The sequence below is a fragment of the Rhodanobacter thiooxydans genome, assembly GCF_021545845.1.
Classification (GTDB): Bacteria; Pseudomonadota; Gammaproteobacteria; order Xanthomonadales; family Rhodanobacteraceae; genus Rhodanobacter.
The window spans coordinates 1,138,379-1,196,049 of the sequence record NZ_CP088923.1 but is presented as its reverse complement, the minus strand read 5'-3'; the positions used below and the strand labels follow the sequence as shown (position 1 = coordinate 1,196,049).

Genomic DNA, 57,671 nt, shown 5'->3' with positions numbered 1-57,671 from the left:
CTCAATTTTCATGACCTGGACGTGGTGCTGGGGCGGATGCCGGTAGAGGACGGTCGTATCCCCTTGTCCGATGGTGCCGGCGTGGTCGAAGCAGTCGGTGCCGATGTGCATGAGTTCGCCGTCGGCGATCACGTCGTTTCTACTTTCTATCCGCAATGGCTGGCCGGAGGCCCGGTCGCGGCCGGTTTCGCTGCAACCCCCGGCGACGGCATCGACGGCTATGCCCGCGAGGCGGTGGTGCGACCAGCTACGGCCTTTACCCATGCGCCGCGCGGATACAGCCATGTGGAGGCGGCCACGCTGACCACCGCCGGGCTGACCGCCTGGCGCGCACTGGTGGTCGAAGGCGGCCTGAAAATCGGCGACACCGTGCTGGCGCTGGGCACTGGCGGCGTGTCGATTTTTGCGCTGCAACTGGCGAAGGCCGCAGGCGCGACAGTGATCGTGACCTCATCCTCAGAGGAAAAGCTTGCCCGCGCCGCTGCGCTGGGTGCCGATTACGGCATCAACTACCGCCAGCACCCCGAATGGTCGAAGCAGGTGCTGGAGATCACCGGCGGGCGTGGCGTCGATCACGTCATCGAAGTGGGCGGCCCCGGCACGCTGACGCAGTCGATGCGTTCCGCGCGTGTCGGCGGGCACATCGCACTGATCGGTGCTCTCACGGGCGTTGCCGATGTGGTGCCGACGGTCGAACTGATGCTGCGCCAACAGCGCGTCAGCGGCATCGGTGTCGGGAACCGCCAGCACCAGATCGCACTGGTGCGCGCCATTGAGGCCACCGGCATCCGCCCGGTAATCGACCGCAGTTTCGCACTGCGCGATATGGCCGATGCGTTCCGGTTGCAACAGGCCGGAGGCCATTTCGGAAAAATCGGCCTGGATTACGCGCTCTGATGCCCTGAGCCGGAAGGTGCTGACGCGGAACGGATAGCCATCGACCAGGAAGGCAATTTGTAGGAGGCGGACTGGAACACGCTGGCGGTTGGCAGGGCAAGGTATCCGGCGGCTTCGTCAATGGCGCCAGCCTCAACGGCGACAAGCAGAGCACCCTGGTCGCCTTGCAGACCTTGGCGGCACAACACGGTGGCAGCTGGGTCAGCCTGGTCGAAGGACGCAGCTGCAGTGGCGGCGTCGACCTGCACGGCTACGTCAGCGGCGTCGGCGGCGACTTCGCCCATGCGAAGAAGACCCCGGCCAGCAAGGCGGTGCGCGCAGCGCTGATCGAAGCCACCGACTACCTGGACTGCACCATGGTCAAGCGTGACGGTGGCGAAGCCCGCTATCGGCAGAAGGAACGGCGCCGCCGCGACGACGGCAAGAAGACGCTGGACCTCGACTGACCGCCGGGCGCACTGTGCGGCAGGCCGGACCTTCCCGGCCGCCGCACGCTGCCGCGGGCATGCCCGCGGCCCGACTCATGCCTTGCGGAACACCAGCTGCCTGCCCTCGGCGGCGACCTTCACCGTGTCGCCCGACTGGAAGCGGCCTTCGAGGATCTGCTTCGCCAGCGGATTCTCCAGCTGCTGCTGGATCGCCCGCTTCAGCGGCCGCGCGCCGTACACCGGATCGAAGCCGACGTTGCCGAGCAAGGCCAGTGCGTCGTCGCCGACGTCCAGCTTCAGCTGGCGCTCGGCCAGGCGCTTCTCCAGGTATTCGAGCTGGATCTTCGCGATCGCGCGGATCTGGCTCTTGTCCAGCGGGCGGAACACCACGATCTCGTCGAGCCGGTTGATGAACTCCGGGCGGAAGTGCGCCTGCACCACGCCCAGCACCGACGCCTTCATGCGCGTGTACTGCGCCTCGGCGTCGTCGCTGCCGTTGCTCTCGACCTCGTCCTGGATCATCTGCGAACCGAGGTTCGAGGTCATCACGATCACCGTGTTGCGGAAATCCACCGTGCGGCCCTGACCGTCGGTGAGGCGGCCGTCGTCGAGCACCTGCAGCAGGATGTTGAACACGTCCGGGTGCGCCTTCTCCACCTCGTCCAGCAGGATCACGCTGTACGGCCGGCGGCGCACCGCCTCGGTGAGGTAGCCGCCCTCTTCGTAGCCGACGTAGCCCGGCGGGGCACCGACCAGGCGCGAGACGGAGTGCTTCTCCATGAACTCGCTCATGTCGATGCGCACCATCGCGTCGGTGGTGTCGAACATGAACTCGGCCAGCGCCTTGCACAGCTCGGTCTTGCCCACGCCGGTGGGGCCGAGGAACAGGAACGAGCCGTTCGGCCGGTTCGGGTCGGACAGGCCCGCACGGGAACGACGGATCGCATCGGACACCGCGTGCACCGCCTCATCCTGGCCGACCACGCGTTTGTGCAGCTCGTCCTCCATGTGCAGCAGCTTGTCGCGCTCGCCCTCCAGCATCTTGCTGACCGGGATGCCGGTCCAGCGGCTGACCACCTCGGCGATTTCCTCGGCGGTAACGCGGGTCTGCACCAACTTGAAATCCTGCGTTTCGGCAGCCTGTGCCGCGGCCAGCTGCTTCTCCAGCGCCGGCAGCTTGCCGTACTGGATCTCGCTCATCTTGGCGTAGTCCTGCCGGCGCTGCGCGGCGTCGAGTTCCTGCCGCGCCTGCTCGATCTGCTCCTTCACCCTGGTCGTGCCCTGCAGCGCGGCCTTCTCGGATTTCCAGATCTCGTTCAAGTCGGAGAACTCGCGCTCGAGCTTGCCGATGTCGGTTTCGAGATCGGCCAGGCGCTGCTTCGACTCGCTGTCCTTCTCCTTCTTCAGCATTTCGCGCTGGATCTTCAGCTGGATCAGCCGGCGCTCGAGGCGATCCAGTTCCTCCGGCTTGGAGTCGATCTCCATGCGGATGCGCGAAGCCGCCTCGTCCATCAGGTCGATCGCCTTGTCCGGCAGCTGGCGGTCGGCGATGTAGCGGTGCGACAGCGTGGCCGCGGCGACGATCGCCGGGTCGGTGATCTCCACCCCGTGGTGCACCGCGTAGCGCTCCTTCAGCCCGCGCAGGATCGCGATGGTGTCCTCCACCGACGGCTCGCCCACGAACACCTTCTGGAAGCGGCGCTCCAGCGCGGCGTCCTTCTCGATGTACTTGCGGTACTCGTCCAGCGTGGTGGCGCCGATGCAATGCAGCTCGCCGCGCGCCAGCGCCGGCTTCAGCATGTTGCCGGCATCCATCGAGCCTTCGGCCTTGCCGGCGCCGACCATGGTGTGCAGCTCGTCGATGAACAGGATGATCTGGCCTTCGTTCTTGGCCAGGTCGTTCAGCACCGCCTTCAGGCGCTCCTCGAATTCGCCGCGAAACTTCGCGCCGGCGATCAGCGCGCCCATGTCCAGCGCCAGCACGCGGCGGTCGCGCAACCCTTCGGGCACCTCGCCCTTGATGATGCGCTGGGCCAGGCCCTCGACGATCGCGGTCTTGCCCACGCCGGGCTCGCCGATCAGCACCGGGTTGTTCTTGGTGCGCCGCTGCAGCACCTGGATGGTGCGGCGGATTTCCTCGTCGCGGCCGATCACCGGATCGAGCTTGCCCGATTCGGCGCGCGCGGTGAGGTCGATGCAGTATTTCTCCAGCGCCTGGCGCTGCTCCTCGGCGTTCTCGCTCTGCACCTTTTCGCCGCCGCGCAGCTGCTCGATCGCCGCCTCAAGGTTCGCCTTGGTCGCGCCGGCCGCCTTCAGCGCCGCGCCCAGTTCGCCCTTGTCCTCCAGCGCCGCCAGCACGAACAGCTCGCTGGCGATGAACTGGTCGCCGCGCTGCTGCGCCAGCTTGTCGGTGAGGTTGAGCAGGCGGTTGAGGTCGTTGCCGAGGTTGATGTTGCCTTCCTGTCCGCTGACCTTCGGCAGGCGCTCCAGCAGGTCGTTGACGCGCTGGGTCAGCAGCGGCACGTTGACCTGGGCCTGGGTCAGCAGCGGCGCGGTCGAGCCGCCCTGCTGGCCGAGCAGCGCCGCCATCACGTGCACCGGTTCGAGCATGTTGTGGTCGCGCCCCACGGCCAGCGACTGCGCATCGGCCAGCGCCTGCTGGAAGCGCGAGGTGAGTTTGTCCATCCGCATGAGTAATCCCCCGCAAGAGGTGAAAGGTTCTGGCAGACGTCGTCGCCACTGCCCAGCTAGATGCGGACAACGGGTAGCGATTCAAGCAAACGGCATGACGACGCGGCGTCAACAGCCGGCCACGACTCAGCTGTCGGCGAACCAGACCAGGCTGGCGAAGCGGCCGCTGCGGGCGCCTTCGCGGCGGTAGGAGTAGAAGCGCGGATCGGCCAGCGTGTCGAAACCGCCGCCATGGATGCGCTGGATGCCGGCGGCCTGCAGCCGGCGCCGCGCCAGGGCGGCGAGGTCGCACAGCCAGTGTCCGGCACGGGTGGCCGCGAAGCAGTCCGCGGCGCCGGCATCGGATGCCACGAAGGCGCTGCGCACCTCCTCGCCCACCTCGTAGGAAGCCGCGCCGATGCACGGCCCCAGCCAGGCCAGCAGCCGCGCCGGCGGGGTTTCCAGCTGGGTCAGGGTGGCCTCCAGCACGCCGGCAGCCAGGCCGCGCCAGCCGGCATGGGCCGCGCCGATCTCGCGGCCGTCGTCGGCGCAGAACAGCACCGGCAGGCAGTCGGCGGTGAGGATGGCCAGCACCGTGCCGGGGACATGCGAGGCCGCCGCATCCGCCTGCGGCTCGTCCGCACCGGGCAGCGGCCCCAGCTGGGCCACGTTGACGCCGTGCACCTGGCGCAGCCAGCGCGGCGCCGACGGCAGCCGCAAGGCCTGCTGCAGCGCGCTGCGATTGGCTTGCACGGCGTCGGGGTCGTCACCGCTGCGCAGGCCGAGATTGAAACGCTCGAACGGCGGCGCCGAGATGCCCGGCCCCAGACGGGTGGTGACCGCCGCGTGGATGCGCGATGGAGCCGGCCAGTCGGGAAAAATCCAGGTATCGGTCATTTTTTCGGGATTCGGGATTCGGGATTCGGGATTCGGGATTCGAGAAGCATCGCACACCCGCAATGCCGGTCATCCGTTCCCCCTTGCTTCAGTAGTGATCCGAACCGTGTTCGGCCAGATCGGCACGCAGCGTCTCGATCAGCCGCTGCTGGTCGGCCGGCCGCTCCGCGCCGAACGACATCGCCTCGCCGGTGGCCGGGTGGATGAACGCCAGTTGCTCGGCGTGCAGCGCCTGCCGACGGAAGCCACGCAGGGCGGCGGCCAGCTCCGCGCTGGCGCCCTTGGGCAGCTTCAGGCCGCCGCCGTACAGCGGGTCGCCGACCAGCGGGTGGCTGATGTGCGCCAGGTGCACGCGGATCTGGTGGGTGCGGCCGGTCTCCAGCCGGCACTGCAGCAGGCTGTGCGCGCGGAAACGTTCGCGCACGCGGTAGTGGGTCACCGCGCGCTTGCCGTCTTCCTCGTCGCGCACCGCCTGGCGCAGGCGGTCGCCCAGGCTGCGCCCGATCGGCGCATCCACCGTGCCGCCGGCCACCAGCGTGCCCAGCACCACCGCCTCGTACTGGCGCTCCACCTCGTGGCGCGACAGCAGGTCGACCAGCGCGGTGTAGGTCGGCAGGGTCCGCGCCACCACCATCAGGCCGGAAGTGTCCTTGTCCAGCCGGTGCACGATGCCGGCGCGCGGCAGCTCGGCCAGCCGCGGGTCGTGGTGCAGCAGCGCGTTGAGCAGGGTGCCGGCCGGGTTGCCGGCGCCGGGGTGGACCACCAGCCCGGCCGGCTTGTCCAGCACCAGCAGGTGCTCGTCCTCGTGCACGATGGCCAGCGCGATGTCCTCCGCCGCGCTGGCCACCTCGTTTTCCAGCTCCACCCGCAGCTGCACCCGCTCGCCGCCGCGCAGCAGCTGCCGCGGTGGCGCGGGCGCGCCGTCCAGGGTCACCGCACCGGATTTGATCCAGCCGCTGAGCCGTGAGCGCGAGTAGTCGGGGAACATCTCGGCCAGCGCCTGGTCGAACCTGCGTCCCGCCGCGCCCAGTGGTACCTCCGCTTCGTGCCGGATCGTGGTCATGCGGGCTTCCGCGGGCTGTGGCCGGTTTCGGCTATCATGCCTTTTCGCTCAAACATCCGAATTCTTTCCTTATGCGCCCAACGATCGACTCGCCCACGCTGCCGATGCCCAAATTGCCTGTACTCAAAGTGCTTGTGGTGCTCGCGCTCGTCGTCTCGATGAGCGCATGTTCGATGTTCAAGTCGAAAAGGGACACCATCGACACGATGCCGCTGGTCGCGCTGTACGACAATGCGCATGCCTCGCTGCAGAACACCGACTATGCGGCCGCCACCAAGGCCTACCAGCGCCTGATCGCGCGTTTCCCGTCGGGCGAGTACAACGAGCAGGCACAGCTGGAGATGGCCTACGCGCAATACAAGGACAACCAGCCGGATGATGCCTCGTCGACCGTGAACCGCTTCATCAAGACCTATCCGGCCAACAAGCACGTCGATTATGCCTATTACCTGCGCGGCCTGATCAATTTCGATCGTACCAGCGGCATGATCGATCGCTACATCAACCGCAAAGGCTCGCAGGCGCGCCGCGACCAGGGCTACAACCTGCAGTCGTTCGACGACTTCTCCGAGCTGTCGCGGCGCTTCCCGGACAGCGCGTACACCGCCGACGCGCGCCAGCGCATGATCTACCTGCGCAACATCCTGGCCCAGTACGAGATCAACGTGGCCGAGTTCTACCTGCGCAACAAGGCCTACATCGCCGCCGCCGACCGGGCGCAGTACGTGATCGAGCACTACCAGCAGGCGCCGCAGACCGGCGACGCACTGGCCATCCTCAGCCGCAGCTACCTGGCGCTGGACCAGAAGACCCTGGCCGACCAGAGCCGGCAGGTGCTGGCGCTGAACTACCCGGGCCATCCGTACCTGACCGACGCCAAATGGCCGCACGCGCCGTCCACGCTGCGCAAGATGGTGCCGTTCTCGGGGCATCATTGAGGCAGGGCGCGCAGCGCCCCGCGGGATTCGGGGACGGGATTCGGGATTCGCAAAAGCCGAAGCCTGCACGACCGTCGCTCTTCCGTATCCCGTATCCCGTATCCCGTATCCCGTATCCCGAATCCCGTCATCTCCAACCGGAAGTGATGGGATAGCGGCGCTCGCGGCCGAACGCACGGGTGGTCACGCGGGGGCCGGGTGCCGCCTGCCGCCGCTTGAACTCGTTGACCAGCACCAGCCGTACCACCCGATGCACCACGTCGGCGGCGAAACCGGCGGCGACGATCTCCGCCTGCGACTGCTCGCCCTCGATGAAGCGCGCCAGGATCGCATCCAGTACCTCGTACGACGGCAGCGAATCCTGGTCGGTCTGGTTGTCACGCAGCTCGGCCGAGGGCGGGCGGGCGATCACCTCATCCGGGATTGGGGATTCGGGATTCGGGATTCGTGAAAAGCCGCCGTCGCGCGCCGATGCGCTTGGCCGAATCCCGAATCCCGAATCCCGATTCCCGGCCCCATTGCGCCAGCGCGCCAGCCGGTACACCACCGTCTTGTAGACGTCCTTCAGCGGTGCATAGGCGCCGCACATGTCGCCGTACAAGGTGGCGTAGCCGACCGCCATCTCGCTCTTGTTGCCGGTCGCCAGCAGCAGCCGGCCGTGCTTGTTGGACAGCGCCATCAGCAGGGTGCCGCGGATGCGCGACTGCAGGTTCTCCTCGGTGGTGTCGGCGGCCTTGCCGGCGAACGCCGGGGTCAGCGCCGCGATGAACGACCGGTAGGTCGGTTCGATGTCGATCACGTGGTAATCCACGCCCAGCCCCTGCGCCTGGGCTCGCGCGCCGTCCAGCGACAGTTGCGAGGTGTAGCGCGTGGGCATCATCACGGCGGTGACCCGTTCGGCACCCAGCGCGTCGACCGCCAGCGCCAGTACCAGCGCCGAGTCGATACCGCCGGACAGGCCCAGCAGCACGCCGCCGAAGCCGTTCTTGTCGATGTAGTCGCGGGTGCCGCGCACCAGGACGGCGTACAGCGTCGCCTCCGGCGATGCGTCGGCGGCCACCGGCCAGCCGTCCGCCGACCAGCGGCGCGTGGCCGGGTCGAACTCGGCCCACAGCAGCGCGTCGACGAACGCCGGCGCGCGTGCGGCGACCGTGCCGTCGCCGTCCACCAGCAACGAGCCGCCGTCGTAGACCACCTCGTCCTGGCCGCCGACCAGGTTGAGGTAGGCGATGGCGCAACCGGTTTCCCGCGCGCGCGTCTGCAGCACGGCCTCGCGCCCGGCCTGTTTCGCGCCGTCCCACGGCGAGGCGTTGATCACCAGCAGCAGCTCGGCACCCTCGGCCGCGGCCTGCGCGGCGGGCTCCGGCTGCCACACGTCCTCACAGATCAGAAACCCCACCCGCACCCCGTCGACCACCGCGGTAGTCGACTCGTGACCGGGGCGGAAATAGCGCTTGTCGTCGAACACACCATAATTCGGCAACACCTGCTTGTGCGCGGTGCAATCCACCCGGCCATCGCGCAGCAGGCTGGCCGCGTTGAATACCTCGCCCTCGCTGTGCGGATGGCCGACCAGGGCCGCGACACCGTCGGTCGCCGCCGCCAGCACGGCCAGTTCGCCGGCGCAGGCGGCCAGGAAGCTCGGCCGCAGCAGCAGGTCCTCTGGCGGGTAGCCGGAGAGGGTCAGTTCAGGAAACGCCACCAGTGCGGCGCCGCCGTTGCGTGCCCGCGCGATCAGGTCGCCGGCCTTGGCGGCATTCGCCGCCACCGCACCGACCGGAAAATCGTATTGGGCCAGTGCCAGACGCAGCCTTGCCATGCAGCGTGCTCCCAGAATGACGAAGGCCGCGACACGAGTCGCGGCCTGCGCATTTTAGAGCACTATGGAGCCGACTTACGCCGGACCGACTGCTACTTCATCAGCTTGGCGAGCGCCTTGCCCAGGTCGGCCGGCGACTTCACCGTGGTGACGCCAGCCTTCTCCAGCGCGGCGAACTTCGCCGCGGCGGTGCCCTTGCCGCCGGAGATGATCGCGCCGGCATGACCCATGCGCTTGCCGGCCGGAGCCGAGGCGCCAGCGATGAACGACACCACCGGCTTGGTCACGTACTCGCCGATGAACTCGGCGGCGTCTTCCTCGGCGCTGCCGCCGATCTCGCCGACCATGATGATGCCCTCGGTCTGCGCGTCGTCCTGGAACAGCTTCAGGCAGTCGATGAAATTCAGGCCGTTGATCGGGTCGCCGCCGATGCCGATCACCGTGCTCTGGCCGAGGCCTTCGTTGGTGGTCTGGAACACCGCTTCATAGGTGAGCGTGCCGGAGCGTGAGACCACGCCGACCCTGCCCTTGCTGTGGATCTGGCCGGGCATGATGCCGATCTTGCATTCGCCGGGGGTGATGATGCCGGGGCAGTTCGGCCCGATCAGGATGGTTTCCGGGTGCTGCGCCAGCACGTTCTTCACGCGCAGCATGTCCAGCACCGGGATGCCTTCGGTGATCGCCACGATCACCTTGATGCCGGCGTCGATCGCTTCGAGGATCGAGTCGGCCGCAAACGGCGGCGGTACGAAGATCACCGACGCGTCGGCGCCGGTTTCGAGCACCGCTTCATCGACCGAGTTGAACACCGGCAGGCCGATGTGCTGGGAGCCACCCTTGCCCGGGGTGACGCCGCCGACCACCTGGGTGCCGTAGTCGAGGCACTGCTGTGCATGGAAGGTGCCCTGCTGGCCGGTGAAGCCCTGCACGATCACCTTGGTGTTTTTGTTGACCAAAACGCTCATGTGTGTGTCCTGTGTTCGTGTAGGAGCGCACCTTGTGCGCGATGGCTCTTCGTCACGTGACGGAAAGCATCGCGCACAAGGTGCGCTCCTACAGGGTTATTTGGCCGCAGCCACGGCTTTCTGCGCCGCGTCGTTGAGATCGTCCGCCGGCGTGATCGCCAGGCCGGAATTGGCCAGCAGTTCGCGGCCCTGATCGACATTGGTGCCCTGCAGGCGCACCACCACGGGGATCTTCAGGCCCACTTCCTTGACCGCGGCGATGATGCCCTCGGCGATCAGGTCGCAGCGCACGATGCCGCCGAAGATGTTGACCAGGATGCACTTCACCTTGTCGGAGGACAGGATCAGCTTGAACGCCTCGGTCACGCGCTCCTTGGTGGCGCCGCCGCCGACGTCGAGGAAGTTGGCCGGCTCGCCGCCCGCCAGCTTGATCACGTCCATGGTGGCCATGGCCAGGCCGGCGCCGTTGACCATGCAGCCGATCGAGCCGTCCATGGTCACGTAGTTGAGGTTGTTCTGCACCGCGGCCGCCTCGGCGGCGTCTTCCTGGGTGAGGTCGCGCATCGCGGCCAGGTCGGCGTGGCGGAACTCGGCGTTGTCGTCGGAGTTGACCTTGCCGTCCAGCGCGGCCAGGTTGCCGTCCTCGAGGATCGCCAGCGGGTTCAGCTCGACCAGCGAAAGGTCCTTCTCGTTGAACAGCTTGTACAGGCCCAGCATGATCTTGGTCAGCTGGTTGACCTGCTTCGCGGTCAGGTCCATAGCGAAGCCGAGGTTGCGGCACTGATACGGCTGCAGGCCTTCGACGAAGTCAACCACCACGGTGTGGATGTCTTCCGGGGTCTCGCGGGCGACCTGCTCGATGTCCACGCCGCCGTGCTTGGAGGCGATGAAGGACACGGCCTTGGAGTCGCGGTCCACCAGCACCGACAGGTACAGCTCCTTGGCGATGTTGGTGGCATCGGTCACCAGCACCAGGTTCACCGGCAGCGCGCGGCCGGCCGACTGGTAGGTTTCCATGCGGGTGCCGAGCATGCCCTTGGCGGCGGCGTGGACGTCGTCCAGGTTCTTGCAGAACTTGACGCCGCCGGCCTTGCCGCGGCCGCCTGCGTGGATTTGCGCCTTGACCATCCACTGCGAACCGCCAAGCGCCTTGGCGGCGTCGACGGCAGCATCGGGGGAACTGGCGATCTTGCCCGGCGGCACGGCGATGCCGTACTGCGCGAACAGTTCTTTGGCCTGGTATTCGTGGAAATTCATTCGATACCTCGAGCGAACGGAGAAACGATGGCGGCCGCACGCGACACAACAGCGTGGGTCAGGAAAGTCGGACGGCGGATGGAGGCGCTGCCGATGCAGTGCGCCTGCCGGACCGAACCGGCAAACCGCGCAATACGGCCGCTTATTTTCGCGGAAGCGGGCGCCGATGGAAAGGGCCGTCGCCAGCCTGGTGCCGACCGGCGGCCACCGGAGCGCCCGCGCGGGCTGGTTCCAGGCGTTTTTTGCCGCGCTCACAGCGCCGACCGGCGCGTCTATACTCGCCCGACCGCGGAAATGCGCCGCTCCAACCGGTACATCCCTCCAGTATAGGCCGCACGATGTCCAGCACAGCACCCCTGACCGGCCAGCGCGCGGGCGCCGCGACGATCCGCCATGAGCTGACCTTCCTCAACGCGTTCCGGCTGGTGCAGGCGCTGGTCTACGCCGGGCTGGCCTTCAGCCCGCCGGGGCTGGGCTGGCCCGAGCTGGCCAAGCCCGACTTCGCCCGCGGCGTGACCATGCTGTACCTGGTCTTCGCGCTGGTCATGCTGCTGTTCAACCGGCGCAGCATGCCGTACGCACGCACGGTGGTGGCGACGACCCTGGCGGTGGACATCGCCGCCGCCGTGCTGGCGATCGCCGCGATGCACGATGCGCGCATCGGCATCGCCATGATGCTGGCGGTGAACCTCAGCGCCGGCGCGCTGATCCTGCCGCTGCGGCTGTCCAGCTTCTTCGCCGCGCTGGCCACGCTGGGCATGCTCGGGCATACCTTCTTCGGCACCTCGGCCAGCCCCGGCGACCGCGACCTGCTCGAAGCCGCGCTGTTCGGCCTGGCCTACTTCGCCACCACCACGCTGTGCCACGTGCTGGGCCGGCAGCTGCGCGCCACCGAGGCGCTGGCCGAGCAGCGCAGCACCGACCTGGCCAACCTGGCCCAGGTCAACGAGCTGATCATCCGCCGCATGAAAACCGGCGTACTGCTGGTGGACGACGCCAACCGCATCCACCAGATCAACGAATCGGCCTGGATGCTGCTGGGCAACCCCGGCGCCGACCAGCGCGATCTCGGCCAGCTGGCGCCGGAACTGTCGCGCCGGCTGTACCACTGGATGACCTCGGGCAAGCTGGACGAGACCGCCACCCAGCTCGCCGACGGCGTGCCGGAGGTGGTGCCGCGCTTCACCCGGCTGGCGCCGAACGACGACTCGCACGTGCTGATCTTCCTCGACGACACCTCGCTGCTGTCGCGCCGCGCCGAGGAGCTCACGCTGACCTCGCTGGGCCGGCTGTCCGCCTCGATCGCGCACGAGATCCGCAACCCGCTGGCGGCGATCCGCTATTCGGCCCAGCTGCTGGCCGAATCGACCAGCATGGACAGCACCGACCAGCGCATGGTCGAGATCATCAACAACCACTGCATCCGGCTCAACGAGATCATCGAGAACATCCTGCAGCTATCCCGGCGCGAGCGCTCGCGCCCGGAGACGCTGGACCTGGGCCACTGGGCGCACGCCTTCGTCGAGGAGTACAGCCAGGGCAACGACCTCGGCGGCGATTCGCTGCGCGCGATCGCCAACAGCAGCACCCCGGTGGCGGCGGTGGCCGACCCGCAGCAGCTGCAGCAGGTGGTGTGGAACCTGGTGCAGAACGCGCTGCGCTACGGCCGCCTGCCCGGCGAGCCGGCGCGGGTGATGGTGGTGGCCCGGCAGGGCGAGCACGGCGTACCGATCCTGGAAGTGATCGACCGCGGTCCTGGTATCGCGCCGAAGGTGGCCGCGCAGATCTTCGAGCCGTTCTACACCACCCACGAGTACGGCACCGGCCTGGGCCTGTACCTGGCCCGGCAGATGAGCGACGCCAACCAGGCCGCGCTGGAATACGTGCGCGTGGCCGGCGGCGGCAGCTGTTTCCGGCTGGTGCTGACGCCGCCGGCGCGCAGCCCGGCCGACGCCGCCGAAACCGCGCAGGCGGACGCCGCGCGCTGAAGCTCAGGTGCCGCGCACGATCAGGCTGACCGGCAGGCTTTCTGGGCTGGCCGGCTCGCCCTCGATCAGCGCCAGCACCTTGCGTGCCAGCAGCATGCCGCCCTCCTGCCAGTCCTGCCGCACCGAACTCAGCGGCGGCAGGAAGCTGGCGCCGAGCGGCATGTCGTCATAGCCGACCACCGACACGTCGGCCGGCACCGAGCGCCCCAGGTCCAGCGTGGCGCGAATCGCGCCCATCGCGACCAGGTCGTTGCAGGCGAAGATCGCGTCGAAGCCGACCTTGCGCTGGTGCAGCGAGTGCACCGCATCCATGCCCGAGTCCACGGTGAACTCGTCGCGCCGCATCAGCAGCGGCTTGATCCCGCGCAGCGCCAGCGCGTCGATGAAGCCGTTCAGGCGCTCGAAGATTTCCGGGTGGCTGGGGTTGCCGATGAACACCGGCCGGCGCCGGCCCAGCGCGATGAAGTGCCGCGCCACCACCGCGCCGCCGAGGCGATTGTCGCTGCCCACCACCACGTGCGCGTCGCTGGCCGACTGTGCGCCCCACACGACCATCGGCAGGTTCAGCTTGTCAAACCGGCGCACCGCGTCCTGGTGCGCGCCCTGGCCCAGCAGGATCAGCCCGTCGGCGGCCTGCACCGCCGCCGCGCTGGCGCCCTGGCGGGTGGTCAGCAGCACGCTGTAGCCGGCCGCGGTCAGTTCCTGCGAGATGCCGCCCAGCAGCACCAGCGGGTAGGGATCGAACATGGTGCGGTCGGTGGACGGCTTCATCTCCACTATTACCGCCACGGTATGGCTGCGGCGCAGACGCAGGTTGCGCGCGCTGATGTTGAGCTTGTAGTCGTGCTCGCGCGCCAGCGCCTGGATCCGCTCGCGGGTCTGCGGATTGACCAGCAGGCTGTTGCCCAGCGCCCGCGAGACGGTGATCTTGGATACCCCGGCCAGCTCGGCCAGGTCGGCCATGGTCAGGCCGCCCGACGCGTGATGGCGCGCGTCCTTCTTGCTCAACTGCCCGGTTCCCTGTTGGTCTGGCCGATCCCGGCCCGGTGCCGCGACGCTGCCGGACGGCAGCGATGGCCCAGGCCGGCGCCCGCAGTGTGTCGACATTCACCCTGCCGATGCAAGCTCGCGCCGCGCCGGCGTTTGCACCGGCCGCACACCGGCGCGCATGGCGGGCGCGAGGCTCCGGCCGCCGCCTCCTGTCGCAGCTTGGTCATGGCGATCCCCACGGCAATTGTTATCGGTATCTTGATACCGATAACAATTGCTGCCAAGCTCGCCGCCAGCCGCAGCCTCGCGGGCCGCCCGGCCCGGTGCGCCGGACGGAGAAATGGGGACTCATGGTGGACAGCTACGCAGCCGTGCTGCTCGATGCCGAGGTGCCGTCCGTCGGCGCCGAGGTCGTGATCGACCCCTGGCTGCTGGTGCGCCACGGCACCGACCCGGCCGGCTTTGCGCAGGACGAGAGCCTGTTCGCGCTGGCCAACGGCACCCTCGGCGTGCGCGGCAACCTGGAGGAAAGCGACAGCGCCAGCCAGGCCACCCTGCTGTCCGCCGTGTGGGAACGCAGCCCGATCGACTACCACGAACGGTTCCCCGGCTTTGCCGCGCATACCGACACGCGCATCCCGGTCGCCGACGCCGCGCGCATCCACCTGCGCCTCGGCGACACGCCGGTACGGCTGGACCAGGGCACCTGGCTGCATTTCGAACGCGTGCTCGACCTGCGCCAGGGCTGCTACCGGCGCCGCTTGCGCTGGCGCTCGCCGGAAGGCGCCACGCTGGAGATCGAGGCCGAGCGCATCGTGAGCCTGGAAGACGCCGGGCTGCTGGCGATCCACTACCGCGTGCGCTCGCTCGACTACGCCGGGCCGATCACGCTGGAGTCGTCCATCAGCACCGCGCGCGAAGCCGCCGAGCAGGGCTTCGATCCACGCATCGGCAGCCGCATCAACGGCGGCCTGGGCACCTGCGACGCCCACGCCGGGGAGGACCTCGCCTGGGTCGGCCAGCAGACCACCCACAGCGGCATCCGGCTGGTCTGCGCGCAGCGGCAGCGGCATGCCGGCGAGCTGCGCTTCCGCCACGCCAACCTGGCACCGCACGGCGTCACCCAGGTCTACGAGGGCGTGCTGGCGCCCGGCCAGGCGGTCAGCCTGGAAAAATACGTCGCCTATGCCTTCAGCTCGCCGTTGGGCGGGGATCAGGCCACCGACCTGCTCGCCCGCGCCCGCGCCTCGCTGGATACCGCCGACGCACTCGGCTACCCGGCGCTGCTGGCGCGCCAGGCCCGGGCGCTGTCCACGTTGTGGGCGCAGGCCGACCTGGCCATCGACGGCGACCCGACGACCGAGCAGGCGCTGCGCTTCAACCTGTTCCATCTGTTCCAGTCGAGCAGCCGCGACAGCCACGGCACCACCGCCGCCAAGGGCCTCACCGGGGAAGGCTACGAAGGCCACTATTTCTGGGACGCCGAGGTGTTCATGCTGCCGGTGCTGGCCACCCTGGCGCCGGAACTGGCGCGCGCGATGCTGCTGTACCGCTACCGCACGCTGGACCACGCGCGCCGCCATGCGCGTGAGCTGGACCACCCGCACGGCGCGCTGTACGCGTGGCGCACGATCAGCGGCGACGAGTGCTCCTCGTACTTCCCCAGCGGCTCGGCGCAGTACCACATCAACGCGGCAGTGGCCTGGGCAATCCGCCTCTACGTCGACGCCAGCGGCGACGACGCGTTCCTGCTCGCGCACGGTGCCGAAATGCTGTTCGAGACCGCGCGCATCTGGCTGCAGATCGGACACTTCAGCGCGCGCCACGGCGGCGCCTTCTGCATCCACGAGGTAACCGGCCCGGACGAATACTCCGCCCTGGTCGACAACAACCACTACACCAACCGCATGGCGCAGCGGCACCTGCAGGACGCCGCCGACGTCGCCGACTGGATGGCGCTGAGCCACCCGGCCGAACATGCCGCGCTGGGCGCGCGCATCAACCTGCAGGCGGACGAGGCAAGCCAGTGGCGCCGCGCCGCGCGCGCGATGCACCTGCCGGTGGACGCCGCGCTCGGCATCTTCCCGCAGGACGACGGCTTCCTCGACAAGCCGCGCCTGCCGCCGCAGCTCGCCGCCACGCCCGGCCGGCAGCCGCTGCTGCTGCTGCTGCATCCGCTCACCCTCTATCGCCACCAGGTCTGCAAACAGGCCGATACGCTGCTGGCCCTGATGCTGGCCGGCGAGCAGGTCGAGGTGGCCGCCAAGCGCCGCAACTTCGACTACTACGAAGGCGTCACCGTGCATGACTCCACCCTGTCCGCCTCCACCTTCGCGGTGCTCGCGGCCGAAGTGGGCTACGCCGACAAGGCGCACGGTTATTTCCTCGACACCCTGCGGGTCGACCTGGACGACCTGCACGGCAACGCGGCGCACGGCCTGCACATGGCGGCAATGGCCGGCAGCTGGCTGGCGCTGAGCTGGGGCTACGGCGGGCTGCGTGTGCACGATGGCCTTCCCGCGCTGGCGCCGCGGCTGCCGGCGGCATGGAAAAGCTACCGCTTCGGCCTGCGCTGGCGCGGGGCGCACCTGCGCGTGGAGGTCGATGGCGACGGCGCGCGCTACACCCTCACCGAGGGCAGCTCGCTCACCTTCCTGCACGACGGCCTGCCGCAGCGCCTGCACGCCGGCCAGCCGTTGCACCTGCCCTGCGCGGGCTCCGTCGCTCCGCCGCCGCTGAAGGCGGTGGTGTTCGACCTCGACGGCGTGCTCGCCGACACCGCCGTGTTGCACCGCGCGGCATGGCAGCAGCTGGCCAACGAGATCGGCGCACCGCTCGACGAAATCACCGCCGGGCGCATGAAGGGCGTGGACCGTCGCGGCTCGCTGGACATCCTGCTGGAGCACGCGCCGCGCTCCTACAGCGAGACGGAGAAGGAAGCGCTCGCCGCACGCAAGAATGCCCACTACATCGAACTGATCGGGCGCCTCGGCCCGCAGGACCTGCTGCCCGGCGCGCGCGCCGCGGTGGAGTCCGTGCGCCGCGCCGGGCTGAAGACCGCGCTGGCCTCGGCCAGCCGCAACGCGCCGCAACTGCTCGAGCGGCTGGGTATCGCCACGCTGTTCGACTGCGTGGTCGACGCCGGCCGCATCGCCCGCTCCAAGCCCGACCCGGAGATCTTCCTGGCGGCGGCGCGCGGGCTGGGGCTGGCCCCGGGGGAATGCCTTGGCGTGGAAGACGCCGCGGCGGGCATCGCCGCCCTGCACGCGGCGGGCATGGCGGCGGTCGGCATCGGCCGCGCGCAGGAGCTGGACCAAGCGGATGTGCTGCTGCCGGACATTGCCGCGTTCGACATCAGCCGTTTCATAGCATGAGCGGCCCTTCCGCGCAGCCGGCACGCTGCGTTGCGCGGTCAAAAACAATTCAACTCAACTGGTGGGGAGTAACCGAAATGAAGACCAAAAAGCTGTCGAGACTGAGCCTTCCGGTGGCCATTGCCGCCATCCTGTTCTGCGGCGCGGCCGTGGCCCGGGACGCCACGCCCGCGCCGGCGCCAGCCAGCCAGGCGCCGGCGAAGAAGAGCACGGCCGAGCAGAAGGCCGACGCCGCCAAGGCCAAGTCCCTCGAGCAGGTGGTGGTGACCGGCAATACCGCCACTGGCGGCCTGCGCAAGATCGACACCAGCTACTCGGTCACCACCGCCTCGGCCGAGCAGATCAAGATGGCCAACCCGAAAAGCACGGCGGACCTGCTGAAGATCTCCCCCGGCATGTGGCCGGAATCCACCGGCGGCCAGACCGGCGCCAACATCGAGATCGCCGGCTTCCCGGGCGGCGGCGACGCGCCCTACTTCAGCACCCAGTTGATGGGCTCGCCGCTGTACGGCATGCCCACCCTGTCGTTCTTCGAGACCACCTCGCTCTTCCGCCTCGACGACACCGTCGAGCGGGTGGAGATCCTGCAGGGCGGCCCGTCGGTGGTGTTCGGCGACGGCCAGATCGGCGCCACCGCGAACTTCATGCTGAAGACCGGCACCGACGTGCCCAGCGGCAGCGTCGGCGTCACCTACGGCAGCGAGAACCTGCGCCGCGTGGACGGCTTCCTTGGCTTCCCGCTCGGCAACAACTGGTACGGCAGCGTGGGCGGCTTCTATCGCGATTCCGACGGCGTGCGCGACCCGCAGTTCGCCGCGGACAAGGGCGGCCAGTTCACCGCCACGCTGAGCCACGACAGCGACAACGGCAGCCTGACCCTGTACGCGCGCCACCTCGACGACAAGAACCAATTCATCACGCCGATTCCGCTGCTGCAGAGCGGTACCGACCATTTCAGCGCCTACCCCGGCTTCGATCCGCTGACCGACACCTACTACAGCAAGGCGATCCAGCACGTGCAACTGCCCGGCTACCCCGGCGGCGGCACCGACGCCAACCTGGCCAACGGCCGCGGCACCAAGTTCAGCTTCTTCGGCGGCAACTTCGACTACGACCTGGGCAACGGCTGGAACATCTCGGACAAGTTCCTGCTCGACGGCGGCGACGTCGACACCAACGCGCTGTTCTCGGGCAACAACCCCGGCCGCATGAGCGACATGCTCTACACCAACGACCCGAGCATGGGCGGCTTCGGCCTACCCGCCGGCTCGGCCACCGCCAGCTACGTGAACGGCGGCGGCCTGGTCGACCCGAACCAGAGCGTGATCCACCAGGGCTGGTGGTACATCCACAAACACCTGAAGAACATCAGCAACGATTTCCGCCTGAGCAAGGAGCTGTTCGAGGGCAACACGCTCACCGGCGGCCTCTACCTGGCCCACTACACCATGAACGACAAGTGGGCGCTGGGCAACCAGATGCTGATGACCAACGCGCCGAACGCGCAGCCGATCCGGGTCAGCTACGTCGACAACGGCCAGACCAAGTACCTCACCGACGGCCAGGGCTTCCTCGACTACGGCGCCTACAACATCGCCCAGCACGGCAGCGCCACCAACAAGGCGTTCTACCTGTCCGATGTGTGGCGCATCGGCAAGTGGCTGATCGACGTGTCCGGCCGCATCGAGAACGAGAACGCCACCAACAACGTGTGCAACCTCACCAACGTCAACCTCGACGGCAACTTGAACACGCTGTACGACAACAGCGTGCCGGTATGCAACGGCACCTGGGCGAAAACCCGCTACGACAAGACCCACCCGTCGTGGACCGTCGGCGTGAACTACGAGCTGGCCGACAACATGAGCGTCTACGTGCGCGCCAACAAGGGCGCGCACTTCGGCGACTTCGACAACGCGCTGCGCGGCAACACCACCGGCAACACCCCGCCGCTGCAGAAGGTGCAGAACTTCGAAGGCGGCTTCAAGTACCAGTCCGACCTGTTCTACGCCGACATCAGCGTGTACCACCGCCAGTTCAACGGCCTGGCCTACCAGCCCACCAACGGCCAGGGCGTGCCGGTCGGCGGGCAGGCGCTGTACGGCTCCGACTCCAAGGGCGTGAACCTCGCTGGCGCGGTCACACCGTTCGAGAACTTCAAGCTGCAGGTGGTCGCCAACTATCTGGACGGCCACTACACGCACAACAACTCCTGCTTCCTGTTTACCGACCTGGTCAGCGGCTCCACCCAGTGCATCGGCATCAACGGCAAGCAGCTGCAGCGCCAGCCGAAGGTGCGCTACATGCTCACGCCGAGCTACCGCCTGCCGTTCTCCTGGGGCGACGTCACCGCCTTCGTGACCTACACCCACGTCGGCGCGCACACCCAGGACCAGTCCGCGCTGCAGCAGCTCGGCAGCTACAACACCTGGGACTTCGGCATCGTCGCCAATGTGGAAAAGAGCTGGCAGATCCGCCTGCAAGGCACCAACATGACCGACGAACTGGGCCTGACCGAGAGCAACTCGCGCATCTTCGGCTCCGCCGCCGGCACCGATGGCGTGATCCTCGCCCGCCCGATGGAAGGCCGCGAGGTCAACGTGACGGTGAAGTACCTGTTCTAAGCCTGGGTTGTTGCAGGGCACGCGGTCCGGACCGAAACCTCAGGGCGGTCCGGACCGCGTTTTTCCGCCGTACCGACACCGTACCGCCGGGGGTGACATGAACCGAATCCGCATGATTGTCGCGCTGGCACTGATCTACATGATCTTCGCGATCCTGCTCAACAGCGTCGGCACGGTGATCCTGCAGTCGATCGCCACGTTCGGCATCGACAAGCCCGCGGCCAGCGCGCTGGAGCGCTACAAGGACCTCACCATCGCGTTTACCTCGTTCCTGGTCGCCTCGTTCCTGCCGATGTTCGGCTACCGGCGCTCGATGATGCTGGCGCTGGCGATCGTCGGCGCCGCCTGCGTGCTGATGCCGCTCTACCCCAGCTTCCTGACCACGCGGCTGCTGTTCGCCTGCGTGGGCGTCGGCTTTGCGATGGCCAAGGTCTGCGTGTATTCCTCGATCGGCCTGCTCACCACGGACCGCGTCGCCCACTCGCGGCTGACCAACACCATCGAAGGCCTGTTCATGCTCGGCGTGCTCGGCGGCAACTGGCTGTTCAGCGCGTTCGTCGACCCGCTGCACCCGGGCAACCCGGTGTGGGTCAACGTGTACTGGCTGCTGGCCGGCGCCTGCGCGCTGGTGATCGTGCTGCTGGCCAGCAGCCGCCTGGACGAAAGCGCCGCGCACGCGCACGGGCACAACAATTCGTTCTCCGACTCGCTGCTGGAGATGCTGCGGCTGTTCGTGCGGCCGCTGGTGTACGTGTTCCTCGCCTCGGCGTTCCTGTACGTGCTGATCGAGCAGAGCTTCGGCACCTGGCTGCCCACCTTCAACAACGAGATCCTGAAGCTGCCGAACACGATGAGCATCCAGTTCGCCAGCATCCTCGCCGGCATGACCGCGCTGGGCCGCATCGGCGCCGGCGTGGTGCTCAAACGCGTGCGCTGGCACGTACTGCTCAACGCATGCGTGGTGGCGATGGCCGTCCTGGTCGTGCTGGTGCTGCCGCTGGCGCGCGGCGTGGTGGCGCGGTCGGACGTCGGTTGGTTCAACGCGCCGCTGGCGGCGTACCTGATCCCGCTGCTCGGCCTGCTGATGGCGCCGATCTACCCGGTGATCAACTCGGTGGCGCTGAGCTCGCTGCCCAAGCCGATGCATGCGGCGATGACCGGCCTGATCGTGGTGTTCTCCGCGCTCGGCGGCACGCTGGGCTCGTACATCACCGCCCGGGTGTTCGCCAGCTTCGACGGCATCCACGCGTTCTATTTCTCGCTGCTGCCGATGAGCCTGATCCTGGCCACGCTGTTCCTGTTCAAGCGCGAGACCGACCGCGCCGGCGCCGAGGCGCCGGTGGCGATCAGGATCACCGCGAAATAGCCGCCGCCTGCAGCGATCATGAAACTGCGCCACGCACTCCTCGCCGGCCTGTTCCTGATCGTCGCCGCGCCGGCGCAAGCCGCGACTGACCCCAGCTTCCTGCTGACGGCCACCGCGAAGGACTTCGCCAGCTACTTTCCCGGCCAGCTCGGCAACGGCTACCAGTCGACGCTGACCTCGCCGCGCGGCACCGAGGGCAACCTGGCCTACCTGGTCGCGTTCATGGACTACGCCAAGGACGATATTTCGCGTCCCGCCGCGGTGCCTGGCTGGAGCGAGATCGACTACAGCACCGGCCACTCGCCAGCCGGCCACTTCTGGCTCAACCGGGCCGCGCTGGACCCGGCCGTGTTCCAGGACTACCAGCAGCAGCTGAATATGCGCGAGGGCACGCTCACCACGCGCTACCGCTACCTCGACCATGGCCGGGCCACGCGCATCGAGGTGACCAGCCTGGTCAGCCAGGCCTCGCCCCATCTCGCCGCGACGCGGCTGTCGATCACGCCGGAGTTCGACGGTGAGGTGCAGCTGTCGTTCGCGCTGAACCTGTGGGCGCCGCACCAGCCGCGCCTTCCGCTGGCGCGGCTGAGCGGCGACGAGATGCAGGAGGCGGTGGCGGCGCACAAGCTGAAGCTCGAACCGGTCGCGCCGGCCACGCCCGACCGCGCGGTGCTCTGGTACCACGGCGACACCCACGTCACGGCCGCCGACGGCGACGCGGCCGACCGCACGCTGTGGCTGGACGGCCGCGCCGAACAAGGCCTGTCGATGGCCGAGGCGGCTGCGATCGAGCTGCCCGCGGACCTGCAGCCCAGCGACCTGCGGGTCTACCGGAGCCGTTATCGGCTGGCGCTGAACCTCACCGCAAAGGTGCGCAAGGGCCAGACCTACACCTTCACTAGGTTCGTCGCGCTGTCGCGCGCGGGCTGGGGTGGCGACGCGAAGGCGGACCGCACGCTGGCCACGGCCGCGCGCACGGCTGGCTTCGATCGCCTGCTGGACGCGCACCGCCACGCCTGGAGCGAACTGTGGCAATCGGACATCCGCATCGACGGCGATCCGCAGGCGCAGCAGGTCGTGCACTCCGACCTCTACTACCTGCTGTCCAACGTCACCGCCGACACCGCCTGGCCGACTGGCGCCTGCGGCATGACGCCCGGCTACGCCGGCCACGTGTTCTGGGACAGCGACACCTGGGTCTTTCCCGCGCTGCTGCTGTTGCATCCGCAGCGGGCGAAATCGCTGGTGATGTTCCGCTCCCGCACCCTGCCGGCGGCCGAGGCCCGGGCGCAGGCCCGCGGCCTGCGCGGCGCGATGTTCCCGTGGGAGGCCGATCCGCAGAACGGCAGCGAGCAGACCCCGCACATGGCCTACGTGCTCGGCGAGCGCGAGATCCACGTCAACGCCGACATCGCCATCGCCCAGTGGCAGTACTACCTGGCCAGCGGCGACCGCCAGTGGCTGGCCCGCCACGGCTGGCCGGTGATCCGCGACGTGGCGGATTTCTGGGCCAGCCGCGCGACCTGGGTGGCAGACCGGCACCGCTACGAGATCCACCACGTCACCTCTGTGCTGGAGGCCTACAACGACGTGCCGAACGACACCTTCACCAACGCCTCGGCGCGCAAGGCGCTGGAGATCGCCGTCGCCGCCGCGGCCGTGGTCGGCGCAAGACCGGACCCGCACTGGTCGGAGGTCGCGGCGCAGCTGTACATCCCGTTCTCGGTGAAGGACGGCCACCATCTGGATTTCGACGAAAACGTGCCGCACGACATCGACGCCTGGGGCGACACCGCGCTGCCGGCGCTCGCCTATCCCTCGCTGGACCTGCCGATGAGCGCCGAGGTGCGCCGCAACGATTTCGACTACGCGATGACGCTGACCGGCCGCTCGCAGCAGGAGCCGAACAGCATGGGGCTGTCGCCGGTGTCGATCGCCGCCGCCGCGCTGGGCGACGCGCAGACGGCCGGCGCCTGGTTCCAGCGCAACCTGACTACCCGCGTGCTGCAGCCGCCGTTCAACGCGCGCACCGAGACCGCCACCAACAACACCGGCTATTTTCTGACCGCCTCGGGCGGCCTGCTGCAGAACATCCTCTACGGCTTCACCGGCCTGCGCCTGAAACGGGACGGACTGGTCGAAGCCTACGCGCCGGTGCTGCCACCGGCGTGGAAGTCGTTCACGCTGAGGCACGTAAGCCTGCGCGGCCGCTACTACGACATCACGGTGCGCCGCGCCGCCGACGGCAAGCCGGAGCTGGTCCGCCACGCGCTCTGAACCGCCGGCGCCGGGTTGCAGGCCCTGGCCGGCATGCGGCCATGGGCATTTCGCCCAGCCGCCGATGCCCGCATCGCATGCGGCGACGCTGCGCTGTTTCGACCGCCGCCCGGACGGCCGCCGATCTTTGCCCCGCAGCCCGCGGCCGGTTATTCTCTGACGCATCGTTTGCCACGCGCCATGCCATGAATCCCCAGACCGTTTTGGTCATCGACGATGAACGCGACATCCGCGAACTGCTGACCATCACGCTGGGACGGATGGACCTGCAGGTCGACGCCGTCGGCACCGTCGCCGAGGCACGCCGCGCACTGGCCGAACGCAGTTACGACCTTTGCTTCACCGACATGCGGCTGCCCGACGGCACCGGCCACGAAATCATCGAACTGATTGCCGCGGAGCATCCCGACATGCCGGTGGCGATGATCACCGCCTACGGCAACGTCGACGCCGCAGTGAACGCGCTGAAGGCCGGCGCATTCGATTTCGTCTCCAAGCCGGTCGACATCCAGATGCTGCGCGGGCTGGTGCGCACCGCGCTGCGTCTGGCCGAGGAACGGCGCAGCGGCGCCGCCGCCGCGAAGACCGGCGACTCCAGCCGCCTGATCGGCGACTCCAGCGCCATGCAGCAGGTGCGCGCCACCATCGCCAAGCTGGCGCGCAACCAGGCGCCGGTGTACATCGCCGGCGAATCCGGTGTAGGCAAGGAGCTGGTGGCGCGACTGATCCACGAGCAGGGCCCGCGCGCCAGCGGCCCGTTCGTGCCGGTCAACTGCGGCGCGATCCCGTCCGAGCTGATGGAAAGCGAGTTCTTCGGCCACCGCAAGGGCAGCTTCACCGGCGCCAGCACCGACAAGGAAGGCCTGTTCCAGGCCGCCCAGGGCGGCACGCTGTTTCTCGACGAGGTGGCCGAGCTGCCGCTGCACATGCAGGTGAAGCTGCTGCGTGCGATCCAGGAAAAGGCGGTGCGCCCGATCGGCGGCCGCGACGAGATCCCGGTCGACGCGCGCATCCTGTCGGCCACCCACAAGAACCTCGGCCAGCTGGTCGAGCAGGGCCAGTTCCGCCAGGACCTGTTCTACCGCATCAACGTGATCGAGCTGCGCGTGCCGCCGCTGCGCGAACGCCGCGGCGACGTGTCGCAGCTGTCCGCGTTCATCCTCAAAGCACTGGCCGGCAAGAGTGGGGAAAGCGTCGGCCAGCTGTCGCCGTCCGCCCGCGGCGCGCTGGAAGCCTACGACTTCCCCGGAAACGTGCGCGAGCTGGAGAACATCCTCGAACGCGCGATGGCGATGTGCGACGGCAGCACCATCGAGGCGGCCGACCTGATGCTGCCGCAGCGCAGCGCGCGGCCCAGCCACGAACCGGCGGCACCGGGACAGCCGTCGGCACCCGCCGCGGCCGCCAGCACCGGCGCGGACGGCGGCCTCGACGACTACATCAGCAACCTCGAGCGCACCGCCATCGTCAAGGCGCTGGAGGAATCGCGCTACAACAAGACCGCCGCCGCCCGCAAACTCGGCATCACCTTCCGCGCGCTGCGCTACAAGCTGAAGAAGCTAGGCATCGACTAAAGGCGCAACCTGAGGTCTCCCTGTAGGAGCGCACCCTGTGCGCGATGCTTTCCGTCACGTGATGAAGAGCATCGCGCACAGAGCCTGCCCCGGACTCGATCCGGGGGTGCGCTCCTACAACAAGGTTCCGGATCGTAGGGCGGGCACTGCCCGCCGGCTCCTGCCATGCGATACCGAAGAGCGGCCGGTGCTGCCCGCCTTACCAAAGCACCGGCTCATACTGAGCGTGTCGCCTCCACCGGCGGCACGGCGGCAGCGCGCCGCGCCGGGCCGAGCACGGCCAGCTGGCCGAGCAGCCACAGCGACAGCGCGCCGACGCCGAGCAGCCACAGCGGCATCCGCGGCAGCTCGTAGTGCGTCATCAACGACAGGTTCGCGACGATGCCGAGCGCCACGCCCAGCACCGCGCCGATACCGACGATCAAGGCGTTCTCGGTCTGGAAATAACGCAGGATGTCGCCACGCGTCGCGCCCAGGGCACGCCGTACGCCGATCGAACGGCGCCGCTGGCCGACCCAGAAGCTGCTCAAGCCCACGATCCCGCCGGCGGTCGCCAGCAGCAGCAAGGTGCACATCGCACCCATCATGATCGCCACGCCGCGATCGGTGGCATAAGCTTTCGTGCGGGCCTGCGTCAGCGTGACCACGCCATCTTCCGGGCTGATCAGGCGCATGCGGTTCTGTGCAAGCAGCGACGCCGGCGCCGCGTGCAGTGCCGCCTCCAGTCGGCCCGGCTGCACACGCACTAGATAGATCACGCCATCGTCGGGGCTGGCGCGAAGCGCCGGCAGCAGCACTGTGTATTCGTCGATCGAACGTACGCCGCTGCCCGCGTAACTGCCTTGCAGCCGATCGACCACGCCGATGATCGTGCTCGGGCCGTCGTCCCCGAGATACACGCGCCGACCCACGGCCGCGCCGTCAGGGAACAGCTTGTGGGCCAGGTCGCGCGTGATGATGATGACGGCCGGCGCCACCTTGTCGTACGGGCCGAGGCTGCCGATCTCGTCGGCGCGGAAGTTGCGGCCGGCCACCAGTGCGATGCCGAACGTGTCGATCGCGTGCTCGTCGGCAAAATAGGAAAGCGCCAGCTGCAGCTTCTTTTCCTCGACCCGATGCTTGATGCGCACCAGCCCGCCGCCGCTTTCCTGCATCGGGTAGGCCTGACTGGCAAACGCGTCGCGCACGCCCGGCAACTTGCGCAAGGTCGCCAGGTCGGCGTGCATCTGCGCGTGGATATGCGGCACGTCCGGCTGGCCGATCCACTGGTTGTTGATCGCGAACAGATGCGCCTCGTCGGTACCGCTTGGGCGCGACAGGTGCACCACCCGCGTCTTGACGATGAACAGCGCGTTGCTGACCACCGCCAGGGTCAGCGCGATCTGCAGCACAATGAGCAGCGTGGCCATCTTGTGTCGACGCAGCGCAGCGAGGATCGGTCGAATCTGCATCGTGCTCATCCGTTCGACTTCAGCTGCCACGCCGGCTGCACCTGGGCGGCGCGCCAGGTGGGATACAGCGCGGCGATCAAGGTGGCGAGTACCGCGACCAGCACGGTCAGCAGCAACAGCGACGTATCCGGCCGCGCCAGCCGGGCGATCTCCGGCTCGAACACCTCGCCAATACCCGCCATGCCCAGCGCCGTCAGCAGCAGGCCCAGCAAGCCACCAGCCAGCCCGATCGCCGCCGCCTCGGTCAGGAACTGGCGATAGATCGCGCCGCGCGACGCCCCCAGCGCGCGCCGCACGCCGATCTCCGGCGCACGACGCATGAAGCGGGCCAGCATCAGACCGATCACGTTGACGAGGCAGATCAGCAGGAAGCTCACCAAGACGATCAGCGACAGCGCGGACGACTTCGGCACCACTTTCATTACGTGCAGCCACTGCCCTACATTGGACAAGCTCACATTCGGCGACCAGCCAAAGCGACCGAGGCGCTGCTGCTCAGCCGCGTAGTTGCGCAGCCAGTCGCGGTAACGCGCCACGTCAGCGTGCGCCGGTAATTCCACCCAAGCCGCAACCCACGCGCATTCGCTGCGCAGCACGCTGCTCCAGTCCGGCAGGTCGGGACCGACGGTATTCGCGCTGCAGTAGAACTGCCCGGTGGTGGCCTTCTGCACATCGATGGCGCGACTGAACGGCAGGTAGAGCTGCCGCGGATGGCTGAAGGCATAGAACGTGCTGGCCACGTCGAAGTAGCGCGGGCGCGGCTCCCGGTCGTCCAGCACGCCGACGATGCGGTAGACGTGCGCGTCCAGGTTGATCTCGCGGCCCACGCTGTCGGCGCCGCCGAACAGCTTCTGATTGAGCGCGCTGCTGATCACGACGACCGCCGCGCGCTGGTTGTCATCGCTGGCCGACCAGCCGCCGCCGTAGCGGAAGCGCGCGTCGAACATCGCGAAGAAATCGCTGCTGACCGCATCGCCTTCCTGCGGCAACGGCTGCTGCCGCGCGTCGTCCGGCAGCAGCGTCCACTTGCTGCCGTAGATCAGTACCTGCCTCTTCGCCTGCCGCGCGTGCAGCAGCGCCTGCGCATCGGTGTAGCTGAGCAGGATCGGCGGCTCGCCCTTCCCGTTGTGCGCCGGCCCGAAGTTGTCGATCTGCGGCACGAACAACTGGTCGTATTTCCACGGAATCGGATCGGCCGCGGCCACGCGAAACACCGCGAAGGTGACCATGCAGGTGGCCACGCCGCAACCCATCAGCAGCACCACCAGCGCGGTCAGCGCCTTGCTGCGCCGGCAACTGCGCCAGGCCAGATCCAAGTAATACGTTAACAAGGTCACCCCCTGAGTGGCCAGACGAACGGCGGGATCAACCGCCGCTGCCGGCCTCGCGCAGCGCCTTGCGCAGCGTGCGCAGCAGCAGCTGGGTGGTGACCGGCTTGTCGATCACATAGAGATGCGGAAGCGGCGGCAGCTCGTGCAGGTCCGGGGTCGCGCCGGGGCGCGCCAGCAGGATCACCGCATGGCGGTAACCCTGCTCGATCAGCGCCGCCAGCGTGCGCACGCCGGTGAACAGGTTCATGTCCGCGTCCAGCACCACCAGGTCGGGCAGGCCGGCGGCCTCGATCCACTGCAGCGCGGCGGTGCCGCTCTGGCTGGCGTGGGCCTGGTAACCCCAGGCATCCAGTGTGTCGGCCAGCAGGGACAACTGGCCGGCCTCTTCCACCACCACCAGCACGCGCTCGGCGGCACCTTCAAGGTTGTCCTGGTCGCCCGCCTCGCCGTTGTCGGCGGCCAGTCCCTCCAGCGGGAAATAGAGGTCGAAGCGGCTGCCGCGGCCCCGCTCGCTGTCCACCCGCATCACGCCGCCATGGCTGGTGACGATGCGCTTGCACGAGACCAGGCCGAGCCCGGTACCGGCTTCCTTGGTGGTGAAGAACGGCTCGAACAGGCGCTCCTTCACCGCCGGCTCCATGCCTGGGCCGTCGTCGATCACGCTGATGCACAGGTAGCAGCACTGCCGCGACGACTCACCGGGCTGGAAGAAGTCCTCCGGCAGTTGCGTCCGCGCGGCTTCGACGCGCAGGCGGCCGCCGTCCGGCATCGCCTGGATCGCGTTCAGGCACAGGTTCAGCAAACACTGCTGCAACTCGGTGTGGTTGCCTTCGAACGACAGGTCCGGATCTTCGATCGCCAGTTCCATCGTCACCGTGTGCGGCACGCTGCCCTGCATCAGCAGGTCGAACGCGCTGAACAGCGTGCCCAGCCGCACCTGTTCCGCGCGGCGCGCGCCGCTGGCGAACGACAGCATCGAGTGCACCATGTCCAGGCCGCGCTTGCCGCAATCGCGCACCAGCTTGCCCAGCCGCGCCAGGCGCGGGTCATGCTGGTAATCCTGCAGGCTGTCGCCGGCCAGCAGCAGCGGCTGCAGCAGGTTGCGCAGGTCGTGGCTGAGGCCCCCGGCAAGCATCGCCAGGCTCTCGAAGCGCTGCGCGCGGACCAGCTCCGCCTCGGTGCGACGGCTGGCCCGGCGCGCCGAGGCCTCGCTCAGGGCGCGGCGCACCGCGCTGGCCAGCCGGGCCGGATTCTGCTTCAGGATGTAGTCGGTGGCGCCGTTGTGCAATGCCTCGATCGCCGCCTCCTCGCCCAGCGTGGCGGAGACGAAGATGAACGGTAGGTCCTCGTCGCGCCGGCGCAGCAGCTCCAGTGCATGCTGGCCGGAAAAGCCCGGCATGCTGAGGTCCGACAGCACGATGTGCGGCCTGAAGTCGTCCAGCGCGGCGACGAAGCTGGACTCGTCGTCGACCAGGCGCACCTCATAGGCGATGTGGTCGGCGTCGAGCTCGGCGAGCACCAGCTCCGCATCGAGCCGGCTGTCCTCGACCTGCAGCACCCGGATGGCCGGCGTCTCCCTGGGTTTTCCGCTTGGCATGGGGTTCATCGCTGCTGTCCGTTTCTGGAACCCGTAGGCCGTGGGAGCCGCCGCGGGTGTTAGCGTTCCATCCGTTCACTCCGGGCTGGGCGCCTGGTTGAGCACCGCCCAGAACTGGCCCAGTGTACGCACCGCGTCGAAGAACTGGTCCACGTCGACCGGCTTGATCACGTAGGCGTTGGCGCCGAGGTCCCAGCTGCGCGCCAGGTCGCTCTCCTCACGCGAGGAGGACAGGATCACCACCGGGATCCGCCGCAGCCGCTCGTCGCCGCGCATCGCGGTCAGCACGTCCAGCCCGTTCATGCGCGGCATCTTGATGTCCAGCAGCACCACCGCCGGGTCGCCCGGCTCGCGCGTGGCCCACGCGCCGCGGCAGTGGAGGTAGTCCATGCACTCCACGCCGTCCTCTACATGCACCACCGGGTTGGCCAGGTGCGCCTCGCCCAGCGCGTCCATCGCCATCTCGGCATCGGCCAGGCTGTCCTCGGCCAGCAGGATGGTGCGCAGGTCTTTCTTGTTCATGCTTTGCTCTCGGTGCGTGTGCCGGACGCGTCGGTGGCCGGCAGCGAGAAATGGAAATGGGCGCCCCGGCCCGATTCGGCCTCGGCCCAGACGCGGCCGCCGTGGCGCGCCACGATCCGCCGCACGTTGGCCAGCCCGATGCCGTTGCCCGGAAACTCCGAGGCCTTGTGCAGGCGCTGGAACACGCCGAACAGCTTGTCCGCATACTGCATGTCGAACCCCGCGCCGTTGTCGCTTACCGTGAATTCGTAGTCGCCGTTGCGGCCCTGGCGCACGCTCACCTCGATGCGCGCCACCTCGCAGTGGCCGGTGTACTTCACCGCATTGGCGAGCAGGTTCTGCCACACCGTGCGCAGCATGTTCTCATCGCCGATCACCATCGGCAACGGCGCGATGCTCCACACGATACGCCGCCCCGACACACCCGATTCGGCCAGTGCGCGGGCCTCGTCGACCAGCGACTGCATGTCCACCGCCTGCAGGCGCAGCGCGCCGCGGCCGAGCCGCGAGAACACCAGCAGGTCGTCGATCAGCACGGCCATGCGCTGCGCCGAGCCGGCGATCACCTCGATGTAGTGGGTGGCTTTCTCGTCCAGCCGCTCGTCCAGGTGCTGCTCCAGCTTGCGTGCGAACCCGGCGATGTGGCGCAGCGGTGCGCGCAGGTCGTGTGACACCGAGTAACTAAACGCCTCCAGTTCGCGGTTGACGTCGGAAATCTGCGCCACCTTGCCTTCCAGCTGATGGTTGAGCTCGTTCACCTGCTGCTCGGCCAGCGCGCGCGTGGTGACGTCGCTGACCGTCAGCAGCAGCGCCGGGGTGCCGCCGTCCTGCTGCTGCAGCCGGCGCGCGTTGATCAGTACGTGGCGGTCGATGCCGTCGACGGTGCGCTGCACCATCTCGTAGTCCCACAGCTCGCGGTCGCGCAGCAGCACGTCATTCAGGCGCTGCAGCAGCACGCCGTCGCTCCACGCGCCATGGCCGATCTGCACCAGCGGCAGCGAGCGCCGCCGCGGATCCATGCCGTACAGTTCGCTGAAGGCGTTGTTCACCAGCAGGCTGTTGAGGTTCTCGTCGAACAGCGCGATCGGCTCGCGCACCGCCTGGAAGATCAGCTGGGAACGCAGCACCGCGCGACCTTCGCGGGTCTCCGCCAGCTGGCGCCGACCGATCTGCCGCTCGGAGGTGACCACGATGATGACCAGCAGCAGGATCTGCGCCAGCGCGGTGATCGAGAGCACGATGCGCCCCTCGAGGGATTGCCGTGCGGCCGCCTTCTCGCGCTGCAGCAGCAGGCCGTCCTCGATCTGCACGATGCCGGCGATCTGCGGGTTCATCCCGAACAGGTCGTCGGCATCGCGCAGCGATTGCCGCGCGCCGGCGGGGTTGCCCTGCCGCAGCCGCTCCAGCGCCTGGTTCATCAGGGTGAGGCGGCCGTTGACGCTGCTGGCCAGCGAGCCCATCAGGGCCTGCTGGTCGGGGTTGTCGCGCGTCATCCCGCGCAACTTCTGCAGCAGCGGCGACACTTCGTTGCCGACCCGCTCGGCGCGCCCGTGGGTGGCCGCGTTCACGTCGCCCGCCAGCAGCCGGTAGCTGGCCGCCTCGCTGTCATGCACCATGTAGGCGATGCGGTAGGCCAGCGCCTTCACCTCGGTCGAGCGCGCCACCCATTCGGTGGCCCGTGCCGTGTCGCGCGCGCCCTGCAGCGTGACGATGTACGGCAGGCCGACGATGAACAGCATCGCCAGCAACAGGCCGGCGGTACGCCAGCGCATGATGCCCCGCGTTGTCATGTCGCCAGCCGCATCGGCGCGCCCATGAGGAAGTCCCCGCATTCTGGCATGTTTCATCCGCATGCCGCCGTTGCCATGCGCGTTCACCGCCCGTAGCGGCTCATCGCCGCCGGGCGGGCGGCCGCCGCGCCGCCCCATGTGCGGTCCGGCTGCCCCTGCATGGTGTAGTGCAGCTCGCCGCCGGCCACGATCTCGCCGTGGCGCAGGTAGCTGCGCTCCAGCGGCTTGCCGTTCAGCGTCACCGCGCCGACGTAGGGGTGGGCGTCGTCCAGCGGCGAGGCGCTGATGGTGAAGGTACGCCCGTGGCCGAGCTGGATCGTGGCGCGCGCCACGAACGGCCGGCCGATCGCGTACTCGTCGCTGGCCGGCGTCACCGGATAGAAGCCGAGCGCGGTGAACACGTACCAAGCCGACATCTGGCCGAGGTCGTCGTTGCCGCTGAGGCCGTCGGGACGCGGCGTGTACTGGCTGTCCATGATCTGCTTCAGCCGCGCCTGGGTCTTCCACGGCGCGCCGGCGTAGTCGTACAGGTAGGCGATGTGGTGGCTGGGCTCGTTGCCGTGCGCGTACCAGCCGATCAGCCCGGTGATGTCCTCGACGTGCTTGAAGTGCGAGGGGTCGACCTTCGCCTCGAACAGCGCGTCGAGCTTGGCCACGAACTTCGCGTCGCCGCCCATCGCAGCGATCAGCCCCGCCACGTCCTGCGGCACGTACCACGAGTACTGCCAGGCGTTGCCTTCGGTGTAGTCGCTGCCGTAGCCGGCGGCCTCGGGATCGAACGGCTCGCGGAACTTGCCGTCGCTGAGCCGCGCGCGCATGAAGCCGCTCTTCGCGTCCCACGCGTGGCGCCAGTTGCCCGCGCGCCTGGCGAATGTGGCGGCGACGTCCGTCTTGCCCATCGCCCTGGCCATCTGCGCCAGCGACCAGTCGTCGTAGGCGTACTCCAGTGTCTTCGAGGCGGCCTCCGGCTCCTTGTCGATCGGCACGTAGCCAAGCTTCATGTAGTCGGCCAGGTCGCCGTACGGCGCGTAGGTCGCGCTGGCCACCATGGCTGCCAGCGCCTTGTCCGCATCGAAGCCGCGCACGCCCTTGACGTAGGCGTCGGCGATCACCGGCACCGCGTGGTAGCCGATCATGCACCAGGTCTCCAGCCCCTGGTACGCCCACACCGGCAGGATGCCGAACGGGCTGGCCTCGCGCGCGGCGACCAGCGAGCGCACGAAGTCGCTGCTGAGGTCAGGCCGCAGCAGCACCATCAGCGGCTGCTGCGCGCGGTACACGTCCCACAGCGACCAGGTGGAGTAGAACTCGAAGCCGTCGGTGCGATGCACCGCGTGGTCCGGCCCGCGGTACTCGCCGTTGGCGTCCATGCTCAGCGTGGGCGACAGCATGGCGTGGTACAGCGCGGTGTAGAACTGCGTCTTCGCGGTCTTCGGCGCATCCACGTCGATCACCGCCAGCGCCTGGTCCCAGGCGGCTTTCGCCTCGGCGCGGCGCGCGTCGAAATCCCAGCCCGCGCCGTCCTTGTCCAGGTTGGCGACTGCGTTCGCCTCGCTCACCGGCGAGATCGCCACCTTCACCTCCAGCGGCTGGTGCAGCTGGCCGAAGTCGAACACGCCGACCAGCGCGCGGCCGTCCTGCGCGTCGCGGTCCTCGGCCTGATGGCCCGGTCCCTTGAAGCCCTTGTAGGTGATGTCGGTCTCGCGGTTGTACAGCTCGCGCGAGGTCATCGGCGCGGAGAAGCGCATGGCGAAGCACAGCTCGCGCCCCGGCGCCCAGCCGCGGGTGCTGCGGCAGCCGGTGACGCTGCCGTCGGCATGCACGCGCAGGCTGGCCCACAGCACCTTGCCGGGGTAGTCGTAGATGCTCGGGCGCAGGTCCAGCAGCAGGTGCGCGGGCTTGCCGGCCGGAAAGGTGTAGCGGTGCCAGCCGATGCGGCGCCCGGCGGTGAGTTCGGCGCGCACGCCGTAATCGCTCAGCGTGACCGCGTAGTAGCCGGCCTGCGCCACCTCGCTGTCGTGCGAGAAGCGCGAGCGGTAGCCGCTGCCCGGCGCGGTCGGGTCGCCGGGCTCCAGCCGCACGTCGCCGGCAATCGGCATCAGCAGCACGTCGCCCAGATCCGAATGGCCGGAGCCGGAGAAGTGCGTGTGCGAGAAACCCAGCATGCTGCTGTCGCCGTACTGGTAGCCGGCGGCCCACTTGTAGCCGTGCTTGAAGTCGGGCATCGCGGTGTCGGGCGAGAGCTGGATCATGCCGAACGGCACGGTGGCGCCAGGGAAGGTGTGGCCGTCGCCACCGGTGCCGATGCGCGGATCGACGTCGGCCGCGTGCCCGCGCGAGCCCAGCGCGGGCGCAGCGGCCATCAGTCCCAGCAGGGCGAGCAGCATCGTGATGGTGCGGGGCATGGAAGACCTCGGCGAGGGACGGAAGCCTGAAGGTAACACCGCCGGCGACATGTTGCGGCGCGCGATCGGTGCGGCGGTGAAAACGGTTACATTGGCGGCGCGGCGCCGTCGATCGGTCCGTCCACCTTCCGCCACTTGCGAACCGGAATACCGCCATGGCCCTTGCCACCGTACCGCCCTCCCCGCCTGCATCCGCGCCGGACCGCGCCGGTCACGAACCCTACACCAGCCATCCGACGGCGCTGGGCGTGCTCACCACCATCTTCTTCATGTGGGGTTTCCTGACCTCCCTCAATGACATCCTGATCCCGCACCTGAAGTCGATCTTCCAGCTCAACTACGCGCAGGCGATGCTGGTGCAGTTCACCTTCTTCGGCGCGTACTTCCTGATGGCGCTGCCGGCGGGCCAGCTGGTCGCCGCGCTGGGCTACAAGAAGGGCATCGTGGCCGGGCTGGCGATCGCCGGCGTCGGCGCGCTGGGCTTCTGGCCGGCCGCGGGGCTGCAGCTGTACCCGGCCTTCCTCGCCGCGCTGTTCGTGCTGGCCACCGGCATCACCGTGCTGCAGGTGGCGGCCAATCCGTACGTGGCCCTGCTCGGCCCGGAGAAGACCAGCTCCAGCCGGCTGACCCTGGCGCAGGCGCTGAATTCCGCCGGCACCGCATTGGCCCCCTACTTCGGCGGCCTGCTGATCCTGTCCAACGTGGTGAAAAGCCCGGACGAACTGGCCGTGCTGGAACCGGCGCAGCGCCTGCTCTACGACACCCAGCAGGCACAGGCGGTGCAGGGGCCGTACATTGGTCTGGCGGTGGTGCTGTTTCTGCTGGCGGCCTTCGTCTGGCTGTTCCGCCTGCCGGCGCTGAGCGAGGCCACCGACAAGGACGACCACGCGCGCCACGGCTTTGCCGAGGTGCTGCGCCACCCGCACGTGCTGTTCGGCGTGCTCGGCATCTTCTTCTACGTCGGTGCGGAAGTGTCGATCGGCAGCTTCATGGTCAACTACCTGTCGATGCCCGAGATCGGCCACCTGAGCGAGCAGCAAGCTGCCGGCTACGTCTCGTGGTACTGGGGCGGCGCGATGGTCGGCCGCTTCGTCGGCTCAGCGCTGATGGCGAAGTTCTCGCCGCGCAAGCTGCTGGCACTGTTCGCCGCGATCAACGCGCTGCTGGTGCTGACCACCATATCCAGCAGCGGCGCGCTGGCGATGTACAGCATCATCGCGATCGGCCTGTTCAACTCGATCATGTTCCCCACCATCTTCGCGCTCAGCATCGAGCGGCTGGGGCCGATGACCAGCAAGGCGTCCAGCCTGCTGATCATGGCCATCGTGGGCGGCGCGATCATCCCGCCGCTGCAAGGGGTGTTCGCCGATCATATCGGCCTGCAGCACGCGTTCTTCCTGCCGCTGCTGTGCTACCTGTACATCGTGTTCTACGGCCTGCGCGGCTCGCGCATCCGCAGCATCCCGGCAGCGGACGCCAGCGAAATCCACTGACATGCCGACACGGCCCATCCTGTGCTTCGGCGAGGCACTGATCGACCTGCACGCCGACGGCCTCGACCCGCGCGGCTTCGCCGCCAGCTTCGTGCCGTTCGCCGGCGGCGCGCCGGCCAACGTGGCGGTCGCCGCGGCGCGGCTCGGCGGCGATGCCCGCTTCGCCGGCATGCTGTCGACGGACCGCTTCGGCGACTTCCTGCTCGACAGCCTGCAGCAGGCCGGCGTCGGCACCGCCGACGTGGTGCGCACCGATGCGGCGAACAGCGCGCTGGCCTTCGTCACGCTGGACGCCCACGGCGAACGCAGCTTCGCCTTCTACCGCGAGCGCAGCGCCGACCTGCTGTTCCGGCCGGCCGACTTCCGCGCGGATGCCTTCCGCGAGCTTGCCGTGTTCCACGTCTGCTCCAACAGCATGACCGACCCGGCGCTGGCCGCCACCACCCGCGAAGGCATGCAGCGCGCGCACGGCGCCGGCGCGCTGGTCAGCTTCGACCTCAACCTGCGCCCTGCGCTGTGGCCGGCCGGCAGTGATCCGCACCCGCTGGTATGGCCGGCGCTGCATCTGGCCGACGTGGTGAAGCTCTCCGCCGAGGAATTCACCTGGCTGGCGCCGGACGGCGAGCAGGCCGCGCTGGACCGGCTGTGGCAGGGCCGCACCCGGCTGGTGCTGGTGACCGACGGCGCGCAACCGCTGCGCTGGTTCCACCCTGACGCCGAAGGCGAACTGCCCGGCTACACGGTCGCCGTGGTCGATGCCACCGCCGCCGGCGACGCCTTCATGGGCGGCCTGCTGTGCTGCCTGGCCGAGCTGGAAGCCGGCCCGGACCGGCTCGACCGCCTGGTCGCCGCGATGCCGCGGCTGCACGCGATGCTGCGTTTCGCCGCCGCCTGCGGCGCGCTCACCGTCACCCGCCGGGGCTCGTTCGCCGCCATGCCGCGCGGCGCCGAGGTGCTGGCCTTCATGGAACAACAGGCATGAGTCACGCCCCCGACTTCCGTGCCGCCAAGTTCCTGCGCGGGCACATCGCGCAGACGATGGCGTTCTACCACCCGCGCGCGATCGACCCGCAAGGCGGCTTCTTCCACTACTTCCGCGACGACGGCACGGTCTACGAGCGCAACCACCGGCACCTGGTCAGCAGCACCCGCTTCGTCTTCAACTACGCGATGGCGGCGATCGAGTTCGGCGACGATGCGGCACTTCAGCGCGAGTACCTCGACGCGGCGCGCCACGGCCTGCGCTACCTGCGCGAGGTGCACCGCGACCCGTACACCGGCGGCTACGCCTGGACGATCCGCGACGGGCAGGCGGAGGACCGCACCAACCATGCCTACGGCGTGGCCTTCGTGCTGCTCGCCTACGCCAGCGCGCTGAAGGCCGGCATCGGCGAGGCCGCCGCGTGGATGGACGAAACCTGGCACCTGCTGGAGCAGCACTACTGGGAGGACGCCGCCGGCCTGTACCGCGACGAGGCGGACGCGGCCTGGCACTTCAGCGGCTACCGCGGCCAGAACGCCAACATGCACATGTGCGAGGCGATGCTGGCCGCCTACCAGGCCAGCGGCGAAGCGCGCTATCTCGACCGCGCCTACACCCTCGCCGACCACATGACCCGCCGCCAGGCCGCCAAGGCCGGTGGGCTGGTGTGGGAGCACTACGACGCCCGCTGGGCCATCGACTGGGACTACCACCGCGACGACCCGAAGCACCTGTTCCGTCCGTGGGGTTTCCAGAGCGGCCACCAGACCGAATGGGCCAAGCTGCTGCTGACCCTGGAGCCGCTGCTGCGCCGGCACGGCTACGACGAGGACTGGCTGCTGCCCACCGCGCGGCAGCTGTTCGACACCGCGCTGGCGCGCGCCTGGGACAGCGAGTACGGCGGCATCTGCTACGGCTTCGCGCCGGACGGCAGCGTGTGCGACGACGACAAGTACTTCTGGGTGCAGGCCGAATCGCTAGCCGCCGCCGCACGGCTGCATGCGCACACCGGCGAAGCCCTCTACGACGACTGGTACGGCAAGCTGTGGGCTTACGCTTGGCAGCATTTCGTCGACCACCGCCACGGCGCCTGGTACCGCATCCTCAGCCGTGACAACCGCAAGCTCAGCGACGAGAAAAGCCCGGCCGGCAAGACCGACTACCACACCATGGGCGCCTGCCACGACGTGCTGGCGCTGCTGCGTGCCGGTGGCCGGCCGTGACCCGTTTCCTCTGCCCAAGGCACCGCATGAAGAAGCCCGCCGTTTTGCTTGCCGCCAGCGCCACCCTGCTGCTGGCCGCCGCTGCCACGGCTGCGCCGGCACCGGCAGCGGCGAAGTTCGACCCGCTGCAAGCCTTCGCGCCGTACAGCTACCCGCAGCCGGCCACGGCCTACCGCTCGGCCAGCGGCAAGCCCGGGCCGCTGTTCTGGCAGAACCGCGCCGACTACACCATCACGGCCACGCTCGACCCGGCCACCCGGCAGCTGCGCGGCAGCGAGGTGATCAGTTACACCAACCACAGCCCCGACGCGCTCGACGTGCTGTGGCTGCAACTGGACCAGAACCGCTATCGGCGCGACGCCCGCGGCGCGTTCACCAGCAAGTTCCCCACCGAGTTCACCGACGGCTACCGGATCGCCACGGTCGAGCTGGAGGACGCGCACGGCAAGCGGCAGGCGGTGCCGTGGCTGGTTTCCGACACGCGCATGCAGGTGCAGTTGCCGGTGGCGCTGCAAGGCAACGGCGGCAACCTGCGCCTGCACGTCACCTGGAGCTACACCGTGCCGGGCGAGTTCGGCGGCCGCACCGACGTCAACCCGAGCCAGAACGGCGAGATCTTCGAGATCGCGCAGTGGTACCCGCGCATGGCCGTGTACGACGACCTGCGCGGCTGGGACACCGCGCCCTACCTCAACAGCGAGTTCTATCTCGAGTACGGCGATTTCGACTACGCCATCACCGTGCCGAGCGAGATGATCGTGGCCGGCTCCGGCGAACTGGTGAATCCGCAGGAAGTGCTGACCAGCACCGAGCGCGAGCGGCTGGAGCAGGCGCGCCGCAGCGACGCCACCGTGATGATCCGCACACTGGAAGAAGTCGCCCAGCCGTCCAGCCGTCCGAAACAGGGCGGCACGCTGACCTGGCACTTCCGCATGCAGAACACCCGCGACGTGGCGTTCGGCGCCTCGAAGGCGTTCGTGTGGGACGCCGCGCGGATCAACCTGCCGCAGGGCAGGACCGCGCTGGCGATGTCGGTCTACCCCGTCGAAAGCGGCGGCAAGGAAGCCTGGGGCCGCGCCACCGAATACCTCAAGGCCGCCACCGAGTACTTCTCGCGGCAGTGGTACCCGTACCCATGGCCGGTGGCGATCAACGAGGCCGGCACCGCCGGCGGCATGGAGTACCCCGGCATCACCTTCGACCACAAGCTGGCCAAGGGCAGCAAACTGCACATGGTGATCGCGCACGAGATCGGGCACAGCTGGTTCCCGATGATTGTGGGCAGCAACGAGCGCCGCGACGCGTGGATGGACGAGGGCTTCAACACCTTCATCGACGTCTACGAGGACTACGCCTTCAACAACGGCGAGTACGCCCCCAAGCGCGACAGCGAGTACGCACCCGGCGGCGGCAACCCCGCCGACGAGATCGCGAAAGTCATCGCCGACCCCGCCGCGCCCGTCCTGATCAACGGCGCCGACATGATGACGGAGAAGTACCGCCACCCGATCAGCTACTTCAAGGGCGCGTTCGGGCTGGTGCTGCTGCGCGAGCAGATCGTCGGGCCGGAGCGCTTCGACCCCGCGCTGCGCCGCTACATCGCCACCTGGGCGTTCAAGCACCCCAGCCCATCGGACTTCTTCCGCTTCATGGAAAGCGAGACCGGCGAGGACCTGGGCTGGTTCTGGCGCGGCTGGTACGAGCACAACTGGCAGTTCGACATGGCCGTGCGCAAGATCGCGCCGATCGACGGCCACTGGTCGCATGGCGCGGAAGTCACCATCGCCAACCTCGGCTAGCTGGTGCTGCCCACCACGCTGCGGGTGACCTACGCCGACGGCAACACGCGGGACCTGCGCGTGCCGGTCGAGACCTGGCAGCAGCACCGCGAGTACGTGGTGCGCGTGGCCGGCACGCAGAAGGTGGTGTCGGCCACACTGGACCCGCTGCATGCCCTGCCGGAAGCGGACCGCTCGAACGACACGCTGAAGGTGAAATAGCCGCGCGCCCCGGTCGACGACCCGTCAGAAAACCAGCCGCGCCCCCAGCATCCAGGTGCGGCCGGGACCCGGTTCGAAGTAGCGCCCGTTGCTGTCGTTGACGATTACCGAACCGACGTAGCGGCGGTCGCCGAGGTTGTTCACCACGACTGACAGTCGCCTGCCGCGAAACTTCGGAAAGCGTCGTTCCAACCTGCGCGCCCGGGTTCCGACTGCTACGCCATGGCTCGCTCGATTCGCATGAGGACCGCATTCCGATCGGTCAGCCATTCGATACCATCGACGTGCACTACGTGCCAGCCGCGCCGACGCAACAGGGAAGCCCGCTGGGTCCTACGATATGCACCATCGTCGGTGTCGCCCTCATCACAAAGAATCGCCACGCGATACGCCCGCCCGGCGACTTCGCCCTCAGCCGCCACATCCACCTTGAAGCGCGAAGCGCCCACATGCGCGCTGGCCTCGATGCCCTTCGCGAACAACGCCTCGATCAGTTGGCCGGCAAGCGGCACGAAGCCCGGCAGAACCCCCTGCGCGCTACTGACGGACGGACTCGCTGCGGCGCGCACCACGTCCAGCACATGCGCGGCGAGCGAGCGATCGCCGCCGGACATGTGGTGGACATACTCCAGATAGGCCTTGAACAGGCGTGGGCCGTCGTTCTTCGCACGCGCCACGCTTAATTGACCAGGATCGAATGAGGCGACCACGACGGCTTCCTGACGTGCACGCGAGACGGCCACGTTCAGGCGACGCTCGCCACCACGCTGGCCCAGCGGCCCGAACCGCGCCGGCACGTAATGCTGCACACCGCGTGTCTTGTGCACGCGTTCCACCGGCGCATGGCCTAGCGAGAAAACGATCACGTCGCGCTCATCGCCCTGCACGCTTTCGATATTCTTGACGAAGGGGCGGTCGTCGAGCCGCTCAAGCGCTTCGGCCGCTCCGTACAGGCGAGCGAACTCCTCTTGCGATGAACGTCGCCGGTCAATGGCGTCAAGTATGGCCAGGCGCTGCGAGAGGTTGAAAGTCACGATGCCGATCGTCGGTGGCTGCGGCCGGGCCAACAGTTCCCCAACGAGGTCCACCACGCGCTCGGCTTCGACATCGTTGCGTCCGCCCTCGTACTTTGCATCGGCTACCGCAATCCAGCGCAGGCTGGCCGGTACCGGTGGCCGGGACGAAGCGGGACAGGTGAGCAGCGCGCCTCCGTACATCGCATGGTTGGAGAACGCAATCAGGTCCTCGTCCTGGCAGCGATAATGCCAGTCGAGCCGCCGTGCCGGCATGCGTAAACGGGCGAGCGTCAGCAGCGATTCCGAGGTGAGGAAATCGGCTGGTTCCGTTTCTTCTTCGGAGTCCGTTTCACCCTCGTCGCGCGTGGCCTTGAAGAAGGCGGTGGGCGGCATCTGCCGGTCGTCACCCGCGATAACCACGCGCCGCGCACGCAGCAGCGCGGGAAAACCGTTGGCGACGGTGCACTGCGACGCCTCATCGAAGATCACCACATCGAACACCGGCTGGCGCGGAAACAACACGACCAGCGTTTCCGGCGACAGCAGCCATACCGGCAACGTGTCGAACAAGCCTTGCACCGCATAGCTGTGTACGAAACTGCGCAGCGGCATCAGGCCGCGCTGCTTGGCCACTTCGTGTTGCAGTTTGTCGCGGGCAGCCTGCGCGGGCGTGCGCCGCGCGTACTTTTCGGCTACGGGCATGGCAAGCAGGGGTGCCGCGTCCGCACCATCGAGCACGCGGTGGCGGGATGCCTGCGCCTGAGCTTCAAGCGCTTCATTCAGTTGGCGAGTGACGTTGTCGTCCACTTCGCCGCTGCGCAAGGCACCCGGTAACGCATCGTGTGCCGCCTGCACGCAACCGATTGCCCACGCCTTCAGCAGAAGGTCCGACCATGCACTGGACGAGGCGTCAGCGCAGGCGGCAATCGCCAGGGGACCACATGCATCCACAGTCAAGGCCTCGGCGAGGTGTCGATCCAGTTCGGCGGCGCGGTCGGCGTGCTGTGCGAAGACGCGATGCCGGATACCAAGCTCTGCAGCCGGGGTGCTCGGAGTCAGGTCATGGAAAATCTCGGCAGCGGCGTGACTGGCCACGACATGTTTGCGCCATGCCTGCGCCGCGGCCAGACGGTCGAATACTGTCTGCCGCCATGCTTTCGCATCGCCGGCAGCCCATGCGTCCAGTGTTGTCAACGCGTTGCGAACGCGCACCAGACAGTGCACAGGTTCGGCGATGTCGGCTACGCGCTGCAAGGATTGGGCAACCTGTCCGGCGTCGCCGACGAGCACCCGTGCAAGTCCGGTCCGGGCGGCGGTCTGGTCGAAACTCGCCCACAGTCGCGCCAGTCGCAGCCGCCGATGCAGGTCGTGCAACAAGGTGGCGTCGATCGGTCGACCCAAGGCATCCGGCCAGACGTCCGCCAGCTGGCGCTTGATGGTGCCACGCGCCTTCCACCAGCCCGGCGACAGGTAACGCAAGAACGAGGTGCCTTGAGTCAAAAGCGCCTGTACGCACTGCTCGAACGCCGGCGTGGCATCGACGCGCACCGGCGCGGGATGGGCCTGCCACGCTTCCGATGCGCTCATCCAGTCCGCCCGCAAGGCGAGCAAGGGTGCGCGGCGATCGTCAGGAAATTCCAACAGAGCCGCCGCCAGGGCGTCGACCTCCTTGAGGGAGGTGAGCGCCTTGTGTGCTCTCAGCAGTTCTTCCATGTGCGACTCGCTGGTGGCGGGCGCGACACCTTGGCGCACTGCTGCTGCTTCCACGGCAGCAGCCGTGCGCACCGCCTGCATGAGCGATTCGGCGAAGGCCGCGCGTGCTTCGCGCGTACTCCCGGCCAGCGAGCGGCGCTGGTGTGTCACCGAGGGGCGCCACGGACTGTCCGACACCATCAAATCGGCCCAGGGCCGGCAAGCCTGCGCCAGCTTCGCCAGCTTGAGCGCGCCGCCAAACGGAAGGCCTGCCAGCGGCGGCATGGTTTGGGGCACGGTATCGGCAATGCCGGCGGCGTAGGTGGCCAGCTTGCCCAGCGGTGGCTCGCCTGCAGTCGAATGGCGCGTGTGCGCGATGCGCGGACGCAGCCGGCCAGTCAATTGCACGACGTCCTCCGCGGTAGACGCAGGCGCAGCAGGGCGGTTTGCCCTCGACTCCAGCCGGTCGTGGATCTTGCGAAACAGCGCCTTGCGGTCATCGACCACGTCGTGCACCACGCCAACCAGAGCGCCGAAGCCGATCCCCGCCAGGCGCTGGGCAACCACGTCCAGCGCCGCGCGTTTCTCCGATACCACCGCCACGCGCTCACCGCGTGCGAGCGCATCCGCCACCAGGTTCACGATCACCTGGCTCTTGCCGGTCCCTGGTGGGCCATCGACGACCATGGCGCGTGTATTGCCCGCCATGCGCACCACATCCACCTGCGAGGGATCGGCGGCAATCACCAGCGTCGGAGCCTGCGCAGTTGACTCGATCGCAGCCGGCTCCGCCGCATGATCCGTGCGCAGGGATGCCGGCAAGAGTGCACTGGCGCAACCCAGCGACGCATGCACATCCGCACCGGGGGAGTCTATTTCAGCGAGCAGTTGCTCATAGTCGTGCAGCAGTTCGGAGCGGGACTGGGGGAACAGACCGATGACGGCGCAGGCTTCGAGCTCAAGTCGGCAACCCTTCCAGGCAACCGTGTCGTCATCGAGCGGGTCGAGCGTATGCAGTGCGGCATCGATCTCGAAAATGTCCATGCCGATCTGGCGCAGGTGATCGGCCAGCGCCACCACGCCCCGGCCGGCGTCGGCCGCCAGTGCGTCGAGCTTGACTGCCTGATCGTCGGCAAAAGGCAGGTTCGCCTTGAGATGGATGAGCCGCAACAGTGCCTGGTTGGCGACCGGTGGCTCATCGGCCACATGCACCAGCGCGATACCGCCGATGCCGTCCGGCTCCAGTTCCACCGGATACAACAGCAGGGGTGCGCGCACCACATAACCGTTCACCACGCCGCGCACGAAACCGACGCCGAGATGCAGGTCGCGCGCACCGGTCTCCTCACGCCGCGCCAGGTGCTCGCGCCGCAGTTCGACAAGCTGGCGCAGGAGACTGGCGGCCTCCTTTGACTCGCCAGCCTGTTCCGCCTGCACCAGCACCACGCGGCGGGCGTCCTGTGCCAATGTCAGGCAGCGATCCGCATGTCCTACCGAGATACGCGACAGTGCGGCGAGATCGAACGCACGACCGACGCGCACTTCGCGCAGCCGCACCGATGGGCTGCGCCCGTCGCCGCTGATGAGCTCGTCGCGCAGGCGCTGGATGGCGCGCAGCAACGCATCCTGCGGCAAGGGCGGCGGCGGTGTCACGGTTGCCGCTGCGTGCCTGGGCGACAACGCAATGGTTCCATCCAGGTCGACCGTCGCGACATCGACTGACGTGGAAAGGCCGGCGTGTTCCAGCGCCGCCGCGAGCCGCGCGAGCACAGCACCCTCACGGCGCGTTTCGCCCACCAGGCGCAACAGCTGGCGCAAGGTGGTCTGCGACCCACCGCGCCGCCAGATGGCGGCGAGATAAACATCCAGCGCCTGCGCGGCATCACGGGCGCGCACTGGCAGCGGCTTGGCGGCGCTCTCCTCACGGCGTTCCACGGTGATCCGGCGGAGCACCGTTCGCATCAACGTACCAAACAACTCCTCGCCGCCAAGCAAGCGGCCGATCTCCATGACACGCGCGAACTCGCGCTCGTCCGCTACGCCGTCGGCCGTGAGTACGTGGATCAGCAGGTTGAACAATGGACGCAGGAACGACGAGCCCCAAGCCTTGGCCAGCGGCGCAAGCTCCTCGACGCGTTGTGCCGCCTGTGCCGGATCGAGCAGGCGACGCCAGTCGGGCACCAGCGAGGCAAAGGTGCGTTCCAGCACCTCGGCCTCTTCATCGCTCAGGTTGTCATCAGCCATCGACACCAGCACGGCAGCCGCCAGCGCCAGCTCGTGCAGTTCCGCGGGCGGTGGCTCCAGGTACTGGAACGCGCCGTCCAGCCCGGGCCGGCGCAATACGCGCTCGATCAGGGCATCCACCTCGTCGAGCGTGCGCGTGCCGGGACCGCAACCGGTCAACTCGCGATACAGCGTGGTCTCGCTGAACAACCACGCGGCCCAGGCACGCACGCCGTGTTCGGGGTGGGTGACGCCCTGCGCACTGTCACCCTCCGCGAGGCACGCCTCCACCAGCTCGCAACACTGGGCGAGATAGCCGGCTGTATCGCCGCCGAGGTCTTCCGCGGGCAAGCCAGTGGTCGCCACCATTTCCAGGCGCAGCAGCGCATCCAGATCCCGCGTGGCGAGCAGAGCGTAGCGATCGGCAGTCAATTCGCGCGCCATCGAAAGAGTGGAGGCGACCAGCGCAAGCTCCACCGGCGCGTCTTCGGCCAGCGCCAGCGACGTGGCCAGCGCACTCACCTGTGCATGCGGCGAGTCCGGCCCGTGCGCGATGAAGTGGCCGAACTCATGACCGATCACCGCACGCAGGGCGCCATCGTCGAGCAGGGACAAAAGCCGCCCCTGGATCTCCATCAGGATCGGCTCGCGCAAGAGGTGCATGGCCGCGTTTTCGCGGCCGGCAGACTGGTAGATCTCGACCGGCGAAGTCAGCCCGAACGCGTCCCGGATCTCGACTGCCGCCATGATGGCCTTGGGCGCCATTGCTTCGGTGAGTCGCACGGCCCGTCCCAGCAACTGGCGGCGCACCGCCTCGGGCTCGGGCAACGCGTATTGCGCTGCCGTCAGGGCCACTCTCGCATCCTGTGCGAGACGCTTTAGCAGCGCATGCTCTACGCACACCCGTACACGCGCCTCTTTGACAATCCGTCCTGGCTCCATGGTCGTCCCCTGCCGCCCCTGTTCTTGCTTATCAAGCAGCGCACGGGCAAGCAAGTCAAGCTGGCGGCCGCCGACTCCTCGTCAGTGCGTCCTTTTCGTGCACCGGACGGACGGATCCGCAGCAGCTCGTTCCAAGATATTCGCTGCCGGGCGCGCAGCGTGCGAACAACACGCTGCAGGTGAATTAGAGCCCGGGCTCTACCCCCTTCCCCGCTTGCAGGGGAGGGCCGGGCGAGCGCAGGGAGTCCTCAGGTGCGGGGGCGCTCTTAAAGCTCCGGCAACGACTGCTGCAACGTGCCGATGCCCTCCCACGGAGCGCGCTTCAACGCCGCCGCCCGCTTCAGCGCCTTGCGCAGGTCGAACGCCGCCGCGCCCTGCACCCGCCCCAGTTCCTCCCAGCGCAGCGGCATCGCCACCGGCGCGCCGGCGCGGGCGCGCAACGACCAGCTGCACACGCTGGTGGCGCCGCGGGTGTTGCGCAGCCAGTCGATGAAGATCAGGCCCTTGCGCCGCGACTTGCTCGAGGTGGCGATGTACTGCTGCGGGTGCCGCGCCACCATCGCTTTGGCCAGCACCTCGCAGAAACGTTTCGCCGTGGCCCAGTCCGGCCCGCGTCGGATCGGCAGCACCACGTGCAGACCCTTGCCGCCGCTGGTGCGCACGAAACTCTGCAAGCCGAGTCCGTGCAGCCGCGCACGGATCTCGCGCGCCCCGGCCACCACCGCCGGCCACGGCACGCCCGGCGCTGGATCGAAGTCGAACACCAGGCGGTCGGGCGCATCGGGCCGGTCCACCTGCGCGCCCCACGGATGAAATTCCAGCGCGTTCATCTGCACCTGTTCGAGCAGGCCGGCCAGGTCGCGCACGTACAGGTAATCATCGACGAGGCCGCCTTTCTCGCGCAGCACGATCGCCTGCACGTGATCGCCCAGTGCCTGCGCGTGGTGCTTCTGGAAGAAGCAGGCGCTGCCACCCCGTCCAGGCAGCGCAGCAGCGACAGCGGCCGGTTCACCAGCTCCGGCAGCATCCAGCGCGCCACCGCGGCGTAGTACGCGGCCACGTCGCCCTTGCTGATCCCGCAGCCCGGGTAGACCACGCGCGCGGCATGGGTGATCGCCGCCCCGCCACGGCATCGGTGCGCGAAGGCCGCGGCCTGCCGCCGGCTGCTGGATCGGAATCGTTCGCGCTCATCGCCTGACCCTGCGATACGGACCTCCGCCTAGGGTAGACGCAAGGCGCGTGCATGGCGCGTCGGGCGAACACCCGGACTCGCGATGACTCCGGATGCGGCAGCTGCGATCAAACTTGCCGGTGCGACTCCGCCGTGCCGCAACCAACTTTCCCGAAGGAGCAGCGACGGCATGTGATATCCGAGCGTGGTCGCTCACTGTGCACCGCGGTCTCCCGACCGCTCCTGCAGCAACAACAGATAGCTGGCGGCAGACCAGCTGAAATTGGGCGATTGATAGCCTTGGCCGGTCAGCGGATCGTAGTTTTCATAGATCGGCGTCTGTTGCGTCAAACCCTTGGCATGGAGCACCAGGCGACGGGCCATATCGTCGGCCTGCAGGTCGTAACCGTAATGCCGAAGGGCTTCAACGCCGAAGTAGGCTTGATCCAGCCACACCGGACCACGCCAATAGCCCTTGACCGGTGAAAACCGCGGATCGTCTGCGGCGAGAGTCGGGAATGGCATGTAGGTGGCGAACTTTCCCGGATCGAGCATCACCCGAACCACGAGCCGGGCCTGCGCTGAGCTCGCTACGCCGGCCCAGAGCGGCGCCCAGCCCTCCGAACCATAAACGCGCACCAGATCGCCGCGGCCGAGCCTGGCGTCGAAGAAGTAACCCCGGGCCTTGTCGAACATGCGCGCCTGGATCGGGGCCTTCATCGCCGCGGCCTCCTCCAGCCACATGGCGTGATCCCTGGTCTTGCCGAGAACGGCGGCGATTCGCGCCAGATCGAGCTTTTCCTTGTAGAGGTAGGCGTTGAGGTCGACAGACTCCTGGTCCATGGACCAGGCGCCATCGCCGTTCTTGAGCATGGCCGCCGAGTCGAAGCGAACGGCATTGTCCATGCCGCTTTCCCACGCGGCGGCGATCCGGGTTCCATCGGTCGAGCCATACTCGACCAGGCCGTTGCGGTCGTGGTCGCGCGCGGCGAACCACCAGCGGTGATAGCGCACCAGCTTGTCGTACATCTCGGCCAGAAAGGCCTGGTCGCCGGTGGCACGATAGATTTCCAGCGTCGCCCAGACCGCCAGCGGCGGCTTGGTATCACGCCAGTTGTTCTCGGCCTTGTCCAGGTAGATGCAATCGGGAACCATGCCGTCCGCGGCCTGATAGTCGAACATGGCGCGCATCTGGTCACGCGCCAGATCCGGTGCGAAAAGCGCGAGTGCGGCGGCATGCTTCCAGGAATCCCACGCCCAGAAGCCGTTGAAGTCGGGGTTGGAGTAAGACGGAATCACGCCGTCATGGTGCAGGTCGCCGCGCGCCGCACGCCAGTTGCCCAGCAGGGTGATGATGGCCTTGGCGGCCACCCGCCTGGCTACCGTGTCGGCCACCCCCGGCAGGTGGCTCGACCGGATGGAGGCGAGATACCCACTCCAGCGCTCGCGGTTGCGACCCCAGGCGGCAACGTCGTCCACGACGGGCGCCGGCGCGTCGTCGAGCAGCGACTGGTCGACAAAGATATCCGCCGTCCGTCCCGCCTCCAGGCGCAGCGGTTGCGCCAGTTCGATCCGGTACCCGGTGCCGTCGAGCGCGGCATGACCGGCATCCCCGCCGACGCGCAAGCGGGTGACGAGCCGTGCCCGGGTACCGGCGAAAGCCTGCACCACCGCGTCGCCATCCAGGCCGAGCCGACTGCCCTGCACGGGAAGGGTACTGCCTTCCACCGCCAGCCCCACCTCGCGCGCGGTAGTCGAGGTGATCTCGATCCTGACGACCGCGCGCCACGAATCCGCGTAGTAAAGCGTCTGGCGAACCGTCAGGCCGGGCGCCACGTAGTTGCGCACCAGAAAGCCGGGCCCGGCATGGCCACCGACCGGTACCAGCGCCATGCGGCTGCCCGCCTCGTGCAGCACCAGTCGGGCGAAGCGCGCCCCGGCCCACTGCCCTCCTCCCGCCAGGCTGTGCACGAACGGCCCGGAGAAGCCGGAGGACGCGTCGCTCGCGGCCGGCAGGCTGTAGCCGTGCCATGCGCCCGCGTCGAAGAAGATGTTGAAGCTGCGGTCCGCGGGGTTCTTCGGCACCCCGTGCATGTCCAGCACATCGAGGTAAGGCGCCGCGTCCGCCGCCGAATCAACCACGGCTGCGGCGTGGGAGCCCACACCGGCCAGCAGCAGCGCAAGAGCCAATGCCACGAAGCGCGATGGTCTGGTCAAGGGATACATCACATAACGCTCCTGTCACGCAGATAGCTCCGCATACATCGCACCGTCGGCACTCTTGCACAGTCCCCGCCCAGGCTGCCACGCAGGGCCACGTCACGGAAACGCGAAGCGCCGGGCGCACAAGGCAACCGGCGCTTCGCGGGCTGGGCAGCGGGCGCGACCAGCCCCAGCCAGGCCATCAGAACTGGTACTTGACCTGGAGGTTGACCTCGCGTCCCTCGATCGAGCGCGCGAGAATCACGCCGCCGCCGCTGGCGAAGCCGAACAGGCGCGCGTTGCCCTCGGTGATGCCGATCTGGTTGGTGAGGTTGGTGCCGCGCAGGGTAACCACCCAGTTCTGGCCGATGTTGGCCATCGCACCGCCGCCGATGTCGTAGTAGTGGCCCAACGGCTGCTGCTGCAGCTGGTCACCGTAGCGGTCGCCCACGTACTCGTAGGTCAGCCACAGCTTCAGGCTGCCCCAGCTGGCCGGAATCACGTAGGCCGGAGTCAGGCGATACTGCAGCTTCGGCTGGCGGTCCAGCCGCATGCCGCTGATGCTGTCGCAGCGGTTGCTGCCGTCCTGCGCCACGTACGGCACGCAGTCGGCGTAACCCGAGTAGTGGCCGTCCATGTAGTTGCCGCTCAGGGCCACCGAGAAGTTCTCGAACGGCTTGACCGTGACCGCCGCGTTGAGGCCCTTGGTCACCGAGCCGTAGATCAGGTTGACCTGGCCCGAGGGCAGGTTGATCGAGTACGGAATGCCGTGGAACAGCCGGCGGTAGGCCACCACGTCGGCGAAGATCCACGGCGCCTGGTACTTGAAGCCCACTTCCATGTTGTGGATCTTCTCGATCGGCGGATGGTCGTGGTTCACCGCGTCGTCGAAGCTCGGCAGGAACACGCCGTCGTTGACGCGCGCGTAGGCGCTCATGTGGTCGGTGAAGGTGTAGTTCGCGCCCAGCGTCCAGGACGGCGCGCTGCGCGAGCTGGACGGGTGGCTGCGGTCGGCGGCCAGGTACTCGGCGGCGTTGTTGTAGACCGTGTACGGGTTGTTGTCGAGGTCGCCCGAGGTAGTGTTCTGGAACCAGCCATTGATGTCGTCGTGGTGGATGCGCACGCCGCCATCGAAGCGCCAATTGCCCACGGTCCACACGTCGGCCAGGTAGAATGCCCAGGTGGTGGCGTGCCACTTCTCGTCGAACGCCATCCACGACTGCGGCGAGGCATTCCAGAACAGGCCCTGCTTGTCCGTGAGCGCATAATTGTTCACGCCGTCGGTCAGGTTGACCACGATCGGGTTGGGGTTGGTCCTGGCCTGCAGCAACTGGTTCAGGCCGTCCTCCTCGACGTGCCGCTCGGAGTACACCGCAGTGTAGTTGCCAAAGGTCAGCGTGTTGCCCTCGAACAGCTCCTTGCTGATGCGGAACTCGTTGCTGACCGAGCTGATCCGCTTATGGATGTACTCCGGGTTCTGGACCGTGACGTTCTCGTTCATGTCCGCCGGCTTGCCGTTGGTGTAGGCGGCCCGGGCGGTGAGGTTGGCGGGCAGGCCGAACGACGACGCGGTACCGGCGATGACGTTGGCCAGCGTGTCCGGATTGTCGCCCGTGCTGAAGAACGCCGTGGTGTCCATGTTGCCGGCGGTGAAGAACAGCTTGTCCGACAGCGACCAGCCGTTGTCGAAATCGAGGTCGAGGTTGGCGCCCAGCACGTGCACGTCGCCGCCCTGGCCGTTGGCCATGTCGATGTGCTGGCCACCCGGCGTGCAGCCGGCGGTGAAGCACGGGCTGAGTTCCAGAAACATGCGGCGGTCGGCGTTGCTGCCGAAGGTGCCGGTCAGCGGACTGAAGCCGGGATAGTTGGAGAACCTGCCGGCCGACGGGTTCAGGATCGGCGTGTCGGTCACCCACTGGTTCTTGTCCTTCAGGGTGCGCGCGAAGAACATGATCGAGCCATGGTCGAGGTCGTGGCTCAGCGTGGCGGTGAGCTGGCCGCCCTTGTCGGCCGGGAACTGCGGATCGCGCACGCCGTCGGACTTGCGCCAGAAGCCGCCGATGCTGCCGTACCAGCCGCTGTCCTTGCCGAGCGGGAAGCCGTAGAAGCCGTCGAGGCGCACCATGCCCTCGGAACCAATGGTGAGGCCGACGTCGCCCGCGGGCTTACTGCTGCCCTCGCGCAGGATGAAGTTGGCGATCATGCCCGGCTGGCCATTGCCGTACAGCACCGAGGTGCCGCCCTGCACCGCCTCCAGGCGATCGATGGTGTCGTCGAGGCGCACCATGGCGTCGGTGAAGTAGTCCCATTTCGGGAACAGCGGCGAGCCGTTCATCTGCATCGTCACGAACGGCGCGCCGCTGTCCGAGGGGAAGCCCGCGACCTCGATGTTCGCGCCGGTCTGGCCGCCGGAGGATTCCGGATAGATACCCGGCGAGATTTTCAGAAGGTCGGCCACGCTGACCGGATTGAGTTCCTTGATCTGCTGCAGGGTCGTCGTGGTGATCGAGTAGCTGGCATCAATCTTGCGAATACCGCCTGCCGCGGTGTTGCCCGTGACGACGACCTGATCAAGGCTCTGCACGGTCTTGTCGGCAGAGGCAGCCTGCTGCCGCTGTTCGACGGAAGAGCTGTTCTTGGCCTTGGATGCCGTCGCGTGGGCCTGTGCTGCCTGCGTTTGTGCGTCCTGTGCATGGAGCACGCCCGTCATCAATACGGCACCGATGGCGGCGGCCAGCATGCGCTTGTCGAGCTTATTCCAACCATTCATTTCGAAAATCCCTCCCCAGACCATGGAATGTTGTTTGCTTCGTGAATTCGATTCGACTTGCAACAGTGCGCGCCGGTATTGCCCGGCTCCCCGCCCCGTGCCCCTGCCATCACCCCGAGCCACAACCCGGGGCGTCGGGAAACATCCTAGCGCAGATTTTTGTATTTGTCCTACTATAGTACTATACGTCAAAAAGCTACTGCAGCAGGGCAGCAGAATCGGCTGCGATGCTCAAGGCACGGTGAAAGCGCCGGTGCCTGGTGCGCCCGGGGCAAAAGCAGCAGGACGTGCGGCGCATGTGGAACAGGGTGAACAGCAGGGTTTGCGATATGCGCGGCGCATCGGCATGCCGGGCACGTCGCTCAAGCCTCGCTCAACGCACCCGTATGGTAGATTTCAGGAATACGCTGCATTGCGACATATGCAATTACGATTGGACCACTTGCATAACACTGGCTGCGCGGCAACTGGCGGCGTCGTCGACCAGTGCCCAATTACGGAGAGAAACGCGCCATGAAGCTTTCGGATGCTCGCAGTTTGCACGGCCAGGTTGTCCGTGAACTGGGCACAAGGATTGTTGCCGGCGACCTGAAGCCCGGCGATGTGCTGCCGCGCGAGGATGTCCTGGCCGAAAACATGCAAGTGAGCCGCAATGCGCTGCGCGAGGCGCTCAAGGTCCTCGCCGCCAAAGGCCTGATCGAGGCCCGCCCGAAAACCGGTACCCGCATCCGCCCTAAGGACGCCTGGAACCAGCTCGACGCCGACATACTTTCCTGGCGTTGCGCATCCATGCCCACCGACGATTTCATCGAAAAGCTCGTCGAAATGCGCGAGATCATCGAGCCCGCCGCCGCCGCCGCCGCCGCGCGCCGCCGCACCCCGGCGCAGCTCGCCAAGATCGACTCGGCCTACCGGCAGATGGAGGCATCGAAGGATTCCAGCGAGTGGGCGGTGGCAGACCTCAGCTTCCACAACGCCGTACTCCAGGCCACCGGCAACGAAATGATGATCTCGCTCTTTTCGGTGGTCGAGAGCGCGCTGGGCATGTTCTTCGTGCTTTCTGCCCAGACAGCCAACGATTTCAAATACTCGCTGCCGCATCACCAGAAAGCCCTCGATGCCATCCGGCGCAACCAACCCGAGGTGGCACGCAAGGCCATGCAGGCGATGATCGTCGACTCGCGCGGCAACCTCGAAAAGCGCCGCAAGAAGGTTACGAGGAAGGCCCGCTAGGCGAGCTCCGCGGCATCCAGCTACAGCCCGCGCAGCACCTCTTCGAGCTTGCCGAGAAACTCCTCCGCATTGGACCGGCTGAATACGACCGGCGGCTTGATCTTCAGCACGTTGTCGTCGGGGCCGTCGGTGGAAAGCAGGACGCGGCGCGCCTTCATGGCTTCCACCGCCGCCCTGGCCCGCCCTGCATCCGGCACCCGCGCCGCACGGTCGCTCACGAATTCAGCGCCGATGAACAGGCCGCATCCGCGCACGTCGCCGATCATCTCGAAGCGCGTTTGCAGCTCGCGCAGGCCGTCCATGACGAACCGGCCGACACCTCGTGCATTCTCCTGCAGTCCTTCCTCCTCGATAACGTCCAGCACCGCCAGCGCAATGGCACAGGACACCGGATTGCCGCCGAACGTATTGAAGTACTCCATGCCGGTGACGAAGCTGGCCGCGATCTCCGCCGTGGTGACGACGGCCCCCATGGGGTGACCATTGCCGATCGGCTTGCCCAGCGTGACGATGTCCGGCACGACGCCCTGGCGTTCGAACGCCCAGAAATGCTCGCCTGCACGGCCGAAACCGACCTGCACTTCGTCAGCGAGGCAGACGCCGCCCGCCGCATGCACGGCGGCGTACACCGCGGGCAGGTAGCCGTCCGGCAGCAGGATCTGGCCGCCGCAGCCGAGCAGCGACTCGGCAAAGAACACGCCGGTGTCCACGCCGCGCTCGCGCAATTCGGCCATGGCCGGCGATACCAGTTGCCCATACTGGCGCCCGGCATCCGGCGTGTCGCGCAGCTGGCCACGGTAGACATCCGGCATGGGTACCACGCCCACATGCGCGCTCTGTCCCATTCCGCCCTTGCCATTGAACTTGTACGGGCTGAGCTCGACCATCGACGGCGAATGGCCATGGTAGGCATGGTCGACCACTACCACGCCCCTGGCGTGCGTATGCGCACGCGCCAGGCGAAGCGCGAGGTCGTTGGCCTCCGTGCCCGAATTGGTGAGGAATACCACCGACAGCGGCGCCGGCAGCGTGGCGGTCAGGCGCAACGCGTATTCGACGATGTTGTCGTGCAGATAGCGGGTGTTGGTGTTGAGCTGCGCCATCTGCGCCTGCCCAGCCGCCACCACGCGCGGGTGACAGTGGCCGACATGACACACGTTGTTGACCATGTCGAGGTAGCCCTGGCCGTGCTGGTCATACAACCAGGCGCCTTGGCCGCGCACGATCTTGAGCGGCTCCCGGTAGGCCACGCTCAGGGTCGGGTTCAGGTGTTGCCGGCGCAGGCGCAGGATTTCGTCGTTGCTGCGCGCCGGCACGTGGCCGGAAGCAGGAGTAGCCGCGCGATCAGTCATGGCTGGATTCCAGGTAAGGCCGCACGATGGCGTCGGACTCGACGCCGACGAGCTGGCGAAGCAGGCCCCGTACTCCCTGCTGGGAGACGAGGACAAAGGGATTGTCGGGCTGTTCGCGATGCGTCCGCGTCGCCATCAGGATGCTGTGGCACAGTCGCGCCAGGATGAACGCGTGAAGCTGCTCCAGCTCGCAGCGATGCAGCGGGTATTCGGCGAGATAGCCACCGACGATTCGGCGCGCGCATGCCACAGGGTCGGATTCATGCTGCATCGCGTAAGTGCACGCAATCGCCAGGTCGGCGAGGCGGAAACTGATGCACATGTCACCGAAGTCGATCACCGCACTGACGTGCTTTCCGCCGTGGCCATCGTCGGCGACGATGACGTTCAAATCGTTGGCGTCGTTGTGCAGCACCGTGATCGGCAGCGTGGTGCGCCATGCCGGCAAGGCCTCGCAGAAGGCACCGGCGTGCCGGCGCACGATATCGCGAAAAGCTGCATCCTCGACATGGCGCACTTCGCTCATCAGGCCCGGCAGGCTCATGATATTCCAGTCGTGCCGGCGCCCGGCGGCCGGATGGCAGAAATCCTTCAAGCCCCGGGTCAGACGGCCGACGGCGCGACCGAGACTTGCATGCAACGCTTCGCACTGCGCCGGCCGCAGGCTGTTGATGGCCTCCGCGTAGGTCGTGCCGGGCACGTAGCTCAGCATGCGCACCAGACACGCCTGTCCCTTGATCGGCAGGCTCAGCAGGTGCTCGCCGTTCACCGCAAGCTGGACCCGCGGGCAACCCAGCGCAGGCTCGCGCGCGGCCAGTTCCATCATGGCCAGGTTCTCCAGCTCGATATCCGCAGGCGACCAGGAGGAGTGCGCCACCTTGAGGACGTACTCGCCGTCCCCGGCATGGATGCGGAAGTTCTGGTCGGCATACGATGGCAACGCGCTGATGGCGCCGTGGACACCCCAGTGACGCCCGGCCAGTTGCAAAGCCGCTTCAGATGTCAGTATGTCCATGGCCCGGATTGACTCAGCAAGGATTGCGGTGAATCTAATAGTAGTATAATTTGACAATTGAACCTGACTACAGGCTTGCCTCCATGCTTCGGCCTTTGTTCGCAGCAGCCCTGACCACCGTCGTGATGATCTCCGGTGCCGCTGCCGGCAGCCGGTCGCAGGCGCGGGGCGCAGCCCTGCTGCACCAGCGCGAGCCGATGAGTTTCGGTGCGTTCTATTACCCGGAGCAATGGCCGCGCGAGCAGTGGCGGCGCGACCTGGACGGCATCGCCAGGCTCGGTTTCGATTTCACCCACATGGGGGAATTCGGCTGGACCTACCTCGAGCCGGAGGAAGGCCGCTTCGATTTCCAGTGGCTCGACGACGCCATCGACCTGGCCAACAAGGCGGGGCTGCGCGTCATCCTGGGCACGCCCTCGGCCGCCCCGCCTGCCTGGATGGGCGAACGCTACCCGGAGGTCTACCGCGTCGACGAACACGGCCAGCGCCACGAGCACGGCATTCGCGCGGAGGTGTCGTTGTCGAATCCGCGCTACCAGGCCTTCGTCGCCCGGCTGGTGACCGCGATGGCGCAGCACTACGGCCATGACCGCCGCGTCTGGGGCTGGCAGGTCGACAACGAGCCCAGCAGCTTCGCCGACTACAGCGACAGCGCGCGCGACGCCTTCCGGCGCTGGCTGCGCGAAAAGTACGGCAGCATCGAGGCGATGAACGCCGCGTGGGGCGGCTCGTTCTGGAGCAGCCGCTACACCAGCTTCGAGCAGGTGCTGCTGCCCAACGCGACGCTGGCTGCCGAGGACAAGCTGAGCCCGCACGCGCTGCTGGACCTCGCCCGCTTCCAGGCGGACACCACCGCGCGCTTCCTCGATGCGCAGGCCGCGATCATCCGGCAGCATGCCCCCGGGCAATGGGTGACCACCAACTACACCAACGTCACCACCGCCACCGATCCGCGCCGCAGCCACGGCCTGGACTTTCCCACCTTCACGCTGTACCCGGTGGCCGGCGCCAACAGCCTCGGCGGCGACAGCTACGCGATCGGCAAGCCGGCCAACCTGATGGAGGCCGCCGCGTATTTCCGCCCCATCAGCGGCACGTTCGGCGTGATGGAGCTGCAGCCGGGCCAGGTGAACTGGGGCGGGATCAACCCGCAGCCGATGCCCGGCGCTGTCAGCATGTGGATGTGGCATGCGTTCGCCTCCGGCGCTTCGCTGCTCGGCACCTACCGCTACCGCCATCCGTTGCGCGGCAGCGAGATGTACCACGAGGGCATCGTCGGCACCGATGGCGTGACGCTTTCGCGCACGGGTCGCGAATTCGCCGACACCGTGCACGCGATCAAGGCGCTGGAGCCGAAGCTCGACGACCACGCCCTGCTGCCGGCCCGCATGGCAGCGCGCAGCACCGGCTACCTGTGGAGCCACGACGTGTTCTGGGACCTGGAGATCCAGCCGCAAACCAGCCTGTGGAACAGCTGGTCGTACCGTAACGGCTACACGCTGGCGGTGAAGAGCACCGGCGCGCCGATGGACTTCATCGCCGCGGACGACGATTTCGGGCGCTACCCGTTCCTCATCGCACCGGCGTACCAGATGGTGGGCGACGCGCTGGCGGCGAAATGGCGCCACTACGTGGAACAGGGCGGGCACCTGATCCTGACCAGCCGCAGCGGACAGAAGAACGCGTCGGGCCATTTCCATGAGGGCCCCTGGGCGGCACCGATCCTCGACCTCATCGGTGACGACGTGGAGGGCTTCGACATGCTGCCGCAGAGCGCCGATGGCAAGGTTTCCGCCGAAGGCAAGACGCACGACTGGCACCGCTGGGCCGACATCCTTTCGCCGCGTCCCGGCACCGAAGTGCTCGCCACCTATGCCGACCACTACTACGCGGGCAAGGCGGCCGCGACGACGCGCCGGTTGGGCAAGGGCACGGTCACCATGATCGGCGTCTCCACCGACGACGGCACGCTGGAGCGCGAGATCGTGCGCAGCGTGTACCAGCATGCCGGCGTGGCGATCGAGGACCTGCCCACCGGGGTGTTCCTGGACTGGCGCGGCGGTTACGGCTTCCTGGTCAATTACAACCCCAAGCCGTTCCAACTGCGGCTCCCCGCCGGCGCGCGGATCGTGCA

At 68.0% G+C, this 57,671-nt stretch carries 33 protein-coding genes and 2 pseudogenes (2 of these 35 running past the window's edge); 15 read left to right on the top strand and 20 right to left on the bottom strand.

All coding sequences use genetic code 11. The annotated features are described in order from the left end of the window. A protein-coding gene (locus LRK53_RS05065) for a zinc-dependent alcohol dehydrogenase family protein (RefSeq protein WP_235642541.1) crosses the window boundary here: on the top strand, positions 1 to 897 show its 3' portion. Its footprint begins 117 nt before the window's first position; 897 of the gene's 1,014 nt are visible here — the last part of the coding sequence; its start codon lies off the left edge, out of view; it ends in the stop codon at positions 895 to 897. A 164-nt stretch (positions 898 to 1,061) separates the two neighbouring features. Further along, positions 1,062 to 1,343: a hypothetical protein gene (locus LRK53_RS05060; protein WP_235642540.1), complete on the top strand. Its 282-nt coding sequence runs from the start codon at positions 1,062 to 1,064 to the stop codon at positions 1,341 to 1,343. Between the two features lie 75 nt (positions 1,344 to 1,418). Here the strand turns inward: LRK53_RS05060 and clpB are convergent, their stop codons facing one another. The 3 genes from clpB to rluD form a co-directional block, all read right to left on the bottom strand. After that, the gene (gene clpB, locus LRK53_RS05055) at positions 1,419 to 4,016 is read right to left on the bottom strand and encodes an ATP-dependent chaperone ClpB (RefSeq protein WP_027493329.1); all 2,598 of its coding nucleotides are present in this window, start codon (positions 4,014 to 4,016) and stop codon (positions 1,419 to 1,421) included. A gap of 126 nt (positions 4,017 to 4,142) precedes the next feature. Continuing rightward, positions 4,143 to 4,892 (bottom strand): peptidoglycan editing factor PgeF, encoded by a 750-nt coding sequence (pgeF, locus tag LRK53_RS05050; protein ID WP_027493328.1) that lies wholly within the window; start codon positions 4,890 to 4,892, stop codon positions 4,143 to 4,145. Positions 4,893 to 4,980: 88 nt separating this feature from the next. After that, a complete protein-coding gene (gene rluD / locus LRK53_RS05045) occupies positions 4,981 to 5,955 on the bottom strand; it encodes a 23S rRNA pseudouridine(1911/1915/1917) synthase RluD (protein WP_027493327.1) in 975 nt (324 codons plus the stop codon). 71 nt (positions 5,956 to 6,026) lie between these two features. Here rluD and LRK53_RS05040 point away from each other — a divergent pair, with 71 nt between their 5' ends. After that, complete coding sequence (locus LRK53_RS05040) at positions 6,027 to 6,893, top strand: outer membrane protein assembly factor BamD (RefSeq protein WP_037090069.1); 867 nt, start codon at positions 6,027 to 6,029, stop codon at positions 6,891 to 6,893. A 127-nt stretch (positions 6,894 to 7,020) separates the two neighbouring features. On the opposite strand, the gene LRK53_RS05035 is transcribed toward LRK53_RS05040, so the two are convergent. The 3 genes from LRK53_RS05035 to sucC form a co-directional block, all read right to left on the bottom strand. After that, positions 7,021 to 8,712: an NAD+ synthase gene (locus LRK53_RS05035; RefSeq protein WP_027493325.1), complete on the bottom strand. Its 1,692-nt coding sequence runs from the start codon at positions 8,710 to 8,712 to the stop codon at positions 7,021 to 7,023. A 92-nt stretch (positions 8,713 to 8,804) separates the two neighbouring features. Continuing rightward, positions 8,805 to 9,677, bottom strand: a complete 873-nt coding sequence (gene sucD / locus LRK53_RS05030; protein WP_027493324.1) for a succinate--CoA ligase subunit alpha — start codon at positions 9,675 to 9,677, stop codon at positions 8,805 to 8,807. 96 nt (positions 9,678 to 9,773) lie between these two features. After that, positions 9,774 to 10,934, bottom strand: a complete 1,161-nt coding sequence (sucC, locus tag LRK53_RS05025) for an ADP-forming succinate--CoA ligase subunit beta (RefSeq protein ID WP_027493323.1) — start codon at positions 10,932 to 10,934, stop codon at positions 9,774 to 9,776. 338 nt (positions 10,935 to 11,272) lie between these two features. Between sucC and LRK53_RS05020 the strand changes: the two genes are divergently transcribed. After that, positions 11,273 to 12,922, top strand: coding sequence for a sensor histidine kinase (locus tag LRK53_RS05020; protein ID WP_027493322.1), 1,650 nt, complete (start codon positions 11,273 to 11,275; stop codon positions 12,920 to 12,922). A 3-nt stretch (positions 12,923 to 12,925) separates the two neighbouring features. Here LRK53_RS05020 and LRK53_RS05015 read toward each other — a convergent pair whose 3' ends face one another. Beyond that, positions 12,926 to 13,930: a LacI family DNA-binding transcriptional regulator gene (locus LRK53_RS05015; RefSeq protein ID WP_027493321.1), complete on the bottom strand. Its 1,005-nt coding sequence runs from the start codon at positions 13,928 to 13,930 to the stop codon at positions 12,926 to 12,928. 332 nt (positions 13,931 to 14,262) lie between these two features. Here LRK53_RS05015 and pgmB point away from each other — a divergent pair, with 332 nt between their 5' ends. From pgmB to LRK53_RS04990, 5 genes are all read left to right on the top strand, one after another. Continuing rightward, a complete protein-coding gene (gene pgmB, locus LRK53_RS05010; RefSeq protein ID WP_027493320.1) occupies positions 14,263 to 17,286 on the top strand; it encodes a beta-phosphoglucomutase in 3,024 nt (1,007 codons plus the stop codon). 77 nt (positions 17,287 to 17,363) lie between these two features. Continuing rightward, positions 17,364 to 19,910 carry a TonB-dependent receptor gene (locus tag LRK53_RS05005; protein ID WP_027493319.1) on the top strand — a complete coding sequence of 849 codons (2,547 nt, stop codon included), beginning with the start codon at positions 17,364 to 17,366 and terminating at the stop codon, positions 19,908 to 19,910. Between the two features lie 97 nt (positions 19,911 to 20,007). Then, a complete protein-coding gene (locus LRK53_RS05000; protein ID WP_027493318.1) occupies positions 20,008 to 21,276 on the top strand; it encodes an MFS transporter in 1,269 nt (422 codons plus the stop codon). An 18-nt stretch (positions 21,277 to 21,294) separates the two neighbouring features. Continuing rightward, positions 21,295 to 23,553, top strand: coding sequence for a glycoside hydrolase family 65 protein (locus LRK53_RS04995; RefSeq protein ID WP_235642539.1), 2,259 nt, complete (start codon positions 21,295 to 21,297; stop codon positions 23,551 to 23,553). A gap of 185 nt (positions 23,554 to 23,738) precedes the next feature. Further along, a complete protein-coding gene (locus LRK53_RS04990; RefSeq protein WP_027493317.1) occupies positions 23,739 to 25,127 on the top strand; it encodes a sigma-54-dependent transcriptional regulator in 1,389 nt (462 codons plus the stop codon). A 215-nt stretch (positions 25,128 to 25,342) separates the two neighbouring features. Here LRK53_RS04990 and LRK53_RS04985 read toward each other — a convergent pair whose 3' ends face one another. The 6 genes from LRK53_RS04985 to LRK53_RS04960 form a co-directional block, all read right to left on the bottom strand. Next, positions 25,343 to 26,578 carry an ABC transporter permease gene (locus tag LRK53_RS04985; RefSeq protein ID WP_425504534.1) on the bottom strand — a complete coding sequence of 412 codons (1,236 nt, stop codon included), beginning with the start codon at positions 26,576 to 26,578 and terminating at the stop codon, positions 25,343 to 25,345. A gap of 5 nt (positions 26,579 to 26,583) precedes the next feature. After that, a complete protein-coding gene (locus tag LRK53_RS04980; protein ID WP_027493315.1) occupies positions 26,584 to 27,909 on the bottom strand; it encodes an ABC transporter permease in 1,326 nt (441 codons plus the stop codon). Positions 27,910 to 27,943: 34 nt separating this feature from the next. Beyond that, positions 27,944 to 29,515, bottom strand: a complete 1,572-nt coding sequence (locus LRK53_RS04975) for a sensor histidine kinase (RefSeq protein WP_425504533.1) — start codon at positions 29,513 to 29,515, stop codon at positions 27,944 to 27,946. Positions 29,516 to 29,581: 66 nt separating this feature from the next. Then, complete coding sequence (locus tag LRK53_RS04970; RefSeq protein WP_027493314.1) at positions 29,582 to 30,028, bottom strand: response regulator; 447 nt, start codon at positions 30,026 to 30,028, stop codon at positions 29,582 to 29,584. After that, entirely contained in the window at positions 30,025 to 31,800 is a 1,776-nt protein-coding gene (locus LRK53_RS04965) for a sensor histidine kinase (protein WP_081666651.1), read from the bottom strand. Before LRK53_RS04965 ends, LRK53_RS04970 begins: the two co-directional genes overlap by 4 nt. Before the next feature lie 101 nt (positions 31,801 to 31,901). Further along, the gene (locus tag LRK53_RS04960) at positions 31,902 to 34,223 is read right to left on the bottom strand and encodes a GH92 family glycosyl hydrolase (protein WP_027493312.1); all 2,322 of its coding nucleotides are present in this window, start codon (positions 34,221 to 34,223) and stop codon (positions 31,902 to 31,904) included. 155 nt (positions 34,224 to 34,378) lie between these two features. Here LRK53_RS04960 and fucP point away from each other — a divergent pair, with 155 nt between their 5' ends. The 4 genes and pseudogenes from fucP to LRK53_RS04940 all read left to right on the top strand — a co-directional run bounded on the left by fucP (position 34,379) and on the right by LRK53_RS04940 (position 39,921). After that, complete coding sequence (gene fucP / locus LRK53_RS04955; RefSeq protein WP_027493311.1) at positions 34,379 to 35,716, top strand: L-fucose:H+ symporter permease; 1,338 nt, start codon at positions 34,379 to 34,381, stop codon at positions 35,714 to 35,716. Between the two features lies 1 nt (position 35,717). After that, positions 35,718 to 36,698, top strand: a complete 981-nt coding sequence (locus LRK53_RS04950; RefSeq protein WP_027493310.1) for a carbohydrate kinase family protein — start codon at positions 35,718 to 35,720, stop codon at positions 36,696 to 36,698. After that, positions 36,695 to 37,921, top strand: coding sequence for an AGE family epimerase/isomerase (locus tag LRK53_RS04945; RefSeq protein ID WP_027493309.1), 1,227 nt, complete (start codon positions 36,695 to 36,697; stop codon positions 37,919 to 37,921). Before LRK53_RS04950 ends, LRK53_RS04945 begins: the two co-directional genes overlap by 4 nt. A gap of 26 nt (positions 37,922 to 37,947) precedes the next feature. After that, positions 37,948 to 39,921 (top strand): annotated as a pseudogene (locus LRK53_RS04940) (M1 family metallopeptidase). Positions 39,922 to 39,945: 24 nt separating this feature from the next. Here LRK53_RS04940 and LRK53_RS19205 read toward each other — a convergent pair. From LRK53_RS19205 to LRK53_RS04920, 5 genes and pseudogenes are all read right to left on the bottom strand, one after another. Next, positions 39,946 to 40,068, bottom strand: coding sequence for a hypothetical protein (locus LRK53_RS19205; RefSeq protein WP_255324890.1), 123 nt, complete (start codon positions 40,066 to 40,068; stop codon positions 39,946 to 39,948). A gap of 68 nt (positions 40,069 to 40,136) precedes the next feature. After that, the gene (locus LRK53_RS04935; protein WP_185754672.1) at positions 40,137 to 45,707 is read right to left on the bottom strand and encodes an AAA domain-containing protein; all 5,571 of its coding nucleotides are present in this window, start codon (positions 45,705 to 45,707) and stop codon (positions 40,137 to 40,139) included. Positions 45,708 to 46,060: 353 nt separating this feature from the next. Next, positions 46,061 to 46,908 (bottom strand): annotated as a pseudogene (ligD, locus tag LRK53_RS04930) (non-homologous end-joining DNA ligase); the annotation flags it as partial. 270 nt (positions 46,909 to 47,178) lie between these two features. Continuing rightward, positions 47,179 to 49,191, bottom strand: a complete 2,013-nt coding sequence (locus LRK53_RS04925; RefSeq protein ID WP_185754671.1) for an MGH1-like glycoside hydrolase domain-containing protein — start codon at positions 49,189 to 49,191, stop codon at positions 47,179 to 47,181. A 178-nt stretch (positions 49,192 to 49,369) separates the two neighbouring features. Continuing rightward, positions 49,370 to 51,937, bottom strand: coding sequence for a TonB-dependent receptor (locus LRK53_RS04920; protein WP_027493306.1), 2,568 nt, complete (start codon positions 51,935 to 51,937; stop codon positions 49,370 to 49,372). A 513-nt stretch (positions 51,938 to 52,450) separates the two neighbouring features. Between LRK53_RS04920 and LRK53_RS04915 the strand changes: the two genes are divergently transcribed. Continuing rightward, positions 52,451 to 53,170 carry a FadR/GntR family transcriptional regulator gene (locus LRK53_RS04915; protein WP_027493305.1) on the top strand — a complete coding sequence of 240 codons (720 nt, stop codon included), beginning with the start codon at positions 52,451 to 52,453 and terminating at the stop codon, positions 53,168 to 53,170. A gap of 20 nt (positions 53,171 to 53,190) precedes the next feature. Here LRK53_RS04915 and LRK53_RS04910 read toward each other — a convergent pair whose 3' ends face one another. Both LRK53_RS04910 and LRK53_RS04905 read right to left on the bottom strand, forming a co-directional pair. Continuing rightward, positions 53,191 to 54,522 (bottom strand): aminotransferase class III-fold pyridoxal phosphate-dependent enzyme, encoded by a 1,332-nt coding sequence (locus LRK53_RS04910; protein WP_081666646.1) that lies wholly within the window; start codon positions 54,520 to 54,522, stop codon positions 53,191 to 53,193. Next, the gene (locus LRK53_RS04905; protein ID WP_235642538.1) at positions 54,515 to 55,594 is read right to left on the bottom strand and encodes a phosphotransferase; all 1,080 of its coding nucleotides are present in this window, start codon (positions 55,592 to 55,594) and stop codon (positions 54,515 to 54,517) included. The genes LRK53_RS04910 and LRK53_RS04905 overlap by 8 nt, the downstream gene beginning before the upstream one ends. Before the next feature lie 26 nt (positions 55,595 to 55,620). Between LRK53_RS04905 and LRK53_RS04900 the strand changes: the two genes are divergently transcribed. Continuing rightward, positions 55,621 to 57,671, top strand: the 5' portion of a protein-coding gene (locus LRK53_RS04900) for a beta-galactosidase (protein ID WP_027493303.1). Its footprint extends 58 nt past the window's final position; the window shows 2,051 of its 2,109 coding nt (coding positions 1–2,051); its start codon is at positions 55,621 to 55,623; its stop codon lies off the right edge, out of view.

Excerpts from the sequence above, each read along its gene's own strand:
- clpB (WP_027493329.1), bottom strand. The coding sequence starts at position 4,016 with ATGCGGATGGACAAACTCACCTCGCGCTTCCAGCAGGCGCTGGCCGAT.
- pgeF (WP_027493328.1), bottom strand. The coding sequence starts at position 4,892 with ATGACCGATACCTGGATTTTTCCCGACTGGCCGGCTCCATCGCGCATC.
- rluD (WP_027493327.1), bottom strand. The coding sequence starts at position 5,955 with ATGACCACGATCCGGCACGAAGCGGAGGTACCACTGGGCGCGGCGGGA.
- LRK53_RS05040 (WP_037090069.1), top strand. The coding sequence starts at position 6,027 with ATGCGCCCAACGATCGACTCGCCCACGCTGCCGATGCCCAAATTGCCT.
- LRK53_RS05035 (WP_027493325.1), bottom strand. The coding sequence starts at position 8,712 with ATGGCAAGGCTGCGTCTGGCACTGGCCCAATACGATTTTCCGGTCGGT.
- sucD (WP_027493324.1), bottom strand. The coding sequence starts at position 9,677 with ATGAGCGTTTTGGTCAACAAAAACACCAAGGTGATCGTGCAGGGCTTC.
- sucC (WP_027493323.1), bottom strand. The coding sequence starts at position 10,934 with ATGAATTTCCACGAATACCAGGCCAAAGAACTGTTCGCGCAGTACGGC.
- LRK53_RS05020 (WP_027493322.1), top strand. The coding sequence starts at position 11,273 with ATGTCCAGCACAGCACCCCTGACCGGCCAGCGCGCGGGCGCCGCGACG.
- pgmB (WP_027493320.1), top strand. The coding sequence starts at position 14,263 with ATGGTGGACAGCTACGCAGCCGTGCTGCTCGATGCCGAGGTGCCGTCC.
- LRK53_RS05005 (WP_027493319.1), top strand. The coding sequence starts at position 17,364 with ATGAAGACCAAAAAGCTGTCGAGACTGAGCCTTCCGGTGGCCATTGCC.
- LRK53_RS05000 (WP_027493318.1), top strand. The coding sequence starts at position 20,008 with ATGAACCGAATCCGCATGATTGTCGCGCTGGCACTGATCTACATGATC.
- LRK53_RS04995 (WP_235642539.1), top strand. The coding sequence starts at position 21,295 with ATGAAACTGCGCCACGCACTCCTCGCCGGCCTGTTCCTGATCGTCGCC.
- LRK53_RS04990 (WP_027493317.1), top strand. The coding sequence starts at position 23,739 with ATGAATCCCCAGACCGTTTTGGTCATCGACGATGAACGCGACATCCGC.
- LRK53_RS04985 (WP_425504534.1), bottom strand. The coding sequence starts at position 26,578 with ATGCAGATTCGACCGATCCTCGCTGCGCTGCGTCGACACAAGATGGCC.
- LRK53_RS04975 (WP_425504533.1), bottom strand. The coding sequence starts at position 29,515 with ATGAACCCCATGCCAAGCGGAAAACCCAGGGAGACGCCGGCCATCCGG.
- LRK53_RS04970 (WP_027493314.1), bottom strand. The coding sequence starts at position 30,028 with ATGAACAAGAAAGACCTGCGCACCATCCTGCTGGCCGAGGACAGCCTG.
- LRK53_RS04965 (WP_081666651.1), bottom strand. The coding sequence starts at position 31,800 with ATGCGCTGGCGTACCGCCGGCCTGTTGCTGGCGATGCTGTTCATCGTC.
- LRK53_RS04960 (WP_027493312.1), bottom strand. The coding sequence starts at position 34,223 with ATGCCCCGCACCATCACGATGCTGCTCGCCCTGCTGGGACTGATGGCC.
- fucP (WP_027493311.1), top strand. The coding sequence starts at position 34,379 with ATGGCCCTTGCCACCGTACCGCCCTCCCCGCCTGCATCCGCGCCGGAC.
- LRK53_RS04950 (WP_027493310.1), top strand. The coding sequence starts at position 35,718 with ATGCCGACACGGCCCATCCTGTGCTTCGGCGAGGCACTGATCGACCTG.
- LRK53_RS04945 (WP_027493309.1), top strand. The coding sequence starts at position 36,695 with ATGAGTCACGCCCCCGACTTCCGTGCCGCCAAGTTCCTGCGCGGGCAC.
- LRK53_RS04925 (WP_185754671.1), bottom strand. The coding sequence starts at position 49,191 with ATGTATCCCTTGACCAGACCATCGCGCTTCGTGGCATTGGCTCTTGCG.
- LRK53_RS04920 (WP_027493306.1), bottom strand. The coding sequence starts at position 51,937 with ATGAATGGTTGGAATAAGCTCGACAAGCGCATGCTGGCCGCCGCCATC.
- LRK53_RS04915 (WP_027493305.1), top strand. The coding sequence starts at position 52,451 with ATGAAGCTTTCGGATGCTCGCAGTTTGCACGGCCAGGTTGTCCGTGAA.
- LRK53_RS04910 (WP_081666646.1), bottom strand. The coding sequence starts at position 54,522 with ATGACTGATCGCGCGGCTACTCCTGCTTCCGGCCACGTGCCGGCGCGC.